Origin of the sequence: Candidatus Thiodictyon syntrophicum (assembly GCF_002813775.1) — a bacterium.
Classification (GTDB): domain Bacteria; phylum Pseudomonadota; class Gammaproteobacteria; order Chromatiales; family Chromatiaceae; genus Thiodictyon; species Thiodictyon syntrophicum.
Map to the genome: position 1 here is coordinate 5,958,528 of NZ_CP020370.1, position 57,671 is coordinate 6,016,198.

Genomic DNA, 57,671 nt, shown 5'->3' on the forward strand with positions numbered 1-57,671 from the left:
GGGTGACATCCGGCGGGTTGCCGCAAGGCCGTGCGGCCGGCGTTATGATCGAGGCGGCACCGACCGGGCCCGGTAGATTGTAGGGTGGGCAAAGCGCAGCGTGCCCATCCCCCATACCTCGACGCGGCCCGGATGGGCACGCCCGAGCGACGCCACGACAGGTCCAGACCATCACGCGCGGGCTTTGCCCCATCCTACGGCGTGCGCGCGACGACAGCAGTCTGGATCGCACCCCAGGTCCCCGCGGCCCCGCCCGGGCGACGGCACCGACAACAGCGCAGACATAATGAGGCGATCGATGAATCCTGCAACACCAGAACGGCCGGACTATGTGACCAGGCTGGAGGCGGCCTACGGCGGACCAAGCCAGTCAGGCTTCGGCAGTGCCGTGTTCCACGCAACACTCCCGGGCGGCGACGACCTGACCCAGGCGGCGCTGGCGCGGTACCGGACCTTCGTGGGTCCGCTCTGGGAGCGTTACGGGGAGGCGGCCTGGATGGGGCCGTGGCGGGCGGTCTATGCCCGCGCGCCGGGCGCGAACCCCGACATCGAGGCCGAGTTGCGGGGTATCGCCGACCGCGAAGCCCATCTGTCGGTGCCGATGATCCTCGACGACCTCGAGGGGGCCGACGCGGCCCGCGCCGCCTTGTCCGCCGCCTTCGACGACCCGGCGGTGACCGAGCTGCGGGTCTTCAATCTGGGCGACGGAGCGGCGATGACGGGGCTGCTGGTGGCCGGACGCCGTGGTGCCGACGGCGCGACCACCTGCCTCGTCTTCCTGATGGACTGAGAGCGGCTTTCACGGTAAACGCCCGCCGCGCGGCGCCGCGCCCGCGCCCGCGCCCGGCCAGCCCTATCCTGACCGACCATCCCGACCGAGCCCGGCAGGCATCCCGGCGGACCGGCCCGCGGACATCCGTCCCACGGCGGTGGGGATACTCCCTAAGGTTTTTCCTTACAGGGAAGCACGGATTACGTCCGGGCATCCCTTGCGATAACTTACCGCTGCACTAGGGGAGCCCCCGGCGGTCACCGGCGCACCACGACGGGGGCAGCACGGGCGGGCGCGGGGAGCCTGATTGAGACACCGGTATCGCCGGTTCCCGCGCGTCAATCCCCGACTGTCCGACCGCCTTCGCCGAACCACCCGGAGACACCGCACCGATGAGACCGCAACCCACAGCACTGACCGTGCTCAGTCCGGCCCTGCTCGCCGCGGCCCTGTTGCCGCTCCCGGGCCTGGCCGCGCCGCTGACCAATGGCGACTTCGCGACCGGCACCTTTGCCGGCTGGACCACCGACACCGACGGCGGCGGGACGCCGACGCCGCTGAGCCCGGACTTCCAGATCCTCGGCTCGCCCGGCAGCTATGCCGCCCGCCTGGAGGCCGATTACTACGCGACCCCCGGCAACACCGGCAGCACGGCCCTGGACCAGGTGCAATACGCCAACACCCTGCTCCAGGGGCTCGACCTCACCGGCACCCCCGGCCAGCCCTTCGCGTTGAGCTTCGACTGGACCTTCGGCGGTCAGGAGACTGGCGCCCCGGACGAGAACGTCCAGATCGGTCTCTGGGACGGGACCAATTTTCACGGCGCCGACGGCAGCCTGGGCTTCCTGCTGACCCAGACCGCCTACGGCTCGGGCTCCCTCTCGGTGGCCTTGGACCCCTCGTTTTCCAATCAGCCGGGCTGGAGCATCGCCTTGCAGCTCAACTCGGGGAACAACGCCAACGGCTCTTACCTGCAGATCGCCAATGTCGAGGCGGTCCCCGAGCCCGGCCTGATCTTCCCGCTGGGGCTCGCCGTACTCGCCGGCGTCCGCCGCCTGCGCCGCCCGCGCCCGCGCACCTGATCAACTCCCACGAGGAACCCAACCCATGCGTATCCCCATCTTCCGACACTGGCTCGCCGCGGCCCTCGTCGCCGTCGTCGGCCTGTTGCAACTGCCGTCCACCGCCCGGGCCGACTGGGCCGATGCCAGCGGGTTTCTGAGCGTCAGCGCCACCCCGCGCGCGTTCGACATGGCGACCAAGCAGGTCTTCAGCTATGTCACCGTCACCAACAACGCGCCGGGTGCCGTGACCGGCCCGCTGCGCCTGGTCATCCCGACCAGCAACTTCACCGTGGTCGGTGCCGGCACCACCGCCGATGGCAAGCCCTATGTCAACCTGCCCAACGGGCTGGCCCAGGGCGCGTCGGCACGGGTGCGGGTGAGCTTCACCCAGCAGCGCGGGGCACTGACCTTCACCACCAGGCCCGAGCGCTACAGCCCCCCGACCGTCACCGCCGGCCTGCCGGGCACCGTCCCCGAAGGCACGCCGGTCACCGGCACCGCCCTGGTCAGCGGCGCCCAGGGTCCGCTGAGCTACCTCTGGACCCAGACCAGCGGCCCCGCCGTGGTCCTGACCGGCGACACCACCGCGACGCTGGGCTTCACCGCGCCGACCACCGGCGGCACCCCGACGACCTTGGGCTTCACCCTCGCCGTCACCGACGGCGTCGGCAAGACCACCACCGCGACCGCCAGCGTCAGCGTGCAGCCGAACGACATCGTCGTCGATGCCGGTACCGACCGTCAGGTCTACGCCGGCCTGACCGTCTCACTGCACGGCACCGGCAGCGGCCCCGGCACCAGCGACATCTTCACCTGGACCCAGGACTCCGGCACCGCGGTCACCTTGACCAACGCCGGCACCGCCAATGCGGAATTCGTCGCCCCCGCCGTGACCGTGCCCACCAATCTGGTGCTCGAGCTCACCTACACCGACGGACTGACGACCGGTACCGACCAGGTCACCATCGCGGTCCTGCCGCAGCCGACCCAGAGCAGCGCCAATGCCCCGCTGATCGTCGCCGGCGCCACCCAGCAGCAACCGCTGGTGCTGGTCGCCCAGCCCGGCGCCCAGGTGTCCGGCGGTACCACCGAGACCCTCACCGCGGTCGCGAGCGGCGGCGACGGCCACTACACCTGGGAGTGGAAGAAGCCCGTGCATACGGGCGGCGCCGCGTGCAACACCACCGACGGACCGGACGACGGGCCGCAGTTCCAGGTCACGCTGCCCGGCACCGGCACCGGCCAGTGCGAGGCGGCCAACGTCACCTACAAGGTCGGTGTCATCGTCACCGACGGCGCGGGCCGCCAGGCCGAGGACGTGACCGACCTGTGGCTCAATCACGCCGCGCTGCCGTTGACCATCCAGGCCCCGGCCGCCGCCGTGAGCGAAGGCCCCAAGCCCGCCACCGTCGCCGCCACCGCCAGCGGCGGCACCGGCCCCTACACCTACGCTTGGGTGCAGACCGGTCCTGAGACCTCGCCCGGCGTCCTCGATCCCGCGTACATAGTGACCCTGATCGACCCCACGACCACCACCCCGAGCTTCGTGCCCCCGCCGGTGAATCAGGACACCACCCTGACCTTCCGGGTCACCATCACCGACAGCACCAGCCCCACGCCCCTGAGCGCCACCCGCGACATGAACGTCCTGGTGCGCAACGGCTTCGCGCTGACCCCAACCCTGCCCTTCAGCCTGCAGGTCCCGCCCGCCGTCAGCGTCATCGCCGGCACCCCGGTCAAGCTCGGCGCCGTCGCCAGCGGCGGCACCCCCGGCTACACCTGGAGCTGGGGCTGCACCGGCGGCACCGCCCCGACCCTGAGCGGCCAGACCACCAGCACCCTGACCCTGACCGGCAACGCGGCTTCGGAGACCCTGACCTGCACCGTGCAGGCCACCGACAGCGCCGGCACCCCGGCCAGCAAGCAGGGCAGCGTGCAGGTCAACGTGCTCGCCACCCCGGGCCCCCTGCCGCTCGCGGTGCCCCCGATCCCGCGCATCTATGTCGATGAGGGCACCGCCGGCGTGACCGTCACCGCGGCCGCCACCGGCGGCACCGGGACCTACAGCTACAGTTGGGCCTTCGTCCCCAGCGGCGGTGTGAACAGCCTGACGCTCACCGGCGCCCTCACCAACGCGGTCCGCCTCGACGCACCCTTGGTCGATGCCCAGAGCGCCCTGAACCTGCAGGTGACGGTCACCGACGGGGCCAGCAGCGTCACCCGCGACGCCTGGGTGGTGGTCAACGACATCACCCCGCCGCTGGAGATCGCCTTGACCGGCGGACCGCTCACCGTCACCGCCGGGCAGACCGTGCATCTGGGCAGCGGACTGACCCCGCGCGGCGGTGTGGGACCCTACGTCTATAGCTGGTCCCAGACCGCGCCCGCGACGCCCGCGGTGGACATCACCGACGGCACCACCGGCAACCCGTCCATCGTCGCGCCGACGGTGACCGCGTCCACGCCCTTTACCTTCGCCATGACCGTCACCGACAGCGTCGGGCACAGTCAGACGGTCAGCGAGACCGTGACCGTCAATCCGGCGGTGCCGAACTTGGCGGTTGTCGCCCGACTCCAGGGGATGGGGTCAGCGGGCACTGAGCTGTTCTTCAACCCGGGGCAGGCCGGGTCGATCACCACCTCGCTGACCGCACCCGGCACGGGGCCCTACACCTACAAGTGGACACAAACCGCCGGCCCGTCCCTCGGCAACCTCGGCACCGGCGCGACCGCGAGCTTCACCGTGCCGGATGCGACCAGCACGGTAGCGGTCACGGTGCAGGTGAGCGTGACCGACAGCGGGGGCAAGGTCGCGTCCAGCAGCGTGGACTTCAACATTCACGGGTTTCGCCCGGGCAAGCCGTGCGTCGTCTGCGGCGATCTCAACAAGCAGATCGCCTGCAACGACATGGAGTTGGTCATCGCGGATTTGACCCAGTGTCCCGACGCCACGCCGTACTGTATGAACGATATCGTCCAGAACGCCAGCTTGGATCCGGCCGTGGCCCAGTACAAGCGCTGCGTCGATGAGGTGGAGTGCGACAGCCTGTGGTACCAGGCGACCTCCGACGAGCCGTTGTGCCTGAATTTCGACCCGGCGAACGGTGAGGATACCTTGATCTGTCACCTCTGCTGCTGGGGCGACGCCTGCAACGTCGACACGGTCCCGCCGGTAGAGACGCTGTATCGGCCCTGACCGGCGCCGCCCCGGACCCCGGAGCGGGTCCGGGGCGCTCCCGAATCGGCCCCAACCGCCCCGGGGCACGGCAGCCGCCGCGCCCCGGGGCACCCCACCCGACCCCCACCCCCCTGCAACCACCGAGGTCACGAAGATGCCGACCAAAGACGAATACGCCGCCCGCCTCCAGGCCCAGCTCGACGAATGGCAGGGCGACCTTGAGGTCCTGCGCGCCAAGGCCGCCGTCGCCTCCGCCGACGTGAAGGCCAAGGTCGATCTCCAGATCGCCGAGCTCAAGTCCCAATGGGACGAGGGCGCCGCCCGCCGCCAGGAGATCCTGGACGCCGCCGACGACCGCTGGGACGCACTCAAGGACGACGCCGACGCCAAATGGGAGGACCTAAAGACCGGCGTCGCCCATTCCATGGACCGCATCAAATCACTCTTCACCTGACCGGCAGATCCGACACCCGTAGGTCGTAGGATGGGTAGAGCGCAGCGAAACCCATCCTCACACCGACCAAGCCGTAGGATGGGTAGAGCGCAGCGAAACCCATCCATCCAACCAAACCGCACGAGAAAGAACCGGTATGACCCAAGCCTACCGCATCGCACCATTCGCCGCCGCCCTCGCCCTCGCCCTCGCACCCGCCGCCCAGGCCGCCAAACACGGCAGCAGCGAGGTCAGCGGCAACGCCAAAACCGCCTGTATGAGCGCGGTGAACGCCAATTACGGCGGCAAGGTGAAATCCGTGAAGGTGACACACAGCGACTTTTCCCAGGCCAACTCGACGGTCATGGTGAGCGCCATCGGCGTGCGCGGCGGCGCCACGACCGAGCATTGGAAATGCCTGGTCTCCAACGACGGCACTGTCCAGGAACTCAGCGTCGTCACCCATTGACCGCCCGTGGCGCTGGTGCCCAAGCGCTGAGATTGTGAAGGCGCCGATGATGGGTTTCGCTGCGCTCTACCCATCCTACGGGCTGGACCGGCCCGGTGCCCGGGTATGAGCACCGTCGCCCGCGGGCCGCAAAACCTATCGGCCGCGCGAATTGACCTAAGACCCCAACCACCATGAGCCTCCAACCATGAAGCAACTCATCGCAACCGCAACCGCCGCCGCCCTGTCCCTGCTGGCCGGTTGCGTCGAATCCACCGGCGACACCCGCCCCGGCGGCGGGGCCGCGACCGGCACGCCGAGCCGCGCTGAACAGGCCTGCCTGCGCGACGTGACCCGCACCACCAACAACGCCAACGTCACGCTGCTGTCCTCCAGCTATTCGGAGGCGGGCACCCAGGTCGTCATCGGCGTCGGTCCGCAGAGGGCCCGCTGGCGCTGCATCGGCTATAAAGACGGCAGTACCGCCGACATCATGTCGCTGACCGACGAAGGGCGCCTCTGAGAGGCGTCGATCGCCATGCGCATGGGTTTTCCCGCCCTCGCCGACGCGACGTGCCTTTCGTTGTCGTTGTCGTTGTCGTTGTCGTAATCGGAGAATCCGATAACGATTACGACAACGACAACGACAACGAGAACCGAAGATCCTTGCAAGCCTCATGGCTTGGAGACCAACCCCCCCACCGGAGACCCCTATGGACCTCATCAGCCTCGCGATCTTTCTCGCCATCGGCGCCGTGGCCGGCTGGCTGGCCGGCGTCATTCTCAAGGGCGGCGGCTTCGGCCTGCTGGTGAATATCGTCATCGGCATCCTCGGTGCCGTCGTCGGCGGTTTCGCCTTCGGCCTGCTCGGCATCAGCGCCGGCGGCATCCTCGGGTCGATCATCACCGCCACCGTCGGCGCGGTGCTGCTGCTCGTCATCGTCGGGCTCCTTAAGAAGGCCGCCTGATGGGACCGGCGACCGCGATGAGGATTCGCCACATCGCCGCCGCGCTCACCCTCGCCGGGCTGGCCTGGGGGGCGCTCGCGGGCACCCAAGTGCCCCCCGCGCCACCCGTCGGCCCCGCCGCCGCCGTCCTGGGCGCGGCCATCGACACGACCGACCCCGAGGCACTGCGCGATGCCATCCTCACACCGCTCTCATAAGCGTGGCAATCTTGCCCGCCATCGGGCGGATCGCCTGACGATGCGCATCACCAACAGAGCGGTCCACCCGGGGCCGCGTCGACCGGGGCTGGCCGATCGAACCTGGGTCGCGGCCCTGCTGCTCGGCGCTGCCGCGCTGTCGGCCGGCGAACCGGACGCGGCGACCCGGGCGGCCCTGTCCCTGGCCCACCAGGAGCGGGCCCTGGCGGTGCTGGCGACGGCGCGGGAGACGGGCGACGTGCAGGGCTTCCAGGAGGCCCTGTTGCAGGCCCTGGCGGCGCGGACCTTGACCCCCGGCGCCCTGACCGGGCTTGCAACCGGGCTGGGCGATGCGGCCTTCGCCCTGCGCTGGCGCTCGCCCGCACAGTGGCTCGGGGCGCCGGTCACCGCGGTCCTCTGGGCCCCGGGCGGGCGCTGGCTCGCCACCGCCAGCGGCACCGTGGTGCGCCTGTGGGACGGGCGCACCGGGACCGGGCCGGGCGCGCCCCTGGCGCGTCTGGACCTGGGCGGCGCCCAGGTGCGCGCGCTGGCCGTGAGCCACGACGGACGCCTGCTCGCCGCGGGCGGCGAGGACGGCCGGATTCGGCTCTGGTCGCTGGCCGGGCCCGCGGCCGAGCCGCCCGATCCGCGCCCCTGGGGCGCCGACTGGACCCTGGAGGCCGGCGTGCGCTCGCTCGCCTTCCGCCCGGACGGCACCCTGCTTGCCGCGGGGCGGGCGGACGGCGCGGTCGAACTCCTGGGGCTCACCCCGGGAGGCGGGACCCTCGAGCCCCGCGGCCGGCTGACGGACGGCACCGGGCGTGTCGGCACCCTCGCCTTCACGCCGGACGGGCGGCTGCTCGCGAGCGGCAGCGACGACCGCGCACTGCGTCTCTGGGACCTCTCCGGGGAGCCCGCGGCGGAGCCGCTCAAGGGCCGTCTGGTCCAGGGCGGCGGCAGTGTCTGGGCGGTGGCGGTGACGCCGGACGGGGCCTTGCTGGCGAGCGGTGCCGACGACGGCCGGGTGCGCCTGCTGGAACTGGCCACGGGCAAGGAGCGCCCCCCGCTGGGCGCGGCGCAGGAGCGGGAACGGGACGCCGGCGGGTCGCGGGTGCTGGCCCTGGCGGTCAACGCCGACGGCACCCTGCTTGCCGCCGGCGGCGAGGATGGGCGCATCCGCCTCTGGGACCCCCGGACCGCGACCCCGGACGCCGCCCCCCTGGCGACCCTGGAGAGCCCCGGCGGGCGGGTGCTTGATCTCGCCTTCGCCGCGGATGGGCGCCTCGCCGCCGGGAGCCTCTACGGCAGCGTACACCTGTGGGATCTCAGCGGCGGCCCCACCGCGGCGCGCCTGCTGACGGCGCCGGTGGGTCACACCGAGCGCGTGACGGCGGTGACCCTGAGCCCGGACGGCACCTTGCTCGCCAGCGGCTCGGCCGACGGCAGCGTGCGCCTGTGGGACCTGGCCGCCGGGACCGAGCGCGCGCGTCTTCCGACCGGCGGGACGGTCGCGGCCCTGGCCTTCGACCGCGACGGCGGCCGACTCGCGAGCGGGACGGACCGGGGGGCGCTGCGCCTGTGGGACCTCGCGGACGGCGCCCCCCGGGTACGGGAGCTCGCGGCCGCCGGCAGCCGCCTGACCGGGCTCACCTTCACCGCGGATGGCGGGCTGGTCAGTGTCGCCGCGGACGGGGAGGTGCGACGCTGGGACCCGGCCACCGGGACCGCGCGGGCGCGCCTGGGCGGCGCTGGGGTTGGGGCCGGCGGCGGACCCGGGGCCCGGCTCGCCGTCGCCCCGGACGGCCAGCGTCTGGCCTGGGCGAAAGACGCCCGGGTGCAGGTCTTCAGCCTGCCCGAGGGACGCCGGTTGGCGGACCTCTCGGTCCCCGAGGAGCACGCCTATGCGCTGGCGTTTGCGCCCGACGGGGCGCGCCTGGCGGTCGGCACCGAAGAGGGGGCGCTGTGGCTGTGGGACCTGAGCGGCGCGGATGTCGGCGGGGACGGCGGCGAGCCGGTGCGGGTGCGGGCGGCGGCGGGACGCATCTTCTCGATCAGCTTCGCGCCCAACGCCACCCGGATCGCAACCGGCGCGGCGGACGGCGTGCGCCTGTGGGCGCTGGACGGCACCCGGCTCGCGGCCCCGCGCCCGCTCGCGCACCTGGCCGGGGACGCCGGCCGGGTCTATGCCCTGGCCTTCGACCGCGGCGGTACGCGGCTCGCCACCGGCTCCGAGGACGGCAGCGCGGCCCTGTGGGACCTGCCGGCGGCGGGCGCGACCACTGTGCTGCACGGGCACCGGGGCCGGGTCTGGTCAGTGGCCTTCGATCCCGCCACCGGCGCCCTGGCCAGCGGCGGGGCCGACGGCACCCTGCGCCTGTGGGACCCGGAGCAGGGCCGCGAGTGGGCACGCCTGGGCGGCGCGGGCCCGCGCACCAGTCCGGTCGCCTTCATCACCGACGGCACCACCGGCGGCCGCCTGCTCGCCGCGGGCAGTGAGGATGGCAGTCTGCGCCTCTGGGACCCGGCCGGCGGTGCCGAGCGGGCGCGGCTGGGGGGCGGGGCCGGACTCTTGTCCCGCTCGGGGCCGGCCGCGCAGTCCGGCAGGTCAGCGGGCCGCGCCGGATTGTGGGCACTGGCCGCGCGGCCCGACGGGCAGCGTCTGGCCAGCGGCGGTGAGGACGGCCGCCTGACCCTGTGGGACCTGGGCGGCGGGGCCGCGCGGGCGGGCGCCCTGGACACCCACGACAGCGGCGGCGGGCGCCTGCTGGCGCTGGCCTACCAGCCGGACGGGACCCGTCTGGCGAGCGGCAGCGAGGACGGGACCCTGCGCCTGTGGTCGGAAGCCCAGGGCCGGCTCGGGGAACCCCTGGCGCTGGGCCGCCACGGCGGGCGGGTGCTGGCGCTCGCCTATGCCCCGGATGGCGGGCTGCTGGCGAGCGGCGGGGCCGACGGCCGCGTGCAGCTCTGGGAGGCCGGGGTGACGGCCGCGGGGGCAGAGCCCCGCGCCCGTCTGGAGGTCGGCGACTGGGTCTGGGCGCTGGCCTTCCACCCCCGGGGCGGGCTCATGGCGGCGGCCCTCGGCGACGGTTCCGTCGGTCTGTGGGACCTGTCCGCCGGTCCCGCCGGGGTGCGTTCGCTCGGCCGCTGGCCGGCCGGGGAGGGCGTGCCGGGCGGGCAGGCCCTCACGGTCGCTTTCAGCCCGGATGGCCGGCGGCTCGCGGCCGGTACCGCCGACGGTACGGTGCGCCTCTGGGACATCCGGGCCTTGCGCCTGCTGGCCGCCGCGCACCCCGCCGCCGACGGGACAGTCCCACCGCCGGCGCAGGCCCTGCAACGACTGTGGCGGACGCGCCTGGAAGGATTCGAGCCCAGATTCGACACCTGGCCGCTGCCGGCACCACAAGGCGGTCAAGGCGAGACCGCGACCCTGGCGAACCCTGGTCAGGGAGACGGCCGCGCCCGCGGCGCCCCTCTCACACCCCAGGACCTCGGGCCTCTTGCGGCGCCGCCCGGCGGCGCCCAGGACAAGCTCGATCAGGTCCTGGATTGGATCGACACCCAAGGGGCGGCGCCCCAATCGGAGTAAGGCCCATGGCGATCACTGGTTCCCCCCTCACCGCGCTCCTGTCGGCGGCACTGTTCGGTTTGGGTTTCTCCGTCAGCGCGTTGGCCGCGCCAACGCCCGAGCTTGCGGCGCCCGCGCCCCAGGCGACGCTATTGCAGGATCAGGCGCAGCAGGAGGATGAACAGGACTTCAACAGTCCCCTGACATCGGCGGCCCTGCTCGCGCGCGTGCGCGGCGACCTCGCGGTGGGTCAGGTCCGCGCGGCCATCGCCGGGCTGCGCCTGTTGCTGCACCAAGACCCGGCCAACCTCCAGGGCCTGCTCATCCTGGCCGACCTGCACCTGCTGATCCAGCGTGGGGCGGTGGCGGAAACCGCACTCAAACAGGCCGAACAGGCGGGGGTGCCGCGCGCGCAGGTCCTGACCAGGCTCGCGGAGGCCTACCTCCAACAGAACGACCCCCGGCGGGTACTCGATGAACTGGCGGACCTCGCGGACCTGGAGCCGGACCTCTCCGCCCAGATGCTCGCCTGGCAGGCCCGCGCCCAAGTGGCCCTGGGGGATCGTGCGCAGGCCAGGGCACTCCTCGAGCGCGCCCTGACCCTGGTCCCGGATCAACCCTTGGTCCTGACCGACCTGGGGCGCCTGACCCTGCTCGAGGGCCGCCGCGATGAGGCCCGCGCCACCCTGGACCGCGTCATCACGCTGGGGCGTGACACCCGGGAGGCCCACGCGATACTGGCTGAACTGGACCAGGCGCAAGGCCAGCCGGGCGCCGCCGAGAGGCATCTGGATGCGGCCCTGGAGCAGGCCCCGGAGCGCTGGCTCTACCGCTGGCGGCGGGCCATGGTGCGCATCGACCTGGACAAGTTGGCGGCGGCGGACGCGGACCTGCAAGCGGCGGCGGCGGTCTCCCCGGGGTTTGCCGGCCTGGACCTCGCACGCGCCCGTCTGGCCCTGGCGCAGGAGAACCCCGCGGCGGCCATGCAGCACATCGACGCCTATCTGGCCGTAGTGCCCAAGGATCAGGCGGCCTTCCAGGTGGCCCTTCAGGCCGCCGCCGGGTTGGGCGACCCGGCGCGGCTGCGCAGCCTGGCGGAGCGGCTGCAGCGCGCGGCCCCGGACAGCCCGGGTCCGGTCATGATCACGGCGCAGGCCCGGCTGATCGCCGGGGATGCGCAGGGCGCCCTGGACACCCTGGAGCCGCTGGCGCGGCGCGAGGTCCCGGCTCCGGAGCTGACGCTCCTGCGCGCGCGTGCGCTGCGGGCACTGGGGCGGCGGGATGAGGCGGGGGAGGTCGTCGTGCGGGCGCTGGAACGGTTTCCCCAGGACCCGCGGCTGCGTCTGTGGGAGGCCGAGTCGCTGGCGGACCGGGGCGAGCGCGAGGCCGCCCTGAGGGGCGTGAACGCCATCCTCGCGAACAAGCCGCAGGACATTCCCGCGCGGATGTTGCGGGGGCGCCTGCTGGTGGAGATGGGGGTCCTGGACGAGGCGAGCCGCGAGGGGCGCAGCCTGATGGATGCCGTGCCCGGGGCCCCGGGCGGCTATCGCATCGTCGCCGCCGCGCTGGTCCTGGCCGGGGATGCGCAGGGCGCGCGGGCGGTCCTGAGCGAGGCCCTGGGACGCGTGCGCCCCCAGGCGGACCTGCTGGTCGGGCTCGCGCGCCTGGAGGTCGCCGCCGGGGACCTGAGCCCGGCACTCGAACACTACCGTGCGGCCCTGGCCCTGGAGCCGGACAACCTGGAGGCCATGGCCGGGCTGGCGCGTCATGCCGCGGACGGCGAGGGCGGACTGGACATGCTGGAGCGGCTGGCCCAGGCCCTGCAACGTGACCAGGACAACCCGGTGCTGCGCGCCGAGACGATCGCCGCGCTGCTGGCCCGGGGCCAGTCCAAGGAAGCGGCCCGGGTGGCGGACGAGACCCCCATCGACCTGCGGCGCGACGCCCCCGAGGCCCTCGGCCGCGCGCGGGCCCTGGCGCTGCTCGCGGCGGAGCGGCCCGGGGACGCGCTGGGGGTGCTGGGCCCCCTGACCAGCGCCAACCCCCGGCAGGCCGAGCCGCGACTGCTCAGTGCCCGCGCCCTGGCCGCCTTGAAGGATCAGCGCGCGCAGGAGCAGTTCCTGGCCGGCTGGCGCCTGGACCCGGACGCACCCCTGGCGGCGGAGGTCTTGGACGACCTGCTTGCGATCCTGCCCGAGGGCCGGGCGCGGGAGCGCCTGATCACGGAGATGTCGCGCGTCCACCCGAATGCGCTCCTGGTGGAGGTGCTGCGGGCCCGGGTCGCGAGCGCGGCGGGGGCCTTGGCGCAGGCCGCGCGGCACTGGAAGGAGGTCAGGCGGCGGGAGCCGAAGCACCGCCGCTGGCTGCTGGAGTATCTGCGCACCCTGCTGGCCCTGGACCAGCGTGCCGAGGCGATCGTGACGGCCGACGCCTGGTTACGCGAGTCACCCAAGGACGCGGAGGTTGCGGTGCTGCTGGCCAATCACCTGTTCGAGCGGGGCGAGCGCGGACGCGCGGCCCGCTACTACCAGGATGTCCTCGCCTACCAGCCGGACAACCCTTTTGCACTCAACAATCTGGCGCTGGACTTCATGGGCACCAAGCCAGCCGCCGCCGTGACCTACGCGCAGCGGCTGCTGTCCCTCTTCCCCGCGCAGCCCAAGGTGCTCGATACCGTCGGGACGGTCCGGCTGGCCGTCGGCGACGGCACCGGGGCCGTGGAGGTCCTGAGCCGTGCCCACGACAAGGCCCCGTCGGACCCGCAGATCGCCTTCCACCTGGCCCAGGCCCTGGTCGCCGCCGCGGCCCCGGGGCGGGCACGCGAACTGCTGCGTCCGATCGTCTCCCAGGACTTTGCCGAACAGGGCCAGGCACGGGACCTCCTCGCCCGCCTCGAAGCGGGCGCGCCGGGCAACTGACGGCGGGCGGCGCGCGGGCGGTCTACTCCAGGGGTGCAATCCCGGCGCGGATGGCGAAGCGCACCAGGTCGGGCACGTTGTCGATGCGCAGCTTCATCATGATGCGCGCGCGGTAGGTCTCCACGGTCTTGGCGCCGATCGCGAGTTGCGCGGCGATGTCCTTGGTGCGGCGGCCCTGGGCGAGCAGGCAGAGCACCTCGCGCTCGCGGGCGGTCAGGAGGGCCGCGTCGAGCTCGGCGCTGCGCTGCACCACCGCGGCGCCCGTCGTGCAGAGCGCGGGGCTGACGAAGGTGCCGCCATCCATGACCGTCTCGATCGCCTGGATCAGCTCGGCGCTGGCCTCGTTCTTGAGTACGTAGGCCGCGGCCCCGGCGGCGAGCATGCGCCGCAGATAGTGCTCGTCGGCATACATGGAGAGCGCCACGATGCGGGTCAGCGGGACCGCCGCGCGGATCGCGGCGGCGGCCTCGATCCCGCTCATGACCGGCATGGCCACGTCGAGCACCGCCACGTCCGGGCGCTGCGCCTTGACCAGGCGGACCGCCGCGGCCCCGTCCGCGGCCTCGGCCACGACGCGCCAGTCCGGTTGGCGGGCAATGATGGCCGCCAGTCCCTCGCGGAACAGGGTCTGGTCGTCGCACAGCAGTAAGGTCAGTTTCATTCCAGTCTCGTTGTGCGCGGCGCTGGGCCGCCGGTACGATCACTCGTGCGCACGGTGTCCCTACGGGCGGGCGTCTCCCTGGTCCGAGTGCGGCGCGGGCGGGCGCCTGCCCTTCGGAAACTCGCCCAGGACAGTGACCGGCAAACGGATACTGACCCGGGTCCCGGGGGCGAGCGCCTCGACGCTCAGGCTGCCGCCCAACAGGGCGACGCGCTCGCGCAGGCTGTAGAGTCCGAAGCCGGCCGCGGGACTTCCCGGTGCGCCGTCGCCGTCCGTGTCGAAGCCGATGCCGTCGTCTTCCACGCGCAGTTCGAGACCCGCGGCGGTGCCGGTGAGCCGGATCTCCCCGCGGGTCGCCCGCGCGTGCTTGATCAGGTTATACACCAGTTCGCGTGCGGCCCGGAACAGGATCACCGACAGGTCGCGGCCGAGCGGCGGCGTGTCGGCGCCGATGACACAGTGGATCGGGATGCCCCAGCGCACACGCGCGTTGGCCGCCAGCCACTCCAGGGCGGCCGGCAGGCCCCGCTGATGCAGCACGGGGGGGCTCAGCTCGAACTGGAGCGAGCGCAGCTCGCTGATCCCCTCGCGCAGCAGTTCCAGCCCCGTGGCCAGCATCTGTTCGGACTCGGCGTCGCGCTCGCGGCCGGCGGCATCGACCTGCATCTGTGCCAGGGCGAGCTTCTGCATGGGGCTGTCGTGCAGTTCGCCGGCCAGCCGGGCGCGCTCGGTCTCCTCGACCAGGGCCATCTCGATGGCCAGGCGGCGCAGGCGCCGGTTGGCCAGGTCGAGTGCATCCGCGCGCTGCGCCAACTCGGATTCGCGGTGCTCGACCGCGTCCAGGACGGCATTGAACCCTTGCACCAGGGTTGCCAATTCCGGCCCGGCGCCGGGGTCGCGGATGCGCGCCGCGAAGGTCTCTTCGCCCGAGATCACACGGCTCTGCTCGGCCAGGGCCAGGATCGGGTCGCTGAGTCGGCGTTGCAGGCGCAACGCGAGTGCGAGTGCCGCGGCCAGGGTCAGGAGGGCGAAGAGTCCGGCAATCCACAGGTATTGGGCGAGTTGCCGGTTCAGTTCGTCAAGCCGGGCGTGAATCAGGATGTGGCCGACCGGACGGTCGTCGAAGCGCATCCGGTAGTCGACCCGCACCCGGGTCGCGAGCAGCCGGTGCAGACCCGCGGTCCGCGGGTCGTCCAGATCGGCCGCCTCCCGCTGCCAGCGCGCGACCTCGCGGCCCGCGGCGTCGTAGAGCAGGGCCTCGCGGATCTGGTATTCGCGCTCCAGGGTTGCGAGCTGACGCCGGGCGGTTTCGGGGTCGTCGAAGACCAGCGCGGAGACGCAGTTCTCACCGACCACCTGCGCGAGCACCTGCAGGTCGCGCAGCATGTGGTCGCGCATCAGCGTCAGGTCCATGACCATGGACAGCAAGGTGGCCAGCCCCAGGGGCGCCAACGTCATGAGCATCAGGGCCAGCATGACCCGGGTGCGGATACTCTGCTGCCTGCTCATCGCACGAGCTCCGCGACATCGTAGAGACGTGACGAGACCTTGAGGCCGCGGCCTTGAAGCGCCCGCGGGTCGATCGCGAAGCGCAGGCGCTCCCCTTCGCCCAGGATATCCGGCTTAAGGAAGAAGTTGATCGCGACGCCGTGCCCGACGAATCCCGGGCTGTCGCCGACCAGGAGGACGGGCCGGTCCGCGACTGCCTCCAGGATCGCGGGGAGCCTGGCCGCGGCCGCGGTGCCGACGAACAGGATGCGGGCGTCGCCGATCTGCGCCACCGCGTCCGCCTGCACGATGCGGATCGGCGCGGCGCCGACCCGTCGGCCTTCGCGTTCGAGCTGACGCAGGGCCGCGGCCAGCGGATCATCGCCGATGACCGCGATGACGAACGGGACCTCGGCCGCCTGACGCGGCCACTCGACGAAGCGGGTGAAGTTGTAGAGATAGGCGACCTTGAGACCGCGGGTCAGGTCCGCGCTCTCCCCGGCCGTCCCAGGCAGCGCGACACACGTCAGGCACAGCGCGAGCCACAGGGCTCGCCCGATGCGTCCGCGGGTCGGTGCGTCGAACACCGGGCCTCAGAAGGCGTAGCCCAGGGTGAGCGTGACGACCCGCCCGGGTCCGATCAGCCCCCGGTCGAGGTCGGTGAGTTCGTTGGCGGGATAGCGAATCTCGGCGTTGAGCAGGTTGGAGACATGCAGGGATGCATAGGGTCCCTGCCCGGTCGGGTCCCAGCGCAGGTTGAGTCCGAGGTCCCAGTAGCCGGGGACCTCCTCGCCGATGCGCGCGACCAGCCCCTGCTCGGGTCCGGCGACGAAGTCCCAGTCCGCCTGCATGGGGGCGACGTAGTTCCCGTAGGCGGCGAAGGTCAGTGGGCCCCGGTGCCAGTCGGCCTTGAGCTTCGCGACCAGGGCCGGGGAATAGCCGGGGGCGAGGGGGCCCGCGGGGTCCTCCGTCCGCTGCCAGGTGAGGCTGGCACTCAAGTTGAGCGGGGGCAGGGGTCGGGCCTCGCCGATCAGCTCCAGGCCCAGGGTGCGCCAGCGGCCCGAGTTGTCGTCCTGGCTCAGGTAGAACCCGGTCCTCGGATCGACCTGCTGGATGGTGCGCGCAAGCCCGCTCAGTTGGTTGTAGAAGACCCCGGCGTTGAGCATCCAGCGCGTGCAGGTCAGGGTGTAATTGGCCTCCCAGGTCTCGATACGCTCGGCCTCGGGCAGGTTGATCTGATCGGTATCTTGGGACGCGGTACCCCAGGCGAGTTTAAGCACCTGGCTCGGGCGGGGGCTCCACAAGAGCGCGATCCGGCCGTTGACAGGCAGGGTGTCCTGGTTCGGGAAGGACAGTTGCCGAGGCCCTTGGCTGCGCCCCTGCTGCTTCGTCTCCCGGTAGCTGTCTGGCAGCAGGCTTAAGCGCAGGCCGCCGACCAGACGCAGCCGCGGGCCGGCCTGCCAACTGGCCTCGGCGAACAGGTCATGGGTGACGACCGGCTCCAGCCGGTCGATCTGGTCGATGAAGGGATAGAGGAATGCACGGTTGCGCACGTCGTAGAGCTTGAGCAGTCGGTAGCCGGCGATGGTGTCGAGCGTGGCAACCGGGCGCCAGTGCAGATTGGCCTCGACCTCGAGGCGACGCGAGGACTGGTGTTGCTGGCCGTGGACCTCTGGCAGCAGCATATCGATCTGGTAGGCGTCATAGTGCTCGCTGCTGTAGATGCCGGTGATCCTCAGCCCCAGGTCGTCGCTGAAGCGATGCGCGTAGCCCAGCGAGGCGTGGAGGGTGTCCAGTTGGATGCGGGTGCCCTCGTCGAAGGGCGGGGTCAAGGCGTAGATGCCCCAGTCGCGCCGGTTCAGACGCACCTTGGCCTGCCAGTCGTGCCACTGGGCCGAGACATCGAGGCTCCCGAGGCGCAGGTCCTGGTCCCCGTCGATCCCAGCGTGCGCGCCGGGGTGGAGTCTGGCCAGTTGCGCGGGACTCAGCATGTCCGCGTAGGCCCCGTCCAGACCGTCCGTGCGGTAGGCGCCCAGGTTCAGCGAGACGAAGCCGACGGCGGAGGCGTTGCCGACGCGCGCGAAGACCTGTCCGCTGCGGCGGCTGCCCAGGCCGGCGGAGACCCGGGGGCCGTGGCGCTCGATCGCGTTAGTCACGACGTTGATGACGCCCTGGAAGGCGTTGTTGCCGTAGATCACCGACATGGGTCCGCGGATGATCTCGACCCGGTCGATGGACTCTACGGGGACATCCAGCCGGGCGATCTCGGTGGTGGTCAGGGTCTTCTGCAGCGCGGGGTGCTGGGGGATGCCGTTGACCAGGAATTGCACCCCGCCGCCGACCGCGCCGCGGGTGCCGACGAACCGGTCCTCGGTGTTGTCGAGCAGATAGAAGCCGGGCACGCTGCGCAGCAGTTCCTCGAAGGTCACCCAGCCGTAGCGGGCGATCTCCTCGCGGGTGACGATGGTCACGCTGGCCGGGATGTCGCGGACCTCCTCCTCACGCTTGCCGGCAGAGCGGATCTTCACCGCCAACAGGTCATTGAAGGGCAGGTCGAGCAGGTCGGCGCCGCGCGATGGTGCCGCCGGTACCGCGGCAAGGCCAGCCAGGACGAGCGCGCATAAGGAACGGTTCACTGATAAGTTAAACGAGTCCATTAGCGAATGCCTTCAGCGCCGTTGTCGTTGTCGTTGTCGTTGTCGAGGTTATCGTAGCGCCCCGGATTCTCTCGCACACCAACGAACTCGAAGGCGAACCCCGCCCGGCGGCTGCCCATCCGCACCCGCTGCCCGCGCCCCCTCGGCCGCGCGCACCGACACGGCGGGCAGGCATAGGGCCAGCAAGAGCAAGACCCACGCGGGCCAGGGTCGGGACCGGGGGACGGCACAGGGCATCTGGTGTGACATAGACTGGTGCACCAACTGGATTCCCTACCTTGCGGTGAAGGATAGCCGATCGGGCCGGTCGGCGCAGGCGCGGGAGCGGCGGTCCGCCGCGAGGTGGAACCGGATCGCAGTTGCGTCATCTTCGTGAAAAACCTTGGCGCCTTTGCGCCTTGGCGTGAGAACTGCTCTTTCTGGGTTGACCGGAACCCTCGCCGGCGGCATCGTGACCGGGCACGTCCACGCCCGAGACCGACCATGATTACCCGTAAGCTGCCGATCGGTATCCAGACCTTCGCGAAGATCCGCGAGGACGACTGTTATTACGTCGACAAGACGGGCTTCATCCGGCGACTGATCGCCGAGGGCAGTCAGTACTTCCTCTCCCGCCCGCGGCGCTTCGGCAAGTCGCTGTTGATCGACACCATCGCCGAGGTCTTCGCCGGCAACGAGCCGCTGTTCCGTGGGCTTGAGATCCATCCGCACTGGGACTGGTCGGTGCGTTTCCCGGTCATCCGGCTGAGCTTCGCCGAGGGCGTGCTGCACACCCGCGCGGGGCTCGGCGCCCGGATCGACGACCTGCTGCGCATCAACGCCGAGGCGCTCGAGCTGACCCTGCATCCGGGGCTCGACGTGGCCGGCACCTTCGGCGACCTGATCCGCCGGGCGCAGGCCCGACACGGCCAACGGGTCGTGGTCTTGGTGGACGAATACGACAAGCCGATCCTCGACAATCTCACCGACCCCGAGGTGGCCCGCGAGATGCGCGACGGGCTGCGCAACCTGTATTCGGTCATCAAGGGCGCCGACGCGCACCTGCGCTTCGCCTTCCTGACCGGGGTCAGCAAATTCAGCAAGGTGAGCATCTTTTCCGGGCTCAACAACCTGCACGACATCACCGTGGTCCCGCACTATTCGGCCCTGTGCGGCTATACAGAGGCAGATGTGGATCAGGTCTTCGCCCCGGAACTGCCCGGGCTCGACCGGGCCGAGGTGCGCCGCTGGTACAACGGCTACAACTGGACCGGGGAGGCGGTCTACAACCCCTTCGACCTGCTGTTGCTCTTTCAGGATCGGGTCTTCCGCTCCTATTGGTTCGAGACCGGCACCCCGACCTTCCTGGTCGAACTGCTCACCGCGCGCGGCTTCTTCACCCCGGACCTGGCCCAGTTGCACAGTTCCGAGGCCCTGCTGTCGGCCTTCGACGTGGAGCACATCGCCCCCGAGGCCCTGCTGTGGCAGACCGGCTATCTGACCTTCCACGGCTCGCGGCGCACCGGGGCGCGCATCGAGCACACCCTGGGCTATCCGAACCTGGAAGTGCAGACCGCGCTCAACGACGCCCTGCTCAAGGGCCTGATGGGCGACCCCATGGCCGCCGAGCGGGCGCAGAGCCGGCTCTACGACACCCTGGTCGGCGGCGATTTCGCGACCCTGCGCGCCCATGTGCAGGCCCTGTTCGACGCCATTCCCCATCACTGGCACGACAACAACCCCATCGCCCGGTATGAGGGCTTCTATGCCAGCGTCTTCTACAGCCACATCGCCGCCCTGGGCCTGGACCTGACCCCCGAGGACGCGACCGTCCACGGGCGTATCGACCTGACGCTGCGCTTCGAGGCCCAAATCTGGCTGTTCGAGTTCAAGGTGGTGGAGCTCGCCCCCGCGGGTCGGGCGCTGCAGCAGCTCAAGGACCGCGGCTATGCGGACAAGTACCGCGCCCTGGGTCAGCCGATCCATCTCATCGGCATCGAATTCAGCCGCGAGCAGCGGACCCTGGTCGGCTTCGAGGTCGAGACCCTGGCGCCGGTCTGAGTCGGGGTGAGACAGTGCAAGGATTCAGTGGAGATTGACCCAATGCAAGAGCGCGTGCGCGACACCCTGCGCGACCTGATCCGGCGCTTCGGCTACAGCCTGACGGAAGACCCGTCCCGCTGCGGGCGTCCCCGACATCCACGGCTGGCCCGCGGCCAAGGTGCAGGACCTTCAGCGCGCGGCGGCGCGGGCGCTGGGGCTGCCGGTGGCTTTTCAAGACCCGCTGCGGACCCCGGTCAAGCCTACGGGCGGCGGTCTCTTGGCGAAGTTCATGGGGAAGGGAGAAACCATCAGCCAAGGCCCCGAGATGGTCATCATCCCCGCCGGCAGCTTCCTCATGGGCTCGCCCGAGGGAGAAGAAGATCGAGATAGCAAGGAAGGCCCGCAGCATCGGGTTACCATCGCGCGTCCATTCGCTCTGGGGCGTCATGCGGTGACCTTCGACGACTACGATGCCTTCTCTGCGGCCACCGGGCGGGACAAGCCCGCAGACTATAATTGGGGGCGTGGTCGGCGACCCGTCGTCTATGTATCCTGGGACGACGCGGTAGCCTATTGCCAATGGCTCTCGGGGCAGACCGGGCAGGGGTATCGCCTGGACGGACGGCAGCCAATGGCAGCAGGTCGATTGCACGCGGCACGTGCTGCGCGGCGGCTCTTGGAACGATTACCCGAAGTCCCTGCGCTCCGCCTTCCGCTACTGGTACATGGCTTACTACGGGCTCGATAATCGCGGTTTTCGCGTGGCCAGGACGCTTACCCCTTGATCCTTTTCTTCTTGACCTCTTGGGGGCCAGAGGGGCGATAGCCCCCTGGTCTTCTAGTCCGAAGTTCCAGCGAGAACCATTCTCATCTTCGTCGCAAGCCCTTGAAATTTTTGTTCAATAGGTACTTGTTGCCGTCATTCCGCTCTAAAGTGTACCCATGTAAACGGTCGTAGATAGCTTGTTATTTCGAGTTTTCCTGCTATATTTTTTCCCATGTACATCGACATCGTTCCAAACCGCAGCTCGCCCCCTGCCATCTTGCTCCGCGAGTCGTTTCGCGAAGGCAAGAAGATCCTTAAGCGCACCATCGCCAACCTCTCGGCCTTGTCGCTGTCACAAGCCGAGGCGATTCGTGCCGTTCTCAAAGGCAAGCCGTTGGCCGCCGTTGATGAGGTCTTTGAAATCATCCGCTCGCGCGCGCATGGTGCGGTCAATGCGATCAGGCTGGCGATGGAGCACCTGCGGCTGAGTGCGCTCTTGGGGCGCGAAGCCTGCCGAGAGCGGGATCTGGTGCTGGCGATGATCGCCGCCCGGGTGCTAGACCCGCAAAGCAAACTGGCGACCACGCGCAGTTGGGAGCACAGCACCCTGGGCGAGCTGTTCGGGGTCAGTGATGCTGATGAAAATGAGCTGTACGCGGCCTTGGATTGGCTGCGGGAGCGTCAGGCGGTCATTGAGCAACGATTGGCCAAGCGCCACCTGCACGAGGGGGGCCGCGTGCTCTACGACCTCTCGTCGAGCTATTTCGAGGGTGAGTCCTGCCCCCTGGCCGCGCGTGGCTACTCCCGTGACGGGAAGAAGGGGCTGCTGCAAGTCAACTACGGCTTGCTGACTGATGCGCGCGGTTGTCCGGTGGCCATCTCGGCCTTTGCGGGCAATACCACTGACCCCGAGACCTTGATGGCGCAGGTGGATCAGCTGCAACACGACTTTGCCCTGCAATCGGTCATCCTGGTGGGGGATCGCGGAATGATCTCGCAAACCCAGGTTGAGGCCCTGCGGGAGCGTGCCGGAGTGGCGTGGATCACGGCACTCAAGAGCGGGGCGATTCGCCAACTGGCGGCGGCCGGTACGCTCCAGATGGATTTATTCGACGAGCGCAATCTCTTTGAATGCACCGACGAGGACTTTCCCGGCGAGCGGCTGATCGCGTGTCGCAATCCGCAACTGGCGAAATTGCGTGCGGCTAAGCGGCGCCAGCTCCTCGCGGCCACCACCACCGAATTAGAGACGGTACAACGGATGGTCGCCAATGGCCGACTGAAGGATCCGGACAAGATCGGCGTGCGGGTCGGGCGCGTGATCAACAAGTACAAGATGGCCAAGCATGTCGTGCTGGACATCACCGCCACGCAGTTCGTTTTCCATATCGATGAGGAGTCGGTGGCCGCAGAGGCGGCGCTGGACGGGCTCTACGTCATTCGCACGCCCCTGCCGGTCGCGCAGGTCAGCAGCGCCGAGGTCGTACTCCATTACAAGGGGTTGAGTCACGTCGAGGCGGCGTTCCGCTCGTTGAAAAGCGATGATCTACAGATTCGTCCGATCTACCACCATACCGAAGAGCGGGTGCGTGCCCATCTGTTTCTATGCATGCTCGCCTATTACGTCAAATGGCACATGGGCGAGGCGTGGCGCAGTCTTCTGTTCGCCGATGAAGATCAGGAGCGTCTCACCCAGCGCGATCCCGTGGCGCCCGCGACCCGTTCGGACGCGGCTTTGGAAAAAGTGGCGAGCAAGCGACTCGCCGACGGCTCACCGGCGCACAGCTTCCGGACCCTTCTCAATGAACTAGCCACCATCGTTCGCAATACCTGCCGACGTAAACAGGCCAGTGCCGATGAGGCGCTGTTCAACATCGACACCACTCCTAACCCCAAGCAGCAGACGGCATTCGATTTGATCAAAACGATCCGCGTGTAGCCAGACGTTTGCACGACGATTTTCTGAAAAATAAAGAGAATCAATAGCCTATCGCTTAGGCGATGCTGGAACTTCGGTCTAGTACACCATTCCGGCTAATCTTGCGGTGGCCCAAAGCCCCGAAGGGGCGCGACATACCAGCCCAGGGCAACGCCCTGGGTATGACGGATAACAGACCCCAGCCCTGAAAGGGCGTGACATAAGAACCCCGCGTTTATGTCACGCCCTTTCAGGGCTAGGCCGAAAAAACAACGCTAACCCAGGGCGTTGCCCTGGGCTGGTATGTTCGACCCCGTTGGGGTCGGTATGCAACTTGCTCTTGACTCGTTACTCAGCCCCCGCCATCGAGCACCAACCGGCGATAAAGATAGACCTGACCCCGCGCATCGCGCAGCGCCAGCCGCCCCTGGTCCAGGGCGTACTCGAACTCGAAGGCGAACCCCGCCCGCCGGCTGCCCATCCGCACCCGCTGCCCGATGACCTGTATGACCCCGTCAACGTAGCCGCCGTTCGGGGCGTAGAGCCGGTAGTTGCCCCCCTGCACGATCAGGAGCCCGCCCCCGGCCGCCTCCCACGGGCCCTCGAGCCCGGCGCCGGTCAGGGGCAGGCCGCGCCCCTCCAGCATCCGCTTGCCCACCTCGGCCGCCTGGTCCCAGGAGCCCCCCCCGCCTGCCGGGTTGGCCGCGCCGGCACCGGCACCCAGGAGCCCCATGGACTCCATCATGCGCGACATCGCATCGGCCATGGCCTCGCGCCCGGCCGCCGCCTCGGCCGCAGGCACCGGCGCGGCGGGCGGGCACAGGGCCAGCAACAGCAACACCCACGCGGGCCAGGGGCGGGACCGGGGGACAGCACAAGGCATCTGGTGTGACATAGACTGGTGCACCAACTGGTGGGGACGGCGGCACCGCGGCCGATCCAAGGGGCCGGGCATTTCGGCGACCGGCAGTGGTCGAAACCGGTATGATCCCCCGTTGACCGCATTGGTGCACCCCGGATTCACCCAAGGACGCCACGCGAACGCCTTGGTCCCTTCACCACCGCCCCCCGGACCCGTCCCCCGACCACTATGCCCTGGCGTCCCAGCCCTGCCGAAGTCCTCGCACCCCTGGTCCGTCCCGACCCCTGGGCGATTTCGCTTGCGGCCTTCGGCAAGGGCATCGACAACGCGCACATCGACTGTCTGCTGAGCCCGCGCTTTCTCACCCAGGCCGGGGAGACGATCCGCAAGCTGGTCCGCGAGGACGCGGCCAGCCTCTCACGCCGCATCCCGGAGCAGCTGGTCGGCGCCGAGGACCTGGCGGCCCTGCGTGACACCTATCTGCGACTGTTCGACTGCGCCCTGGAGCGTCACCCCGGCCGCGACCCCCGCGACAACGCGCTGCTGCTCCAGTTCGCCGTACTCAAATACCTGCTGCAACTGGTGGCGGCAGAGACCCAATCATTGCAGGAAACGCTCAAGACGCAACTCCAGTCCGACCTGGCCACGGATGCGGCGCTCAGCACGGACCTGCACGAGCAACTGGTGCTGGTGACCCGCCAGGCCCAGGGCATCCAGCGGCGCGTCGGACAGCTCCTGTTCCGCGAGGTCCGCAAGCTGGAGAGCACGCGGCTGCAGAACGTCCGCAGCGCGGTGCTCGGCGCCGCGTGGCCGGTCACCGACACCCTGCTGTTCAACCCGATCCTGCTGATCCCCGACCCCGGGGAGGGGCTGGCCCTGGCCGGCGACTATCCCTTGGGCTGGCTTGCCGGGCCCGCCATCGGCGACTGGCTGGCCCAGACCGGGCGGTGTCTGACCCAGACCTTCGCCCCCTGGCTGCCCGGGTGGATGACGGGCGACGGGGAAGGCGCTGAGGACGCGCCCCCGGCCCAGCCCCCCGGTCACCCCAAGGAGCGCCGGGATCAGGGCCAACTGCGCGGCTTCGTCGCCACCGAGATCCTGCTCGAGCGGTTCGTGGCGCGGGAGGAGTACCAACAGGGCCTGACCTCCTGGCTGGACGAACCGGCCAATCTGCGCCTGCTGCTGGACCCCGAAACCGCGCGGCACAACTGGACCGGCGAGACCCAGGCCCTGGTCAGGTCCCAGACCCCGGCCGCCCCCGCCCGCCCGCCGCCCCCGGACTGGGCGCGTTGGCGGCGCGAGCTGTTGGAAGAAGTGGCGGCCGGGCTCCAGGACGACGGACGGCGGCGGGCGATCGAGATCACCTATGCCCTGCCCGGCCTGCGCACCCAACTGGGTCAATCGTTCCCGCTGTCCCTGGTCCTGGACTACGCGGACGGCCGCCTGACCCGGCGGCGGCTGGAGCAGCGCCTGGCCGCCCTGCGCGGCGGCCCCGACCCGCTGGCCGTGCTCCAGACCCTGGAGCGGCTGCAGGCGCTGCGCCTGCGCCAGACGCCGGCCGCGGCCCTGGACCTCATCGGCCACTATCTGGTCGACTTCCTGACGCTGCGCCGGGATCTCAAGCTCGCCTACAAGACCTTCGAGACCCTGGACGCCATCCGCCTGCTGGAAACCGATGACGAGGCCCGGCTGTCGCGCTCCAACGGCAGCCTGCACGAGTTTCACTGTCGCGGGGAGGGCGGCCCCCAGACGCGGCGCATCCGCTCCCACGCGGTGCTCAAGGCCGACGTGCGCGGCTCCACCCTGATCACCGAGGAACTGCGCGCCCGCGGGCTCAACCCCGCCTCCCACTTCAGCCTGAACTTTTTCGATCCGGTCAATCGCCTCCTGCCGGAGTTCGAGGCCGAGAAGCTGTTCGTGGAGGGTGACGCCGTGATCCTCGCACTCTACGAGTACGTCGATGACGGACCGGGGCTGGCGGTGGCCCGCGCCTGCCGCCTGGCGCGCAAGATCCTCCAGGTGGTGAACGTGCAAAACGCCCGGAACCGCCAACTGAAGCTGCCGGATCTGGAGTTGGGGATCGGCATCTCATTCTCGCGCCGCGAGCCCAACTTCCTCTACGACGAGGGGCGCCGCATCATGATCTCCAGCGCCATCAACCAGGCGGACCGGCTCTCCTCCTGCTCCGGGCTGCTGCTGCGCTCGGGCTTCCGGCCCGCCAACGGCGCCTTTCGCGTGGCCGTGGTGCGCGACGCCATCGGCGGGGAGCGCGCCGGCCCGGGGCGCGACCTGCTGCCCTACAACGTCAACGGCGTCAAACTCGACGAGACCGCCTTCCTCAAGCTCCAGGAGGAGTTGCCCATGGGTCAACTGCGGCTGTCCGACCCCGGTGCCCAGGAGAGCCTGTTCTTCATCGGCAGCTATACCGACGACGACGCCCTGATGCATTGGGTACTGCTGCGCCACGCCCCGGTGCGCGACTGGGACGGGGATACGGTGGGTGCGATAGAGCCGGACCGCCGACACTATTTCGAGTTGATCGTGGACGAGGCCCTGGCGACGCAGGCACGGCGGCTGGGGGTCGGCGGCGCGGGCGGGAAGGACGCACGCTGACCGGGCGCAGCGCCCTGCCGCTCGCACGATGCCGGACGGGGCATTCGCCCCATCCGCAACGTTGTCTCCGGACCGGCGCACTGGCACCGACCGCCGGAGGCCATGATAAAGGTCCGGGGTGCGGGGAGCGCCCTACAACTCGTCCGGCGGATAATCGGCAGCGACGCTGACCGCGGCCCACTGGTCGAACTCCCGCGTCATCGCCGCCAGCTTGGCGGTCACTGCGTCCAGTGCCATCCGACCCAGCAGCAGCCGCTGCGGCGGGTCCTGCGCCTCGACCGCCTGCACGATCGCCGCCGCCGCGCGTCGCGGATCGCCCGGCTGCTGACCGCTGTAGCCGCGGATCATCGCCATGCGCGCCCCGGCGGTCGCGTCATAGTCCGGGATGGAGCGCTGCGCCTGGGCCGCCGAGCGCCCTGCCCAGTCGGTCCGGAAGGGCCCGGGCTCGACCAGCAGCACCTTGATGCCGAGCGGCGCGACCTCCTGCGCCAGCGCTTCAGACAGGGCCTCGACCGCGAACTTTGAGGCGTTATAGAAGCTCAAGGCCGGAAAGGCCGCGAGCCCCCCCACGGACGAGAGATTGACCACAGTCCCACCGCGGCGCTGCCGCATCCCCGGGAGCACGGCGCGGGTCATCGCTGCCAAGCCCCAGACATTGATCTCGAACATGGCGCGCACCGCGTCCAGGTCGCTCTCCTCCAGGGAGCCGAAATAACCGACCCCGGCATTGTTGACCAGGACGTCGATCCGGCCGAACCGCGCCTGCGCGGCGGCGACCGCGGCCGCGATCTGGGCGGGAACCGTCACGTCCAAAGGCAGGACCAGGGCCAGGTCGGCATGACCGGCGACGAGTTCCGCGACCTGGGCCGGGTGGCGCGCGGTGACCACCGTCGGGTAGCCCAAACGCAGGGTGTGGAGCGCCAGTTCGCGCCCGAAACCGGTCGAACAACCGGTGATGAACCAGACAGGTTTGCCCATATCGGTCGTCATGATCTCGTCGTCCCATCAGCGCCAGGATTGAGCCTCTGAAGTGGTTGCGGCACCTGGCCTTTTCCAGGCTGTCCCCGGATTCCGCTGCGCTCCATCCGGGCTACGCCAGGTCGCATCGAATACCTGCCCAATCTCGGTGCGGCGCGGCGGCGGGCGAGCGCGGCCTGTTGTTCAGCTACCCGGCCCGGCGCGACCATCGCCGCGGTACCCCGCCAACCCCGGATCGGGTAAATTGGACGGTTCCCGGAGGCGAGGCCCGGCGGGCCCGGTCGGGTCTCGGGCAGGGCCCGCACCGACGCCCCCCGGCGGCGCCCCCGCCCCGCCTTTTGACTGAGAACTGCATCGAGAAGGAGCGCAGCCAGTGAGCAACGACAAGCCGTTGCGGGTATCCAAAGCCCCGTTCAAGCCCGTGTCGGGAGGCGCCCGGTCGGGCCCCGACGGCGACCAACCAACGCGACCGACCGCCAAGCCCCCCAGATGGGCCTACTGGCAGCGGATCAAATCCGCCTCTCCCTGGAAGCTCGCCGCCCTCTCGCTCGGCATCGAACCGGCGAGCATCGACGCCGATGATGCCGCGACCTTTCCCGCCGCGGCGACCTTCGGCCGGTTCAACCTCATCACCGAGGCCATCAAACGGCGCTTCGGCGCCGACGACCGCCATGGCGTCAGTCTTGCCGAGTTCATCGCCTGGGCGGACTCGATCTCACTGCAACTGCCGCCCGAACTGCGCGCCCCGGCCGCCGCGCCGGACGGCAGACCGAACTCATGCGCCTGATCCAGCAGGGCAGACAGGGACCGGCACCGTCACCATGGTGCGAGCGTGCGGTGCGACACAGAACGACGCCCGCAAAAGAGGTACCTTGAAGGTCGCCCAGGGGGCGGCGTCAGGCCCGGACCTAACGGCGGCGTCACAGGTGAGGTCGACACGGACCACCACAACCTAGGGAAAACCCTAATTGACAGGATCGTCGCAGCGGCTATTTTTCGGTTATATCAATCCCGACTGAAACAGTACACCATGATCAACCTGACGAGCATCCTGCGTCCGACACGGGCCGCCGCAAACCGCCGGGCAGCGCTGCGGGAACGCACGCGCACACGCATCGCAGAGGATCGCGCCGAGGCGATTGCAGCAGAACCGGGACGACCCAGCGCGCCGCGACGCACGGCCGAGCGATTACAGTAACCCGTCTCAGGACCTTCGTCGGACCGGCGCTCACGCCGTGTCGCTTCCGGCTCCCGGGCGTCAGTGCTCATCGTGATGCTCCAGTGAGCATCGGGAACAGCTCCCGGTTCTTGCGCAAGTCGGAGCCGGCCCCGAGTAGCTGCGCAGTGGTGAATTCCAACACCGCGCTCCCCCGTGCGGCCCGTCGCGGCCCGGGTGCTCAGCCGGCTTCCGACTCCGCCGCCCGACCGCCCGACGCCCCGACCGCCAGGGCCTGGCGCACCCGTTCCACCCGCGTCTGAAGGGCCGCGTCACGGGGCGCGGGGCCCAGCAGATACCAGGCGCGCAGCAGGTCGGCGGCGCCGCGCAGGCTGTCCGCCTCGCCCTCGCTCATGCGCTCGGCGAGTCGGCTGACCTGGAGCCGCAACCGCTCCTGGGCCAGGGCCGGGGGGGATTCCACCCCGGCGGCAACCTCCAACTCCAGGCACAGCCGTTCGCGCCGCTCGCGGTTGGCCACGGCAAGGTCGTGCAGCGCGGCCAGTCGCGCCGGGTCGGTCGCGGCCTCCAGGGCGGCGCGGCGGCGCTCCTCGAGTGCCTCCTGCTGGCCCCGGTCCGGCAGTTCCGGCAGGCTGGCCCATTCCTGCTCGCCGAGACCTGGGTCGACGGGGGCGGCCGCCGGGTCCAACAGGCGCTCCTCCAGGGCCTCGCACAGGGCCGCCCGGTGGATCAGCAGGTCGAAGAGCGCGCGCCCGGCGACGTCTTCGAGCGCCTGGCGGCGTTGGTTCAGCCGCCCCAGCGCCTCTTGCCAGCGGCGATTCAGGGCGGCGACGGCGGGCCGCGGGACCGGAATGGATTCGGCCTCCCGCCAGCGTTGCTCAAGGTCGCGCTGGGCCGCAGCCAGACGGCGCGGGTCCGTCTGCGACTCGGCGCAGGCCAGGGCCTCGTCGCACAGGGCCTCGCGGGCGGCCAGGTTGGCGGCCAACTCGCCGCGTTGCGCCTGGTGCTGCGCCGCCCGGCGCTCGAAGACGAGATCGCAGGCGGCGCGGAAACTCTGCCACAGGCGGTTCTCGTCGCGCTGCCGGGCCGGGACCGTGGTGCACCACTGGCGCTGAAGGTCCTTGGTCTCGTTGATGGCGGCGTCCAGGTCCGGGTGCTCGGCGAGGGTTCGCACGCGCTCGATCAGGCCGCGTTTGAGGCCTTGATTGCGCGCCCGCTCCGCCTCGAGGCGTTGGTCCATGGAGGTGATGGCCTCATGGTAGCGGCGTTCCAGCCGCCGCCGCTCACGGGGTTCGCAGGGGCCGATCAGGGACCAGGCGTGGCGGACCTCACGCTCGGCACGCATGACGCGCTTCCACTCCACCCGCTCCCAGTCGATCCGGGACAGGAAGGTCTCGAGCTCGCCGCACACCTGCTCGCGGGCAGCGCGGTTGCTGTCCTGTTCCGCGGCCTGGAGCGCGAGCAGCGGGCGCACCCGCTCGGCGACCGCGGCGGAGGCCTGGTGGAAGCGCTCCCACAGTGGCTTGTTGGCGGGGGAGCCGGCCCGCTCCACCTCCTGCCAGTCGGTCTTGAGGACATGCAGACGCTCGGCCACCGCCGCCAAGGGCAGGTCCTGCCCGCACAATGCCTCCATGGCCGCGCACAGGGCCTCGCGGTGCTGGTCCGCGCCCCAGCGGCGCCAGTGTTGCAGGTCGCGCAGCCGCGGACTTAGGGCGCGCAGCCGGGCCCCCAGGTCCGCGGTGGCGCCCTTGGGCAGGCCGCTCGACGCGATCAGGTCCAGGGCGGCCTGGAGGCTTTGGTGGATGGGATCGGCCTTCTTGAGTTCGCCGGCCTCCACCAGCGCGGCGAGCGCGTCGAGGCGGGCGGGGATCTCGGCCAGGCGCTGTTCGGCGTGCCGCCGCTGGCCCTGGAGTCGCGCCTGGAGGCGCTCGACCAGCGCGCTGAAGGCGGCGCACGGCTGCGCGGCGCTCGCGTCCGCCGCGAGCCCCAGGGCGAGGGTCCGCCCCTGCTCGATGAGGGCGAGGGTCTGGGGCAGGTCCAGCGGCTTGGACTCCTTGAGGACCTGTTCGGCCCGGGCGACGACATTGCGCAGCCGCTCGCATTGGCGGCCGCGCTCGGTCAGCGTCTGCCACGCGGTCTGCGCGGCCTCGAGGTGCTGGTTGAAACGCTGGTCGAGGCCGCGCTGTTCGGCGTCCGGCAGGGGTTCCAGGTCCTTCCAGGCGGCGGCCACGAGGTCCCGAGCCGTGCGGATCGCCGCCGCGGCGTCGAGCGCCGCGATCCCCGCCGCCTCGACGATCAGGGTCTCGCGCGCGGCCCGCAGCGCCGTGCGTGACTCCTGGGCCGCGAGCTGGGCGGCGTTGGCGGCCCGGTAGGCAGCCTCGGCGGCGATGAATTGGGCGCGGGCGGCGCCGTAGCGGCGCTCCCACTCCGGCTCGGCCTGGGCGGCGATCTGGGCCCACTGGCCGTCCAGGTGTTCGAGCAGGGCGCGGTCCTGGGTCCACTGCTGCAGGTGGCCCAGACGCTCCGCCCGCTCGCAGAGGTCGGCACACCGGGCGGCGATGCGCCGAGGCTCCTCGTCGCGCTCGAGTTGGCGCCGCAGTTTCTCGCGCGCCACGCGGTAGACCGCCTTGTCCTTCTTGCCGATCTGCCGGACCACCTGCTCCAGGCACTGCCGGTCCTCGAGCCGGGCCACGGCCGCGCCCCGATTGGCGGTCAGGCTGTCATGCAGGGCGCAGTCCGCCAGTACCGCGGGGCTGGCGATCCGCTCGATCGCGGCGCGGCGCACCGGACCGTCCGTCCCCTCACGCGCCAGGTGTTCCAGGAGCCGCAGGTCCGCGACCGCGGCGAGTTCGGCCAGCCGGTCGGCCAGCGACAGCTCGGCCCCTTCGGTGCCGGCCAGCAGGCTGCGATAACGCGCGAAGGCGATCTCGCGCACGGCGGCGTCATCGTCATCGGTGAGGATCGCACGCAGGTGCGGCAGGCTCGTCAGGCGTCGCAGCGCGTCAAGCCTGACGCCGCGATCACCGCGGCCCAGCGCCAGCTCCAGCAGGTTCTCCGGCGGCCTTCTCTGCTCGATAGCCTGGCGCGTCTTCTTCAGAAAGCGATCGAATAGCATCTGCACTCAGTCCGCGGCTGTTTCCTTAACCCGGCATTGTACCCGAGCGGCCCCGGGGGCCGGGGTTTGATCCGCGCGCCGGGGCTACAAGGGCGCGTCGTCCAGGCCGTCACCCGCGGCCGCCAGCCCGACGAAGGGATTGGTGCGGCGCTCGGTGCCGAAGGTCGACATGGGTCCGTGTCCGGAGATGAACCGCACCTCGTCACCCAGGGGGAAGAGTCGGTGCGTGATGGATTCGATGAGTTGCCGGTGGTTGCCGCGCGGGAAGTCCGTCCGCCCGATGCTGCCCGCAAACAGCACGTCCCCGACCTGGGCCAGTTTCCCCGCGGCGTGGAAAAAGACGATATGCCCTGGGGTATGCCCGGGGCAGTGCAGGACTTGCAGGGTGGCCTCGCCCACCGGGATGGTGTCGCCCTGCTCCAGCCACTGATCGGGCTCGAAGGGGCGCAGGGGCGCGACGCCAAACATCTCGCACTGCCGATCCAGCCCGCGGATCAGGAAGGCGTCGTCGCGGTGGGGACCGCACACCGGCAGGTGCAGGTGCTCGACCAGCTCGGCCGTGGCGCCGACGTGGTCCAGGTGTCCGTGGGTCAACAGGATGCGCTCGGGCTCGAGCTTCAGCTCCGCGATCAGGCGCAGGATGCGCGGCGCCTCGCCGCCGGGGTCGATGATCACGGCGCGGCGCGTCGCGGTGCACCACAGGAGCGTGCAATTCTGTTGGAAGGGGGTGACGGGAAGGATACGGAAGTCCATGACGCTCTCGCTGCGGGGTGGAGTTGCCGCCATGGTTCCACCCCGGGGACCGGATGTCCAGACGGCGCGCCGCGCCGGGTGCGATCAGATCTGATGTGGTGACCGGGATCCCGGGTACGCTGTCGTTGTCGTTGTCGTAATCGAATAATCCGACCACGATTACGACAACGACAACGACAACGGTCGGCCCCCGGGCGCCCCCGTCAGCCCCGCAGGATGCGGTAGAGGCGGTCTTTGAGCACCAGTCGCTCCTTCTTCAACTCCTCGATGGTCTCGTCGGCCACCGGGATACCCAACTCCTCGAGTTGGCGCACGCGGGCGTCCAAGTCGTCGTAATCGTTCATCAGGTGGGCAAAGTCCGGGTTGGACGCGCGCAGGCCCTCGATCTTACCTTCCAACTCCGGAAACTCGTGCAGGAGGTTGTGGGGTTCGCCAAGCATTGGAGCCGTTCCTCTTCAGGTTCATGCCCACCACGCGACGCGGCGGTGGGTCGATGGATGGGGTCTGGTCGGTCGGGTCCCGTCGCCGGATCAGGTAACCAGATCAGGTAACCGGACCACGAGACTGGGGAGCCGATCCGGCCGCAGGGCCGGCTTCGGTGCGTCGCGGTCAGCCGGGACCCGCGTGCGCGCCCCGGACGCCTGGCCCGGCACTCGCACCCGGACGTGACCGCCGGGTGCGCCGCTAGTCTACCCCAGGGGGACCGGGTTGAAATACCTTGGTCACAATGGGGCGCGCGGGCGCCGTGGCTACTTGGTGTTGGCGTCCATCTGCTTGATCACCTCGTCGGTGATGTCGAGCGACTTGTCCAGATAGACGACGCCGGCCTGACTGCGCTCCACGATCATGCCGAGCTTCTTCTGCTTGGCGATGGCCTCCACCGCCTTTTGGGCCGGCTCCAGGACCTCGCGGCCCCGCTCCTTCTGGGCCTTCATCAATTCCTGCTGGAAGGGCGCGGCGGCCGCCTCGAAGGCCGCGATCCGTTTCTTGATCTCGGCCTGGCGTTTCTCGACCTGCTCCTTGCTCATCAACGCGGACTCCTTCGCCAGACTCTTTTGGGCCTCGCGGATGGACTGCTCCTCCGCGCCGATCGGCTTGGCCTTGGGCTCGAAGTCCTTGCGCAGTTGCTCCTGGACCTTGGCCCCCACCTTGCTCTTTTCGATCACCTGCTGCATGTCCACATACCCCACGTCAGTGGCCTGGGCGACGGCCAACGGCAGGGCAAGGGTCAAGAGGGAGACAAGGCGGCGGCAGTTTGACATGAGTGGGACTCCGGGATTTGGGGGGCGAGTGGACGCGGATCGGCTGATACACTCGCGGCGAATGTTTGGCGCTGTACCTTGGTGGCTGGTCAGGGGGTTGAGCCCAGGGGCAGCCGGTAGCGGGCTCCCCGGGGACCCCAGGGGGCCGCCGCCGACCCTGACCGACGGCCGATGAGCGGGGATTCTACCAGGACGCGCGAGCCAGCCCAATTGCGCATTGCCGCCGGGCGCGCCGTCCGCGGGCGCGGCCTTGAGCGTGCCGCGCTTGCGTCGGCGCCCCCGCTATCGGATGCTCTACGCCCTCGGGGCCGCGCCGGCCCATCATGAAGGGTGGTGGCATCGTGGGTAACTCGCTTCAAGAGCAATTGTTGAAGGCCGGTCTGGTCAGCGAGCATCGGCTCAAGGAGACCCGCACGGACAAGCGCAAGACCGTCAAGCAGCCCGGCGGCCGGGCCGCCGCGGCCGACGACCCGGCGCGCCGGGCGGCCGCCGAGGCGCAGGCCGAGAAGGCGCGCAAGGACCGGGAACTCAACCTGCGACAACAGGAAGAGGCGCAGCAGCGTGCCCGGGAAAACGACATCCGCCAGTTGATCCATGCCCACCGTGTGGTCCGCGAGGGCGGCGACCTGGCCTACAACTTCACCGACGGCACCACGCTCAAGCGGCTCTATGTCAACCGGGACCAGCACGCCCGCCTGGTGGACGGGCGCCTGGCCCTGGTGCGGCAGGACACTTTCTACGAGCTGGTGCCGACGCAGATCGCGCTGCGCCTGCGCGAGCGCGACGCCAGCCTGGTGCTGGTGCACAACCAGTCCACCGCCAAGCCCGCCGCGGACGACCCCTACGCGGAATTCCAGGTCCCGGACGACCTGATGTGGTGACGGCGCCCGCCGGGCGGTCCGGTCGCGCCCTCGCCCCCGCCGCACCTGAACCCCGGAAAGAGTGATTATCCGCATAGGAGCCGCCATGTCTGATCCCGCCAACCACAAGCTCGCCGTTCTGATCGACGCCGACAACGCCCAGGCGAGCATCATCGAGGGCCTGCTGGCGGAGGTCGCCAAGTACGGCACCGCCCACGTCAAACGCATCTATGGGGACTGGACACTGCCCAACCTGGGTTCCTGGAAGGAGACCCTGCTCAAGCACTCCATCCAACCCATGCAGCAGTTCCGCTACACCACGGGCAAGAACGCGACCGACGGGGCCATGATGATCGACGCCATGGACCTGCTCTATTCGCGCAACGTCGATGGTTTCTGCATCGTCTCCAGCGACAGCGACTTCACCCGGCTCGCCTCGCGCCTGCGCGAATCGGGCATGACCGTCTACGGCTTCGGCGAGCAGAAGACCCCGGGGCCCTTCGTCGCGGCCTGCGACAAGTTCGTCTACACCGAGGTGCTGCGTGAAGAGGCGGCAAGCGATGCCAGCTCCCGGACGACCGCCAAGGAGCTCAAGGGCGACACCCGTCTGGTGGCACTGCTGCGCAGCGCCGCCGACAGTGTCGCGGATGACGCGGGCTGGGCCGGTCTGGGGGCCATGGGCTCGGCCATCGTCAAGCGCAGTCCCGAGTTCGACTCGCGCAACTACGGCTATGCCAAACTGAGCGGCCTGTTGAAGGCAATCGGTCTCTTCACCCTGGAGGAGCGGGTGGTGGGCCGCGGACCCCACAAGGCGATCTATGTGCGCGCCGCCGGCGGGCGCGACTGAAGAGCGCCGGCCGCATGGACCTGATCGACACCCACTGCCACCTGGACTGCCCCGAGTTCGACCCGGACCGGGCCGCGGTGCTCGTGCGCACCCGCGCCGCCGGGGTGGCGCAACTGGTGATCCCGGCCATCCACCGCGCGGGTTGGCCGGGGCTGCTGGCGCTGTGTGAGACAGATGCGGCGCTTTACCCGGCCCTGGGCCTGCACCCGGTCTATCTGGAGCAGCACCGCGATGCCGACCTCCCGGCCCTGGAACGGGCCATCGTGGACAAGCGGCCACTGGCGATCGGTGAGATCGGGCTCGACTACTTTGTCCGGGAACTGGATCGGGACCGCCAACAGGCCCTGTTCGAGGCCCAACTCGCGATTGCCCGGTCCGCCGACCTGCCGGTGCTGCTGCATGTGCGCAAGGCCCACGAGCAGGTGTTGGCGGCACTCAAGCGCTGCCCGGTGCGCGGCGGTATCGCCCACGCCTTCAGCGGCGGGATCGCAGAGGCGCGCCGCTATCTGGACCTGGGCTTTGCGCTCGGCTTCGGCGGTATGCTGACCTTCGAGCGCTCCACAAAGCTGCGCGCCCTGGCCGCCGCCCTGCAGCTGGACGCCATTGTCCTTGAGACCGACGCCCCGGACCTGACCGTGGCCGCGCATCGCGGCGAGCGCAACAGCCCCGAATACCTGCCGGATGTCCTCGCCGCCCTGGCGCAGGTGCGCGGCGAGCCGACGGACTTGCTGGCCGCCAAGACCACCCTCAACGCCAAGGCCGTCCTTGGACTGCCCGCGCCTCAACCCGACGCATTATCTTAAAAACCCAGACAAATCGCCGAGACGCGGAGAACGCAGAGCAAGGGAGGGAAACCCTGAGACCGACCGAGATTGTTGCTGATGCCGTCAGCATCACCGAATCCAAAGTCCCATTTGCGTTTATTTGCGGACAACCATCTTCCTGCTGCAACGAAGCACCGAGACCGGCACGACATGACTGACATCCTCCTCGAAGTCGCGGACCTCACGACCGAGATCGGCACCGGCCCCCACCCGGCGCGCGTGGTCGAGGGCCTGGCGCTGCGCCTGCACCGGGGCGAGACCTTCGCCCTGCTCGGTGAGTCCGGCTGCGGCAAGTCCATGACCGCCCTGTCGCTGATGCGCCTCTTGCCCCCCGGCGGGCGCATCGCCGCCGGCACCGTCGACCTCGCCGGCACCGACCTGTTGCGTCTGACCGAGGCGCAGATGCGCGGCTGGCGCGGCGGGCGCATGGCCATGATCTTCCAGGAGCCCCAGACCTCCCTGAACCCGGTGCTGCGCATCGGCGAGCAGATCGGCGAGGCGGTGCGCGTCCACGAGGGCCGGCCGCGGCGGCTGGTGGAGGACCGGGTGCTGGAACTCCTGGACGCCGTCGGCATCCCGGACCCGGCGCGGCGCCTGGGCGAGTACCCGCACCAACTCTCCGGCGGGATGAAACAGCGGGTCATGATCGCCATGGCCCTGGCCGGAGACCCCGATCTCCTGATCGCCGACGAGCCCACCACGGCGCTGGACGTCACCATCCAGGCCCAGGTCCTGCGACTGCTCAAGGACCTGCAGCGCACCACCGACATGGCCGTGCTGCTCATCACCCATGACCTGGGGGTGGTCGCCGAGACCGCCGACCGGCTGGCCGTGATGTACGCCGGTCAGATCGTCGAGACCGCGACGGTCGCCGAGTTCTTCGCCGCCCCCGCCCACCCCTACAGCCGGCGGCTGATGGCGAGCCTGCCGGGGGCCGACAAGCGCCAGGGCCGACTCGCCGTCATCCCCGGGCGCGTGCCGCCGCTGGATCAGCCCTTCGTCGGGTGCCGCTTCGCCCCGCGCTGCACCGAGGTCCTGCCCGAATGTCTCACCGAGGCACCGGGTTGGACGGCCCTCGCCGCGGGGCGCGGCGTGCGCTGCCACAGGAGCGCGGGCGTCCCGCCCGCGCCAGCCGCGACCGCGCCGGTCCCAGCACACTCGCAGGCATCAGCACCGTCGGCGACCACCGGCGACCTCCTGACGGTCCAGGACCTGGCCGTCCACTTCCCCATCCAGCGCGGCGTCTTCCGCCGCGTGGTCGGCCAGGTTCGGGCGGTGGACGGGGTCTCGCTCCACCTCCAGGCCGGCCGCACCCTGGCCCTGGTAGGCGAGTCCGGCTGCGGCAAGACCACGGCCGGCAAGGGCATCCTCCAGCTCACCGCCCCCACCGGCGGGTCCGTGCGCTATCTGGGCCGGGAACTGCGCGGCCTGGGCTACCGGCGGATGCGGCCCTACCGCAAGGACCTGCAGATCATCTTCCAGGACCCCTTCGCCTCCATGAACCCGCGGATGCTGGTCGGCGACCTCATCGGCGAGGGCCTGCAGGCCCTGCGGATCGAGCGCACCCGCGCCGGGCGCGGCAAGCGCGTGGCGGACCTGCTGGACCTGGTCGGCATGAACCCCGAGGCCGCACAGCGTTACCCCCACGAGTTCTCCGGCGGCCAGCGCCAGCGTCTGTGCATCGCCCGGGCGCTGGCGGTCGAGCCCAAGCTCATCGTCTGCGACGAGCCCACCAGCGCGCTCGATGTCTCGGTCCAGGCCCAGATCCTCAACCTGCTGAAGGACCTCCAGGACCGTCTCGGCCTCGCCTATCTCTTCATCACCCACAACATCTCGGTGGTCGCCTACCTGGCCCACGAGGTCGCGGTCATGTACCTGGGCAGGGTGGTCGAGCAGGGACCGGTCGCCGCGGTCCTCGACGATCCGCGTCACCCCTACACCAGGGCGCTCCTGTCCGCCGTACCGGTGGTGGACCCGGCCAGCCGGCGGCAGATCATCCGGCTGGAGGGGGACATGCCTTCACCCGCGAACCCGCCGACGGGCTGCTACTTCCACCCGCGCTGCCCGGAGGCCATGGAGGCATGCGCTCGGGACTATCCGGGGGAGACGAGGTTGGGGGATGGGCGGGTGGTGCATTGTCTGCGGATGGAGCAGCAGGCGAACGGCTGACAGACTCCAGCTTCCGATCCAGTCCCCGGCGCAACGCCCTAGAGAAACCCCCGTGGAGCCGATCCACGTGCACCAGACGGTCAGCGTGTTGAAAGTCGTATCGTCCCGCGCTCCTTGAAGTAGGCTTGCGCCTTGGCGGGCATCGATCATCGCCGTCCGTCGCGCGGTCGTTGGTCCGTAGGAGCGGCCCCCCGGCCGCGACGGGTAGCCGCCAGGGCGCGTGGCCGGCGTCATGATCAAGGCTCACCGGACACCGCCGGATGGCGAGGGTCACAGCCTGTGGGTCATCAGCCCCTGCTCCCCCACGGCCTCCTGCGCCAGATCCACCAGGTGCCGGTGGTGGGTGAAGATCATCACCTGCCCACCCGCGGCGAAGCGGGCGAGCGCGCGCAGGCAGTTGGCGGCGCGGGTGTCGTCCGAGGTCACCAGGACGTCGTCCAGGATCAGCGGCAGTTGGGGGTGGGAGGCGCGCCGCAGTTCCAGGGCGGCCAGGCGCAGGGCGAGGAAGAGCTGGTCGGCGGTGCCCTCGCTCAGGGCCTCGACCGCGAGTGCGGCCCCGTCGGCGCGTTCGGCGCGCAGCACCGTCCGGTCATTGGTCTCGTCCGCCACCAGGCGGGTGTAACGGCCGCCGGTCATGAGTGAAAAATAGGTCGAGGCGAGGGCGACCATGGGTGCCTGGGCGCGCTCGCGGAACCGCTCCAGGGCCTGCCCCAGCAGGGCCTGGGCGAGCTTCAGGCGCGCCCAGGGCCGGATGGCACCGCGGTAGCGGGCGGCGGCGGATTCCATCGCCTCGCGCGCCCGGGCCGCCTGGTCCGAAGCGTCGATGGCGGCGAGCGCCTGGCGGGTCTCGACGTCCAACTGACGCGCACTGGCCTGTTCCCGCTCCAGACGCGCAATCTCGCCCTGGCAGCGTTCGCGCTCGGCCTCGATGGCGATGCCGTCCTGGTCGTTCAGGGCCGCGCGCAGGTCGTCCTCGGTTCGCGGCGAGGCCTGCGCCAACTGCCGACGCAGCAGCTCCAGCGAGGTGCGCAGCTCCCGTTTGCGCGCGGCGCCGTCCTCGCGCTCCGGCAGTTCCACGACACTCGCCGCGCCGGCCTGGGCGCACAACCGCTCCAGGATGGCGCACTGGGCATCCTGTTCCGCGGCGGCCCGCTGCCGGGTCTCCAGTGCCCGGGCGCGCTCGCGGATGAGCCCGGCGCGCTGCTGGTCTCGGTCGCGGGCCTCGGTGAGCCGCCGCTGGAGGCGGTCGGCATAGTCCTGCGCCAGGGCCGGCGCGGGCTCGCCCAAGGCCGCCGCAAGGCCCGCCGCCTGGGCGGCAAAATCCTCCGCCAGGGCCAGGTGCTCGGATTGGCGCAGCCGCGCATCGCTCAACTCGCGGTCCTGCCGGACCAGTGCGTCCAGTTCGTCCAACCGCGCCTTCAGGGCCGCGGGCGGACTGGCGGGGGCGAGCAGGAGGCGCCCGTACCAGCGCTGCACCGCCGCCAGGTGCAGGTCCAGATCCGCCGCGGCCCTCTGGATCTGCCCGGCGACCTTGTCCGACTCCAACTGCCGCTCGCGCGCCGCCTGGAGGCGACTTTCCTGTTGCGCCTCGGCCTTGGCGGCGCCCTTGTCCCAAAGGTCGGCGCGCTGGATCAGGGACGCCAGGTCGGCGCCCTGGATGTCCTGTCCGGCCGTCTCCAGCGCCGCCGCCAGGGCCGCGCGGGCGCTCTCGACCTCGACCGCCAACCGCTCGCGGTCGGCGCGCGCCGGCGCCAGCCGCTCCGCCCCTTCCAGCGCACTGTGCCGGGCCGCCTGCCATTCCAGCAGGGCGTCGGGGTCCAGGTCCGGCAGCCGGGCCTGCGCCAACCGCGCCGACCAGCCGCCCGATAGCTCCTGACGGCGGGCGGCAACCGCGGTCAGCTCCGCGGCCAGCTCCCGGCGCCGCCCGTGCATTTGCGCAATCCGCCCGGAAGCCACCTCATAGCCGGTCGCGCGCTCGGCGTCGGCGCGCAGCAGGTCGGCCTGGCGGTCGGCCTGGTCCTGGGCCGCCTCGAAGGCGTCCGGCAGTGGCCGGTCGGGATCGAAGGCCGGGCCGAGCTCGGCCGGGTCACGGCTGCGCTCGATGTAGGCCAGGCGGATCAGGCCCCAACCCTGGTCACGACGCGCGCGGGCCTGGCGCAGCGTGGTCGCGGTGACGACCTCGCCAGCGGCGGCCAGCTCGCATTGGACCTGCCGCTGCGCGTCCATGTCGTGGATCAGTCGGAGGTCCTCGGCGCGCGCGCCGGCCTCCGCCTGGTCGAGCCGGGTCCGTTCCTCGCGGGCCTGCGCGATGGCGGACACCGGCAGGGGGCGGGCCAGGCGTAGCGCGGCGAGGGAGGCCGCGCCCAGGTCCGCCAGGGCCTGGGCCAGGCGGGCCTCCAGCCCCGCGATGTTCTGGTCCAGGTCGGCACCGCGGCGACCGCTATCCCCCAGACCCCGCGCCTGGCGCAGGGCCGCGGCCACCGCCTGGCGGGTCCCGGCGTCCGGCGGCGGCGGGCCCTGATCCGCCTCGCGCCGCCGCGCCTGGTCGAGTTCACCGGCGCGTTCACGCAGGTTCGCCAGGCGCTCATCCAGTGGGGCTATGCTCACCAGGTGCCCGTCCAGGGTGACGCGGTCGGCCGCCGAGGGGACGGCCGCCACCAGGGCCGCGGGCGGCTGGCCCGGGGCGATCTGGGCGACCCGGGCGGCCAGGTCCAGGGCAAGCTGCTGCGCACGCGCCGCTTGTCGAGCGGCCTCGACACGGCTCTGCGCCGCCGTCTCCACCCGGGCGGCCAGCCGCTCGATCGCCTGGGCGTGTTCCAGCACGGGCGCCTCGATCACCAGCTCGACCAGGGCCGCGGCGCAGCGGCCCAGTTCCAAGTCGGCGTCCTGCAGGTCCTGACGTGCGCGGCCCAGTGCCTGCACGGCGGCCAGACGCTCCTCCCGGGCGTTCGCGGGGAGGTCGGGGACTGGGCCCAGGGCGGCCAACCCGGCGCGCACCCGATCCTGGTCGCGCAACAGGGGGGCGACGGTACGCAGTTCGGTCAGGGTGTTCTCGCGACGGCGCTGGGTCTCCAGGTCCTGGTCGATTGCGGCCAGTGCCGCGCTCGCCTGCTCGTGGGCGCGATAGAGTGACTGCCAGTCGGCGGGCTTGGTCAGCGCCAGCCGGTAAGCCTGGCGGTGTTCATCCAACTGCCGCCGGGCCTCGTTGATGACGGCGTTCGCGGCCCGTCCATGGGCGTTGTAATAGCCCTTGGCGTCGCTCTCCAGCCCGGCCAGGATAGCCTTGATGTCGCGGGTACCGGCGCTGGCCTCGAACAGGGCCGCGCCCAGTTCGCCCTCGCCCTTGAGCAGCCGGTCGCCGCCGGCGCGCAGGCGCTCGTGGTTGAGACCGAACATGGACTCGAAGTCCGCCCGCGTGAGCCCGCCGGTGAGGGCCAGTTCCAGTTCCGGCCCGGCGGCAGACGGCTCCAGCGGGTTGCCGGTCGCGGGGTCGAAGCGGGACAGGGTCGGCCCCTGGCCCTTGCGGCGCGCCAGCCCAAGGGTCTGGCCGGTATCGTCGCAAAAGACCCCGGCGATGCGCAACTGCTTGTACGGATGAATGAACCCATCCGGACTCTGCAACGGGATGCCGAAGCGCAGATCGGTCATCGCCCGCAGGGCCGAGGACTTGCCGGCCTCGTTGGGGCCGTAGATCAGGTGCAGATCAGGCGGGGTGCCGCGGCCCTCGCCGGTGAAATCCAGTGCGCAGTCGGTGAAGGGGCCGAAGGCGTGCAACAGCAGTCGGACGAGCCTCATGTCCGGGCCCCCGCCGCTGCGAGGCGCGCCAACACGGTCGCCTCGGCATCGCGCAGCAGGTCGAGCAGATCGGCGTCGCACTCCAGCCGCGGCACCTCCTCTCCCGCCACCTCCGGGGGCAGGGCGCTGAGCAGGCCGCCCACTTGCGTCTGCGCCAGCGCGGCCAGCGCGGCCGGATCGGCGCGCAGGGCGTCCACCAGTCGGACCAATTCACCTACCGCGTCCTGGCGCTGGGCAATCTGGTCGCGGTCCAGGGGCGGGGTCAGGTCCAGGCGCACCTGCTCGATCCAGACCTCGGCCGCGGCGACATCCTGGGCCGCGGCCCGGATGGCGGCCTCCAGGGTGCCGGGGTGGGCGGCCTCGCTGCCATAGAGGTCGGTGCAGCCGGTCAGGGTCACCCGCACGGCGTGCAGCAGGTCCCCGGCGCCCGGCAGTCGGGGGGCCAATGCCTCATGGAAGGCCGCGCCCAGAGTGTCCAGTCCCCCCAGGCCCGTCAGGTCCAGCGTGATCTGATCCCAGCGCACCAGGTCCAGCGGCATGAATTCGGAGGCGATGCGCCCGGCCTCCACCCGCACCAGCTCGCAGCCCTTGGGGCCGGTCTCGTTGGCGTGACGCCCCTGGAGATTGCCGGGGAAGACGATGCGCGGGCTGTCCAGGACCTGCTCGCGGCAGTGGACATGACCCAGGGCCCAGTAGTCGTAACCCTTGGCCGCGAGGGTGGCGACGGTGGTGGGGGCATAGGTATCGTGACCGGGCCGCCCGCTCAGGCTGGTGTGCAGCAGGCCGATGTTGAAGAACCCCGGCAGTGGGTCCGGATAGGAGGGCACCAGGTCCGCGTCCTCCGAGCGATTACGAAAGCTGCGCCCGTGAATCGCGACAGACAGGTCCTCCAGGCGCCGGGTCTCAGCGCCGCGGCTCCCGAAGACCCGGACATTGGGCGGCAGGCTGAGCTGGCGCGAGATCACGCCCTGGGCATCGTGATTACCCTGGACCATGAAGACCCGGATGCTCGCCCGATCCAGGCGGACCAATTGCTCGCGGAAGAAGAGCCCGGTGTGGAAGTCCTGCCAATCGCCGTCATAGATATCACCCGCCAGCAGGACGAAATCCACGGGCTCCGCCAGGGCCAGGTCGATCAGCCGCGCGAATGCCCCGCGGGTGGCGGTGCGCAGGCGCTCCACCGGGGCACCCTCATAACGCGCCAGGCCGCGCAAGGGGCTGTCCAGATGGAGGTCGGCGGCGTGGATGAAGCGCATTGGGACACCAAAGGGTAAACCTAAAAAGAGTATTTGGCCGCAAATGAACGCAAATAAGCGCAAATAGATCTGCTGGTTAGCATCGTCGCGGGCGGCACCCTGACGGTGAACATGCAGCAAAGGTCAAATTTCCGACTATTGGCGTTAATTTGCGTTCATTTGCGGCTAAACTTTTTTTGGTAACTGGCGCGCGCCGGATACCGTCGTGCCTGGGCAGTGACCGGCGCCGGTCGAGCCCTCTCCAGCGTGTGAGGATATCCCAACACCCCGAGTCCCGGTCGGCGTTTCCGGCCAGCATCGGCACGCCGGATCAGGGTGCGGCGGGGTCCATCCAGCGCCCATCGGGGGCCGAATCGGCGGGCTGAAGGTAGCGGCCGCCGGGTTGCGGTGCAGGCGCGGGGGCGCGTTCGGCGGCCTTGCGCGCCCGCTGCTGCTCGGCGGCCCGGCGTTCGAGTTGGGCGCGGGTCTCGGGGGTCAGCTTACCGGTGATCGGGAGCCCGGATTCGCGTTGGAATTCGCGCAAGACCACCTGGAAGCCGCGGTCGAAGCGGTCGGAGGCGGGGTCGCAGGGATAGCCCAGGTCGTTTAATTGCCGCCGCACCCGGCGCCGTTGATCGGGGTTGAGATCCAGCAGTGACTCGGCACGCTCGGGTGTCGGCTCCAGGTGGATCTGGATGCTGACCGGCTCGGCGTCAGTCAGGACGACCGTCTTCTCGGCCTTCGGATAGCCCGAAACGAGGGGCGAAACCTCGATCCGGTGACTCCCGGTTCTCAGACCACGCAACTCCAGCGGCCGGCCGGCGTCGAACGAACCTTTGACCTCCCCATCGACCAGGACCATCGCGTAGGCGTCCACCTCGATCCGCAGGTGGCCGTCCGCCGGAGTCTCCCGGGGCGGCGCCGGGGGCGGCGGCGCGGCCGGCACCCTGGCCGCCGAGGTCACGACCGGCGCGGCGAGCACGACCCGAAAACCGGTGTCGGCGGTCTTGACGTCCCCGGCTGAATCGTAGGGCTGGACCTCGACCCGGGCGTCCGCCCGCAGTTCCTCGTCCGCGCTGTGGATGCCGCCGCCCATCAGGACGTCGCCCCCGACCTGACCGGGGAACTGGGGTGAACTGTAGGGGTCGTTCATCAGTTCCCAGGCGTTTCCATAGAGGTCATGCAGGCCCAGCGGGTTCGGCAGGCGCCGGCCGATCGGGGCAATCTCGCCATCGGCGTTGCGGTTGTACCAGGCGTGGCGGTCCAGGCCCTCCGGCATGGGGTAACGGGGCAGCGCAAAGGTGTCGTCCGGCACCAGGGCCCCACCCCGGGCGGCATACTCCCATTCCAGGTCCAGCGGCAGCCGCACGAAGGCGGGTTTGCCCTCGACCCGCGGCAGGCAGGGCGCCGCGCCCGCCGCGCAGGGGGGGAGGTGCCCGGCATTGGCCTGGAGCCAGCGCGAGAGTTGCGCGGCGAAGTTGATTGCATCGATGCGGCTCACGCCGACCTGGGCGGCGAGGCGCGGGTCGACCTGAGCGCCCGCCGGGGCGGCGGCGACCGGGGGGCAGGCCTGGCCGCTGCCTTGCGCCATGACCGCCTGATACTGGAGGGCGCTGACCTCGTACTTGCCGATCAGCAGGTGCCGCTGCGCGTCCCCCGTCGGCCCCGCAAAGGGACCGACCAGCCGGGTCCGCCGACTGTCGGCGGGGGTCGCCACCGGGCGCAAGGCCAGGGCGCCGCCGCAGGGCAAGGGCAGGATCAGGTCGTCGGCCAGGGGTTTCGGGTTGTAGAGCCCCGCGGGCCAGGGCGCTGCCGCGGGTGCGGGGGCCGCCGCCGCTGGCCCGGCCGCGACGAGGGCGAGGGCCAGCCCGAGGGACAAGGACCTACGCACGGCGATGGAGTTGAAACCTGGGGCTGGCATGAGCGGCTGGTCGGGTAGCGCAGTGCGTGAAGCTGGAAAATGGCGGATCGGCCGCACTTGGACGCTATCAGTATGCGCTATCCCCTGGGTCGGCGCCCCGCGGGGTCCGTCCGGCGGGTGCGATCAAAACTGATGTGATGACCGAGATCCCGGGTACGCTGTCGTTGTCGTTGTCGTTGTCGTAATCGAATCATCCGACCACGATTACGACAACGAGGCCCGGTCCGTGAGAACACCGCTGTCGCCGTTGGGTACGCATCGCGTACCCGGCTCCGGCGGTCGTGGCAGCATGGCGGATACGCGATGCGTACCATACAACTCGTAAAGTTGAGAACCCTATTGTATTTCTTGGCGTCTTGGCGTGAGCAACTGCCGGAGTGAGGGTAATGGGTGGTGCTGGGCATCGTGAGCGGCAGTCCGCCATCCCCGACCCGCTGGCGCCGGGGTCCCTCGCGCAGCGCCTCGGCACCCTGGGTCTGCCGGCCGCGATGCTCTCCTGGGCCTCGCTGCTGGCCTTGCTGAGCGTCCTGGCGGCGGTGCAGCACAGCGCCCACTTGCGTGCTGCTTACCGGTTCTTTCTGCCGCTGCCCTGGTTGGCCGCACTCGGCGCGACGGCGCTTGCCGGGGCGGTCGTGGCCGCCGGCAGTCGGCGGCCGGGTCCGCTGTGGCCGCGTCTGTGGGCGCTCGCGCTCGCCTGCCTGGCGTCCGTCATCGCGCTCGCCGCCCTGGTGCGCCCCGCCTGGCTGCCGACCGCCCAGTTGCACGCGCTGATTACGGCAACCCTGGCCGGCGCCCTGGCACTGGCCCCGCGCCTGGCCCGCATCCATCCGGACAGCGATTGGACCCAGCGTGTCGCACCGGCGAGCCTCCTGCTCACCCTGGCCCTGATCCTGCCGCCGGCCCTGACCGGCGCCCCGGGGCCGGCCGCGGGGCCCGACCGCCAGGCCCGTCCGAACGGGACCGACGCACCGACCCTGGACGCCGCCATGGCCGCGCTCGATGACACCGAAGCGGTCGTGCGCGCCGCCACCGACTTCGACTGGTCGCGCTTCGACCTGCGGCTGCCCAAGGCCGAGGCCGTGATCGCAGGACTGCGCGCCCTGCCGCGGCACCCGCTTGTCTGGCCCGCCGGGGGCTGGGGCAAGAGCGCCGCGCCCGGTCGTGAGGACGCCTTCACCGCGGGGGCGCAGCGGCTCATGGGCAGCGTCGCCCGGGGGCTCGATCCAGCGCGCTCGGGCGGCCCGCCGCGGTTGTCGTCCCTCGGTCTGGGCGCCCAAAATCTGGCCGGGCCTGGTCGCATCGTGGCCGACTATTTCGAGCAGTTCGGCCGCATCTTTCAAGCGCTGGACCCGGCGCCTGCCGGTATCACCACCGGTCCCTTGCCGGGCGCCTACGCGGCGGCCGCGACCGACTTAAGCGCCTTCCTGCGGGTGATCGGCGATCACTGGTCCGATGCCTGGTCGGTGACAATGATCGGGCCTCCACCCGGCCCCGGGCTGACCGAAACCATTACGCCGCGCACGCTCCTGGGCAAGACACTGTTTACCGACCGGGGCACCGGCTACCGGGCCAACGAGGTCGCACGGCTCTGGGGCCTCGACCTCGCCGCCGCCAGGCGCCTGCAGCCGGGCGGACGCAACGACTGCGGCGGCCAGGCCTTCGAGCAACCGGGCCGGGAATACCGTATCGACTGCTTCGCCTACGCCCCCGTCTCCGGCAGCGGCCCTGGCGCCAAGGGTCGCGGGGCCGCGGTGCTGGCCGAACTGCGGATCGTCTATTCGTCGCGCACCGGCGCCCTGTCGGAGCGCTCCCCGCCCGCCGAGATCTGGTATGCGTTCGCGGTCCCCGCCGGGGCCTCCCCCGCCGAGCGCGACCGCTACCAGCGCGCGACCCAGGACGCCCTGCGCGCGGCCCTCAAGGACGCGGATCTCAGCGTCAGCGGCGCTGCCAGCGATCAGGGCTTCCGGATCAAGGGCAAGGGCCAAGCCTGGAAGCTGACCGCGCCGCTCATCGACCACCACCTCGCCGACCGCGACTGGGTGGTGATGCGGGTCCTGGCGGACTGAGATGACCGACACTATTCAAGGCGGACTCGCCGCGGACCCGACCGACGACGACGAGCCGGACGACTGGGGTGCGATCCGCACCGACCCCGCCGACCCGCGGTTCGAGCTCGGCGATCTGGTCGACGCGCCCGAGCCCGAGTTCGCCGCGACCCCGCCGCCCGCGACCGCGGCGCCGCCACCCGCTCCGCCGCCCGCGCCCGTGCGCGCCCGCACGGCCGTGACCGCCGAGTCCGCGGACGCAGGCCTCGGTTTCGACGCCGACGCCGAGCCCTTCGGGCGCTACCGCAGCGTCCAGCGGCTCGGCATCATCGGCGGCAAGGGGGTTGGCAAGAGCTATCTGTTCCAGGCCATGGTCTATCGGGTCCAGCACGCGCGCACGGCCGGGGCACTGGCCTATTTCCTGGACACCCAGGGCGTCGAACTGGTCCGGACACTGTCGCGCGAGGAGCACGCCCTCACCGTCAATCTGCAGCGCTTCAATGGGGACTACGAGCGGTGGACGCGCCTGGGCACGACGCTTGCGGCCAGCCAACCCTGGTACCGGCTGACCCTGCCCTATCGGACCGGGCTGCTCGGGCGCACCCGCGCCGCCATGGAGGTCGAGTTTTTCGACGGGTCCGGGGAGCAGTTCTTCGAGGCCCGGGACCCGCTGAATCGCGGGCTCTGGGTGCAGGCGTACCGGGAGGCGCGGGTGATGGCCTTTTGCCTGCCCCTGTGGGCGGTGTTCCCGGCCGCGGACCTGTCGGCGGCCGACTGGCGGGAGCGCGACGCCCTGCTGGAGTCCTTCCACGAGGTGGTGCAGAACTACAAGGACATGCGCCGCCGCCTGCGGCTGCGTCAGCCGGTGCGCTCGATCCTGGCGCTGACCATGGCGGACGACCGCCGCTGCGCCCTGGCGGGGCTGCGCGACACCTGGATCGGCGGCTATCTGCAGGCGCCCGCGGCCTTCCTGGCACGGACCCGCACCGGGGGGGGCATTGCGCGCTATCTCGCCAATGCGCGCCGGGTCTCACGGTTCCTGGGCGAGGAGTTCGCCGCGGCGCCCTCCCCCGGGGTCGCCGGCATCCCGGACCTGCTCGGCTTCGGCGCCGGCCGCCCCTGGCTGATCCCGGTCAGCGCCATCCACGGCGAGGCCCTGGATCATCTGGAGCTCCAGTACCCCAACCCGGACGAGCGGCCCCCGCGCCTGCCCCCGGTGCCGGTGCATGTCGAGTTGCCGCTGCTGGTGGCGCTGTGCGAGCGTGCGAATGCGCTGATGTAAGCCCCGCGAGGCAAGCAGAGGGTTTGTCCGCAAATGAACGCGAATAGGAAGAGCGCTCCGGGGGCCTTGATCACTATTCCGGCCACCTCGGGGGTGACACCCGTCGCGGCCTGGGGGCCGCTCCTACGGCGTAGGAGCGGCCCCCAGGCCGCGACGGGTTGCCGCCAGGACCTGTGGCCGGAGTTATGATCAAGGCCGCTCCGGAACTGTGGACCGCGCCGCGCTTGGCGCTGGTCGTTGCTGGCTTTGCGCATGACTGGCGGTCCGCGCAGCGGACCCTACGGAGGCGCAGCGCGGGGTCCGCGGTGCCGACTGGCCCTTACCACCGACAAGACCTGAAGCCTCTTTTCCGATTTGCGTTCATTTGCGGACAATAAACTCCTGACCGGGGGCCTCTTTGATTCCACAGAGCTTAAACGTCTGCCGCGGCCAGGCCGATCAGGGGATCGGCGAGGCGGGCACGCCGATCCGGCGTGGCGAGCAGTATCTCGCGGCGGACGCGCCATTGCAGGCGGACCCCGAGCTGCTGCGCGGTATCCGCCATTGGCTGACGCTTGATGCCGGCCCCGGCGACCATGGCCGGCTCCAGGAGCGACTGACCGGCTGGGCCTGCTTCCCGGCCGGTCCCTATTATTTCGTCGTCCGGCTCGCTGCCGCCGGGAAATACGACCGGCGGGACGCCTATTTCGCCCACGCGCGCGCCTGGCCCCTGGCGGCCTTTGCGGCGGACTTCGACCCGGGTCTTTATCTCGGTCAGGATGCGGCCTTCCTGACGGAGGCACCGACGGGCGCGTCGGTTGCCGGGTTGCCGCTGCCGCCCGCCCCTGCGCCGGACCCCGCTTGCGCCGCGCGGGAGCAGGCGCTGGCGGTGGGCCTCATCACCCACCTCTTCCACGGCATGGTGACGGGCTGGCCGGTGATCCTGGCCGTGCCGCTCACCGCCTTTGCCGCCGGGTCACCGCTCGCCCGGGTCATCTCATTCGCCCGCGGGGCCCTGCCGGGCCGATTGCGGCGCCGCTGCCGCGTGCGGGTCTTCAGCCGCAACCCGCCGCTCTTCCTGGGCCAGGACCCCGACGGCGCCGCGGTGGACCTCCTGGTCATCCCCGAGGACCTCGCCGGGGCGGCCCTGGGCGCGGTGCGCCGCCGCGCCCTGCTGCTCGATGCCCGCGGCGAGCGGTGCGACGGACCAGCGCCGGCGGCAGGACTCAGCGACTATGCGCGGGCCGTCAGCGAGAGCGCCCAGCGCTTCCCGGCCCAGTTGACGGGTTTCGGCGAGCGCTTCGACCGGCTCTGGGCCGACCCCGCCGCGGCCCCCGGACCGGAACTGACCGGCTGGGTCACCCTCACCTACAACCTGGCCGTCGCGCTGGCCGGCGGCGCGGCCCACTGCGGCAGCCTGTTCGCCAACTATCTGCTGACCCAGGCGCGGGCCACTGACCAGGTCCCCTGGTCGGCGCTGATCCGCCCGGACGACTGGGCGCGCTTTCCGCAAGACCACCTGATCCGCTTCATCCTGCGTGCCGACGAGGCCTTGAGCCCCGGCGAGGGGTGCCTCCAAGTGGCCTTGGTCGACGCCTTCCAACGGCTGGGGAGCACCCTCGACGAGGGTCTGGCCGCCTGGTGGAACCCGGCCGAGGCGCCCAAGCGCCGCCGCCTGCTGGCACTGTGCGACCTGGACCCGCCGCTGATCGCGGACGCGCGCTGCGCCGCCCTGACCCGGCCCCTGCCTATCGCGACCCTGGCGGCCGACGGCGCCCCCCTGACCGGCGCGCTGCGGGCCGAGTATCGGGCCGGGGTCTTGGGCGCGCGCGGCGCGGAGGCGCCGCACTTGCTCGCCGTGCTGGACCAGCCGGGCCTGTTCGCGCTGTTGCTCGAGGCGGACCGGACCGGCGCACTCGCGGCCCCCTGGCGCCGCGGCGACCTCGCGACCATGCCGCTGCCCCAGGCGGCGGCCCTGGCGCGGCAGTTGCTTCAGGAGCCGCGGACCTGGAGCGGGCTGGAGGACCTGCCGACGCGCCTATTCGCCCGACTGGAGCAGGCTCCGGGCGGGCTCGACGCCATCGCCGCGGACCTCTTCGACCCGCGGGGCCGCCTGCGCATCGCGCCGACCCCGGCAGCCGCCGTCCTGCTGCTGGAGACCGCGCCCATCGCGCGGCGGCTGCCGTGCGCCGACCTGATGACGCTGGGCGGACTCCTGCCCGCTACCGCGGCGCGCGCCCTCACCGCCTACCAGGCCCGGGTCACGACCCTGATGGACCTGGAACCGCCGGCGACCACGGCGCACCTGATCCAGGCCGGAGCCTGGCTCGCCTGGCGGCGCCACGCCGGCCCCGCGCTGGAGCAGGACGCCCGCCACCGACTCGCCCTGACCTGGCTCACCAGTCCCGCGCTGGCCGTGCTGCGCGACGACCGGGCCAGGGCGCGACCGCCCCAGTGGCGGCCAGAGCGGACACAGGCCCGGGGCGCCGACCTGGTGGACATTACCCGCGAGACCTGGGACCAGGTCATGGCCGACCTGGGCCCACTCGCACCCGCGACGGTCGACCTGCTGACCCGGCCCGACACCCACTGGCCTTGGGTCCATCCGTTCCAGCAGGACCAGGCGCGCGACCTGGCCGCGCGCTGCCCCGACCCGCAGGCGCGCGCGGCCCTGGCCGCGGATCTGGAGCGCACTGAATGGATGACGGCCGCCGACGCGCCCTGGCTCGGCGAGGTCATCGCCGCCCTGGCCGCGGGGGCGGACGGCAACGCGGCCCTGGCGGGGCTGCGGCAGCGCGTCCAGGCGGCGGCGGACCAGGACGGGCGCGACGCCCGGTCGCACCCGCTCATGCAACTGTGCCGGGCGATCTGCGCCCTGCCCCCGCGGCAGCGCCGCCGCGACGGCCCGCTGATCAGGCACGGCTGGCAGACCCTGGAGCGGGCGATCGGCGGCGAGGGCGGCTATTATCACTGGGCACTGCTGAGCCCGGACCGGCCCATCCTGCCGCTCCTGCACCTCGCCGCCTGCCTGAGGCCCGAGCGCCAGGCCGGAACCCTGGCGCTCTGGTTCATGTACCAACCAGACTGCGCCCCACTGCGCCGGGAGCCGCGCTGGTGGGCGGCCCTGATCGGCAGTGTCCTTACGCAGACCACGCCGCCGGACGCGCGCGACACCGCCCCGCCCCGGCCCTGGTGCGCACCGGCGGAGGCGACCCGGCGGGCGGCCCTGGCCCTGATCGACGCCGAACGCGAGGCCCTGCCCCCAGCCGAGGCGATGGCCTTGGCGCGGGCCTGGGGGGACTTGGACAGTGACGGGACCTGGACCGACAACTGCGGAGCGAATCACCGATGAACGAACGGCTCGCCTTTTTTTGCGACCGCGACACCGCGCCCGGTCACCTGAGCACCTGGACGGACACCGGGGAGACCGGCGCGGCCCTCTATCAGGTCTGGTGCCGGGCGGCCCTCGCGGACCCGGGGCCGGACGCGGCGGGACCGGCCGCCGACCCCGCGGGACTCGCGGCACGGGTCGCCGCGGCCGGCGGCGGCATCATCGCCGTGACCCGGTCGACCGACACCGGTGCCGCGCTGCGCCTCGCGACCATCCCCGCCGCGGGCTATGACCCGGCCACCGAGTGGCTGGTCCTGCGCCCGGGCCAGTCGCCCGCCTGGACACCAGGCGACGGCGCCACCATTCCGGCCGACCCCGGCACCTTCGTCCTGGTCCCCGCCACCCGCGCGGACCAGTCCACCCTGCGCGCCTTCCTGGACCAGTTGGACCGGCTGCCGGACGACTATCGCAGCCTCCTGCTCAACGTGCTGCGCCGGCCCGGCATCGAAGGCGCCCTGTGGCGGCTGGAGCGCCGGCTGGAGCGGCTCCACGGCGAACCGACCCCAGCGGCCACGGACGACCACGAGGCCCGACCCCGGGGGCCGCGTCTCGCCTGGGCCTGGCCCTGGGTCCTGACCGGCTTGCTGGTGCTCAACCTGCTCGCCGTCCTCGGCAGTGCCTGGTGGGTCAAGGGCTCAACCGGGAACGCCGCGCCCCCTGAGGAGGTCGAGCACCAACCCGGCGCCGCCGGGACCTGGATCGCGCCCGCGCCGCCGCGTCCGGACTGGTCGTCCTGCGGCCCCCCCTGGTTCTGCGAGGTACCCTTGGCCCCGGGACCGGGCCACCCCGCGGGCCGGTTGCCGCCGGGCGCCGCCGCGGCGCATGGCAGCAAGCGCTAGCCCATGGACAGCCCCCAGCCCCCCGCACCCATCACCCTCACCGCCATCCCCGCGGGCGGCGAGACCCCGGAACCGCTCGCGCTCCAACCCGACGCGGCCGGGGACTACCGCTTCAGCCTGCAGTGCCTCCCCGGCGCCGACGCCATCCACCTGGAGCTCGCCCGCGGGGGCCAGCCGTGCCTGCGCGCCGAGGTGCGCGCCCAGGCCGACGAGGTGGTGGGTTGTCACCTGCGCCTGGACGACGGCGGCGAACCGGTGCTGCTGGTCGGCAGTCACCAGGTCCTGTTCCTGCCGCTGGAGCCCGCCGCTACCACCCCGGCGCCGCTCCCCGTCCCCCGCGCCGAGACCCCCTGGGACCTCTGCCTGGTGATCGACGCCACCACCCGGACCGCCACGGCACCGCCGGGGCGGGCGCCGACCGACCCCGGGCACCCGTCAGCGACGCCGGGACCAGACCCGGACCAACGGGATATGCCGACCGCCCCCCCGGGGCTGGACGCCTTCCTGCTGAACCAGCCCGACCAATGGCGCGCGGTGGTCGCGCCGGTCGTGGACCTGGTGCGGCACCTGGGCGGGCCTGGCCAGGGTTGCCGGCTCGCCGTCATCGCCTTTGGCGACGAGGCCCCGCCCCCCGGCATCTACGCCCCCGACCTGCTGCCCGACTTCCACCTGCGCAGCCTGCCGCCGGAGCGGCCCGAACACCTGCTGATCCCCATGACCCCCGAGTCGCTCACCGAGCTGCTGCTCACCCGCCTGACGCCCAGCCCCGGCGGCGACTTCGTGGACGCCCTGGCCGACGCCCTGGCCGCGGCCGGCCGCCTGCAGTGGGGTGACGAGCGCCGGCGCCTGCTGCTGCTGATCGGCGACTCCCCCGGTCATGCCACCGCCCACCCGGCGCCCTACGGCGGCGACGCCCTGCCGCGGCGCGCCGATGTCGACACCGAGACCGCGCGCCTGCACCGCGACCACGGGGTGGAGGTCCTGACCCTCTACCACCCGCCCCCCGCCGCCTTCGCCAAGACCCTGCTGCCGGCCCAGGCGGCCCTGATCCGGCACGCCCGCGAGCAATACCGACGCCTCGCGGGTCGGCCCGCGCTCGCCTTCACCACCGGCGACTTCGACCCGCGGCAGGCCGCCGACACGCTCCTGGGGCGGCGCACGCCGCTGGGGCGCGGGGCTTGTTGGGGGTGGTTGGTTGAGGGGTGAGCGCCCGCCGGGGGCAGCCTGCCGCCTGGAGTCCAAGGCTTCAGCCTTGGCGGGGTCGCCGGTCCGCACAGCGGACCCTACGGGCCCGTCGGGTCCGCTGTGCGGACCAAGCGCCGCCCCGGCACACGCAACGGCATCCCGACCCACGGTCGTCCCCGGCCTGCCCCACCCACAGGCCCCACCCGCGGCAACCCCTTGCTTGCCTTGATGCCTGCCGGGATAATCCAGGCCCCGACCACCGTCGAAGGAACGCCGCCATGTCACCCCGCTCCCGCTGCGCCCGCCCGGCCGCCAACCGCATCTTCACCAACCGGGAGGGACCCATCGCCCGCTTCGAGGCGGCGCGTGCGGACCTGCCGCCGGACCGCCATCGCATCCTGAGCTTCCACGGGGTCGGCGGGACGGGCAAGACCGCCCCGCTGAGGACCTCGCGGTAGTCGATCTTGCCTTTGGCCTGGGGCGCTGCCGCCCCCTCGCCCTCCAGGTAGGTGACGCAGAAGCACCAGAGGCTGAGGCGGCCGTCCGCGGCGAACTCCCGGTCGATCGAGGCGATGCGGTGGGAGGCGAGGAAGCGGTTGAAGTCCTCTTGCGCCTCGGCGCCGCCCTGGACCGGGATGTCGAAGAACTGGTATTTCATCTGTGGGCCTCGCTGGATCAGCTGGCGCGGGAAACAAGGCCGGGAGTCCAAGGCTTCAGCCTTGGCGGCGGGCCCTACGTCCTGCGTAGGTCGGGTTAGCGCAACGTAACCCGACTCCCGGCGGCGGCGCAGCGGGTTTCGGCCTCTCGTGCCTCTCGTTCCCACGCGGAAGCAGGGGAATGCAGCGCGGGCGCTCCGCGTCCGGTCCTGGCACTGGACGCGGAGCGCCCGCACTTGCTCCCACGCAGGAGCGCAGGAGCGTGGGAGCCAGAAGGGCTTCGCGGCGGCTCACCGCTTCAGTACCTTACGCCAGGCCCCGCGCAGGACCTGACCGACGCCGCTCCACGGCGTCAGTCCGGCCCTGCGCTCCCCCGGCGCCGCTTCACTTGGCCCCGGCTCCGCCGGCCTGGCTTGTGGACCTCGAGCCAATCTGATAGAGGCCCCAAGCATTGCATGGCAGGGCCTTGACTGCGACGGTCTCCTGCCGCCAGGGACCCTTCTCGCCGCCGGCATAGGGATTGTTGCCGTCGTAGTTCACCTGCTCGGTGGTGATCGTCTGGCCGAATGAAAAGGGCGTATTGGTGCCCGCCCGGCAGCCATACTCCCACTCCGCCTCGGTCGGCAGGCGCAGCTCGAGCCCCGGGACGGCGGCGTTGAGCCGCCCGATGAACGCCTGCACCTGCTCCCAGTCGACCTGCTCCACCGGGCGCTCCGCACCCTTGAACCCGCTCGGGTTCTCGCCCATCACCGCCTCCCACAGGGCCTGGGTGCAGGCGGTGTCCGCGAGCCACAGGCCCTGGGTGAGGAGGACCTGGTGCTGTTTCTCGTTGTCGAGGCGCTCCGGCTCGGCCGCGGGCGAGCCCATGGTGAACTCCCCGGGCTAAACCCAACGCATCCGCTGGGTAACGCCCTTGAACACGAATTCGGCCCAGAAGCCGTGTTCGTCACGCCCGACGCGCCGGGCCCAGCCCGGCCGGGCGAGGTCGCCATGCTGCCAGTCGCGGTAGTCCGACGTGTCCCAGAAGGCGGCGTGGGGGATCGGCAGATCGCGGATCTCGATGGCGGTTTCGAGCCCCAGGGCGTCGCCGGGCGAGACCCAGCGCAGCCGCCGCGTCCCCTCCCCCTGCGCCACCTCCACATAGAGCCCGGAGCCGTCCCGCCCGATGGCCTGGGCCCACTCGGGCTTGGTCAGGGGCTCGATGGTGAGCACCGCGTCATAGGCGCGCAGGATGATCCCGGCACCGGTGAGGGGGATGCGGCCCTGCACTCCGGGCGGGGCGCTGGATTGGCGCTGCGGCTGGTCCAGGGGGGCGTACTGCACCGGGGTCTCGGTCTGGCGCAGGTGCGCCAGGCGGCTTGCCGGGATGGGGTCGGCGGGGTCGGTGCCCGGACCTGCACCGGGCCCCAGGGCCTCGAGCAGGGGCGGGTTGAGCGCCAGCACCAGGGCCTCGCCCCGCTGCATCAGGGTCCAGACGCGGGCTCACCCGCGCCGGCCAGGACCCAATCGACGGTGGCGAGTTCCAGGCCGGGCGGCAGGGCGCAGGTGCCGGCCAGGAGCTCGTCACGGTGGGCCTGCACCCAGAGCGCGGCCTGGCGGTCGTCCTGCCAGGCGTCCGCCGGCTGGCGCTCACCCAGACGGCCGGCGTACTGCCGCAAGCGGCGCGCCTGGTCCGGGTCCCCGGTCTCCTCCAGGGTGCGCAGGGTGGCCGCACGGTAGGCGGCGGCGTCCGCCACCTGTTCACGCAGGTCCGCGCCGGCGTTCGCGCCCGGCAGTTAGCCCAGATTGACCGTCTCCGCCGCGCCCACCGACCTGGGAAGGTGCCGGTGGTGGTCGAGCACCAGGTGGCCGGCCAGGCGGCGCTCGGCCAGGGGGTAGTCACCGAAGGCCGCGCGACGCGCCTCCCAGCGGTCGCGGTCCACTCCGCCGCCCCGGCCCGGTGCTCCAGGTCGGCGTGAAACCAGGCGGCGGCCTCGGCCCCGACGTCCATGCCCGGTGCGCCCAGGCGGTGACGCAGGGCGCGCAGCAAGGCCGGCTCCACGCGGAGCGCCGGGGCCAGCAGGTCCAAGAGGCGCCGGGCGCCGGGGTCCTCGGCCGGGTTCGCGGGTTCCGCGGGCGCGGCGCGCGGGCGGCCGATCCGCGCGGGCAGCCGGTGCCGACGGTCCCAGGTGAAGGGGCGGTAGCCGCGGGTCAGGTCCTGGTCCCAATAGCGCGGCGGGCAGGGCAGCAGGGCGACCGGGCGCACCCCGGCCCGGCGCAGTTGGGCACCGAGCGCGCCCCAGGCGGCCCGCCGGTCGGGGTCGGCGTAGCAGCCCAGGTCGCCGACGACGAGGACGGGGTGCTGCGCATCCCACCGGCGCAGGTTGGGCAGGGTACGGAAGCGGCGGGCCTCCAGTCGTTCGATGAAGGGGCCCGCCGGACCTTCGGTGGTGGCCAGGACCTGAAGCCCGAGGGGCCCGCGCAGCCGCGTCAGTGGCCGGATCAGGGCGGCGAGGTCGGCGTGAAAGGGCTCCAGGTAGGGCGAGAGGTCCAGGATCACGCGGGCGGCGGGCGCCCAGTGCTGATGCCGCCGGCGCGGCCGGCGGCGCGGCACCTGCCCGCGGGCGGCGAGTTCGACCATGCGCTCCAGATCGACCGCCCGGTCGTCGCGCGTCTGACCCAGGGCGGCACGCAGGAAGGGCCAGAGGCGCCGCCAGGGCAGCAGGGGTTCGGGCGCGGGCGTGAAGGGACCCACCGCGCGCGGGGTCCCCGGGGGGAGGCGCCGCGCCTGATGCCACCAGGCCGGGCACTCCCCGACCGCGGTGCTGCGCGGGATCGACTCCCAGACGGTGACCCGATACAGGGTCACGCCG

Annotated in this window: 43 protein-coding genes and 1 pseudogene (1 of these 44 only partly in view); 27 read left to right on the forward strand and 17 right to left on the reverse strand. The window is 71.3% G+C overall.

What is annotated here, in order from left to right; translation table 11 throughout:
- The first annotated feature begins 298 nt into the window (after positions 1-298).
- The 10 genes from THSYN_RS25520 to THSYN_RS36865 all read left to right on the forward strand — a co-directional run bounded on the left by THSYN_RS25520 (position 299) and on the right by THSYN_RS36865 (position 13,522).
- Entirely contained in the window at positions 299-790 is a 492-nt protein-coding gene (locus THSYN_RS25520) for a hypothetical protein (protein ID WP_236848696.1), read from the forward strand.
- Positions 791-1,164: 374 nt separating this feature from the next.
- Positions 1,165-1,854, forward strand: coding sequence for a hypothetical protein (locus THSYN_RS25525; RefSeq protein WP_100921603.1), 690 nt, complete (start codon positions 1,165-1,167; stop codon positions 1,852-1,854).
- A 25-nt stretch (positions 1,855-1,879) separates the two neighbouring features.
- A complete protein-coding gene (locus tag THSYN_RS34325) occupies positions 1,880-5,032 on the forward strand; it encodes a PKD domain-containing protein (protein ID WP_157817929.1) in 3,153 nt (1,050 codons plus the stop codon).
- A gap of 136 nt (positions 5,033-5,168) precedes the next feature.
- Complete coding sequence (locus tag THSYN_RS25535; protein ID WP_100921604.1) at positions 5,169-5,468, forward strand: sll1863 family stress response protein; 300 nt, start codon at positions 5,169-5,171, stop codon at positions 5,466-5,468.
- Positions 5,469-5,604: 136 nt separating this feature from the next.
- Entirely contained in the window at positions 5,605-5,916 is a 312-nt protein-coding gene (locus THSYN_RS25540) for a hypothetical protein (RefSeq protein ID WP_100921605.1), read from the forward strand.
- Positions 5,917-6,103: 187 nt separating this feature from the next.
- Positions 6,104-6,418 (forward strand): hypothetical protein, encoded by a 315-nt coding sequence (locus THSYN_RS25545; protein ID WP_100921606.1) that lies wholly within the window; start codon positions 6,104-6,106, stop codon positions 6,416-6,418.
- Between the two features lie 190 nt (positions 6,419-6,608).
- Positions 6,609-6,863, forward strand: a complete 255-nt coding sequence (locus tag THSYN_RS25550; RefSeq protein ID WP_172965339.1) for a GlsB/YeaQ/YmgE family stress response membrane protein — start codon at positions 6,609-6,611, stop codon at positions 6,861-6,863.
- Positions 6,864-6,880: 17 nt separating this feature from the next.
- Positions 6,881-7,060: a hypothetical protein gene (locus tag THSYN_RS25555; protein WP_100921607.1), complete on the forward strand. Its 180-nt coding sequence runs from the start codon at positions 6,881-6,883 to the stop codon at positions 7,058-7,060.
- A 40-nt stretch (positions 7,061-7,100) separates the two neighbouring features.
- Entirely contained in the window at positions 7,101-10,625 is a 3,525-nt protein-coding gene (locus tag THSYN_RS25560; RefSeq protein WP_100921608.1) for a hypothetical protein, read from the forward strand.
- A 5-nt stretch (positions 10,626-10,630) separates the two neighbouring features.
- Positions 10,631-13,522 (forward strand): tetratricopeptide repeat protein, encoded by a 2,892-nt coding sequence (locus THSYN_RS36865; RefSeq protein ID WP_100921609.1) that lies wholly within the window; start codon positions 10,631-10,633, stop codon positions 13,520-13,522.
- Between the two features lie 22 nt (positions 13,523-13,544).
- Here the strand turns inward: THSYN_RS36865 and THSYN_RS25570 are convergent, their stop codons facing one another.
- Genes THSYN_RS25570 through THSYN_RS25585 form a run of 4 tightly spaced genes read right to left on the reverse strand, consistent with a single transcriptional unit; the run spans position 13,545 to position 18,307 of the window.
- A complete protein-coding gene (locus THSYN_RS25570; RefSeq protein WP_100921610.1) occupies positions 13,545-14,183 on the reverse strand; it encodes a response regulator in 639 nt (212 codons plus the stop codon).
- Positions 14,184-14,243: 60 nt separating this feature from the next.
- Complete coding sequence (locus tag THSYN_RS25575; protein ID WP_100921611.1) at positions 14,244-15,692, reverse strand: CHASE sensor domain-containing protein; 1,449 nt, start codon at positions 15,690-15,692, stop codon at positions 14,244-14,246.
- On the reverse strand, positions 15,689-16,258 hold the full coding sequence (locus THSYN_RS25580) for a YfiR family protein (RefSeq protein ID WP_100921612.1): 570 nt from the start codon (positions 16,256-16,258) through the stop codon (positions 15,689-15,691). The genes THSYN_RS25575 and THSYN_RS25580 overlap by 4 nt, the downstream gene beginning before the upstream one ends.
- 6 nt (positions 16,259-16,264) lie before the next feature.
- Positions 16,265-18,307 (reverse strand): TonB-dependent receptor plug domain-containing protein, encoded by a 2,043-nt coding sequence (locus THSYN_RS25585; protein WP_172965340.1) that lies wholly within the window; start codon positions 18,305-18,307, stop codon positions 16,265-16,267.
- A gap of 504 nt (positions 18,308-18,811) precedes the next feature.
- Here THSYN_RS25585 and THSYN_RS25590 point away from each other — a divergent pair.
- The 4 genes and pseudogenes from THSYN_RS25590 to THSYN_RS25600 all read left to right on the forward strand — a co-directional run bounded on the left by THSYN_RS25590 (position 18,812) and on the right by THSYN_RS25600 (position 23,055).
- Entirely contained in the window at positions 18,812-20,368 is a 1,557-nt protein-coding gene (locus THSYN_RS25590) for an ATP-binding protein (protein WP_100921614.1), read from the forward strand.
- Positions 20,369-20,705: 337 nt separating this feature from the next.
- Positions 20,706-20,904 (forward strand): annotated as a pseudogene (locus tag THSYN_RS36230) (formylglycine-generating enzyme family protein); the annotation flags it as partial.
- A gap of 105 nt (positions 20,905-21,009) precedes the next feature.
- Positions 21,010-21,135 (forward strand): hypothetical protein, encoded by a 126-nt coding sequence (locus tag THSYN_RS36235; RefSeq protein ID WP_236848697.1) that lies wholly within the window; start codon positions 21,010-21,012, stop codon positions 21,133-21,135.
- A 213-nt stretch (positions 21,136-21,348) separates the two neighbouring features.
- Positions 21,349-23,055: an IS1634 family transposase gene (locus THSYN_RS25600; protein WP_100920668.1), complete on the forward strand. Its 1,707-nt coding sequence runs from the start codon at positions 21,349-21,351 to the stop codon at positions 23,053-23,055.
- Between the two features lie 331 nt (positions 23,056-23,386).
- On the opposite strand, the gene THSYN_RS25605 is transcribed toward THSYN_RS25600, so the two are convergent.
- A complete protein-coding gene (locus tag THSYN_RS25605; protein WP_157817930.1) occupies positions 23,387-23,929 on the reverse strand; it encodes a hypothetical protein in 543 nt (180 codons plus the stop codon).
- 195 nt (positions 23,930-24,124) lie between these two features.
- On the opposite strand from THSYN_RS25605, the gene THSYN_RS25610 reads away from it, so the two are divergent.
- Positions 24,125-26,509, forward strand: a complete 2,385-nt coding sequence (locus THSYN_RS25610) for a hypothetical protein (protein WP_100921616.1) — start codon at positions 24,125-24,127, stop codon at positions 26,507-26,509.
- A 132-nt stretch (positions 26,510-26,641) separates the two neighbouring features.
- Here THSYN_RS25610 and THSYN_RS25615 read toward each other — a convergent pair whose 3' ends face one another.
- Positions 26,642-27,499 (reverse strand): oxidoreductase, encoded by an 858-nt coding sequence (locus tag THSYN_RS25615; RefSeq protein WP_100921617.1) that lies wholly within the window; start codon positions 27,497-27,499, stop codon positions 26,642-26,644.
- Between the two features lie 361 nt (positions 27,500-27,860).
- On the opposite strand from THSYN_RS25615, the gene THSYN_RS25620 reads away from it, so the two are divergent.
- Complete coding sequence (locus THSYN_RS25620) at positions 27,861-28,274, forward strand: hypothetical protein (RefSeq protein ID WP_100921618.1); 414 nt, start codon at positions 27,861-27,863, stop codon at positions 28,272-28,274.
- Positions 28,275-28,884: 610 nt separating this feature from the next.
- On the opposite strand, the gene THSYN_RS25625 is transcribed toward THSYN_RS25620, so the two are convergent.
- From THSYN_RS25625 to THSYN_RS25640, 4 genes are all read right to left on the reverse strand, one after another.
- On the reverse strand, positions 28,885-31,776 hold the full coding sequence (locus THSYN_RS25625; protein WP_100921619.1) for a DUF349 domain-containing protein: 2,892 nt from the start codon (positions 31,774-31,776) through the stop codon (positions 28,885-28,887).
- An 84-nt stretch (positions 31,777-31,860) separates the two neighbouring features.
- A complete protein-coding gene (locus THSYN_RS25630; protein WP_100921620.1) occupies positions 31,861-32,529 on the reverse strand; it encodes an MBL fold metallo-hydrolase in 669 nt (222 codons plus the stop codon).
- A 203-nt stretch (positions 32,530-32,732) separates the two neighbouring features.
- Positions 32,733-32,969: a YdcH family protein gene (locus tag THSYN_RS25635; protein ID WP_100921621.1), complete on the reverse strand. Its 237-nt coding sequence runs from the start codon at positions 32,967-32,969 to the stop codon at positions 32,733-32,735.
- 309 nt (positions 32,970-33,278) lie between these two features.
- The gene (locus THSYN_RS25640; protein ID WP_236848698.1) at positions 33,279-33,791 is read right to left on the reverse strand and encodes an OmpH/Skp family outer membrane protein; all 513 of its coding nucleotides are present in this window, start codon (positions 33,789-33,791) and stop codon (positions 33,279-33,281) included.
- Positions 33,792-34,132: 341 nt separating this feature from the next.
- Here THSYN_RS25640 and THSYN_RS25645 point away from each other — a divergent pair, with 341 nt between their 5' ends.
- The 4 genes from THSYN_RS25645 (at position 34,133) to THSYN_RS25660 (ending at position 38,491) form a co-directional block, all read left to right on the forward strand.
- Complete coding sequence (locus THSYN_RS25645; RefSeq protein ID WP_100922606.1) at positions 34,133-34,672, forward strand: DUF2058 domain-containing protein; 540 nt, start codon at positions 34,133-34,135, stop codon at positions 34,670-34,672.
- A gap of 85 nt (positions 34,673-34,757) precedes the next feature.
- Complete coding sequence (locus tag THSYN_RS25650) at positions 34,758-35,498, forward strand: NYN domain-containing protein (RefSeq protein ID WP_100921622.1); 741 nt, start codon at positions 34,758-34,760, stop codon at positions 35,496-35,498.
- Between the two features lie 14 nt (positions 35,499-35,512).
- Positions 35,513-36,301 (forward strand): TatD family hydrolase, encoded by a 789-nt coding sequence (locus THSYN_RS25655; protein WP_100921623.1) that lies wholly within the window; start codon positions 35,513-35,515, stop codon positions 36,299-36,301.
- Positions 36,302-36,472: 171 nt separating this feature from the next.
- Entirely contained in the window at positions 36,473-38,491 is a 2,019-nt protein-coding gene (locus THSYN_RS25660; protein WP_100921624.1) for an ABC transporter ATP-binding protein, read from the forward strand.
- Between the two features lie 270 nt (positions 38,492-38,761).
- On the opposite strand, the gene THSYN_RS36870 is transcribed toward THSYN_RS25660, so the two are convergent.
- The 3 genes from THSYN_RS36870 to THSYN_RS25675 form a co-directional block, all read right to left on the reverse strand.
- A complete protein-coding gene (locus THSYN_RS36870; protein ID WP_100921625.1) occupies positions 38,762-42,286 on the reverse strand; it encodes an ATP-binding protein in 3,525 nt (1,174 codons plus the stop codon).
- The gene (locus THSYN_RS25670; protein ID WP_100921626.1) at positions 42,283-43,542 is read right to left on the reverse strand and encodes a metallophosphoesterase family protein; all 1,260 of its coding nucleotides are present in this window, start codon (positions 43,540-43,542) and stop codon (positions 42,283-42,285) included. The genes THSYN_RS36870 and THSYN_RS25670 overlap by 4 nt, the downstream gene beginning before the upstream one ends.
- Before the next feature lie 310 nt (positions 43,543-43,852).
- Positions 43,853-45,442 (reverse strand): SUMF1/EgtB/PvdO family nonheme iron enzyme, encoded by a 1,590-nt coding sequence (locus THSYN_RS25675; RefSeq protein ID WP_100921627.1) that lies wholly within the window; start codon positions 45,440-45,442, stop codon positions 43,853-43,855.
- A 386-nt stretch (positions 45,443-45,828) separates the two neighbouring features.
- On the opposite strand from THSYN_RS25675, the gene THSYN_RS25680 reads away from it, so the two are divergent.
- From THSYN_RS25680 to THSYN_RS34330, 6 genes are all read left to right on the forward strand, one after another.
- Positions 45,829-47,508, forward strand: a complete 1,680-nt coding sequence (locus THSYN_RS25680; protein ID WP_100921628.1) for a hypothetical protein — start codon at positions 45,829-45,831, stop codon at positions 47,506-47,508.
- 1 nt (position 47,509) lies between these two features.
- A complete protein-coding gene (locus THSYN_RS25685; protein WP_100921629.1) occupies positions 47,510-48,769 on the forward strand; it encodes a hypothetical protein in 1,260 nt (419 codons plus the stop codon).
- Between the two features lie 397 nt (positions 48,770-49,166).
- On the forward strand, positions 49,167-52,100 hold the full coding sequence (locus THSYN_RS25690) for a hypothetical protein (protein WP_100921630.1): 2,934 nt from the start codon (positions 49,167-49,169) through the stop codon (positions 52,098-52,100).
- The gene (locus THSYN_RS25695; protein WP_100921631.1) at positions 52,097-52,978 is read left to right on the forward strand and encodes a hypothetical protein; all 882 of its coding nucleotides are present in this window, start codon (positions 52,097-52,099) and stop codon (positions 52,976-52,978) included. Before THSYN_RS25690 ends, THSYN_RS25695 begins: the two co-directional genes overlap by 4 nt.
- A 3-nt stretch (positions 52,979-52,981) precedes the next feature.
- Positions 52,982-54,184 (forward strand): hypothetical protein, encoded by a 1,203-nt coding sequence (locus THSYN_RS25700; protein WP_100921632.1) that lies wholly within the window; start codon positions 52,982-52,984, stop codon positions 54,182-54,184.
- A gap of 257 nt (positions 54,185-54,441) precedes the next feature.
- A complete protein-coding gene (locus THSYN_RS34330; protein WP_157817931.1) occupies positions 54,442-54,621 on the forward strand; it encodes a hypothetical protein in 180 nt (59 codons plus the stop codon).
- Positions 54,622-55,203: 582 nt separating this feature from the next.
- On the opposite strand, the gene THSYN_RS25710 is transcribed toward THSYN_RS34330, so the two are convergent.
- The 4 genes from THSYN_RS25710 to THSYN_RS34335 are packed head-to-tail and all read right to left on the reverse strand — an operon-like array spanning position 55,204 to position 56,741.
- Positions 55,204-55,686 carry a formylglycine-generating enzyme family protein gene (locus tag THSYN_RS25710; protein WP_236848699.1) on the reverse strand — a complete coding sequence of 161 codons (483 nt, stop codon included), beginning with the start codon at positions 55,684-55,686 and terminating at the stop codon, positions 55,204-55,206.
- A gap of 15 nt (positions 55,687-55,701) precedes the next feature.
- Positions 55,702-56,283 (reverse strand): hypothetical protein, encoded by a 582-nt coding sequence (locus THSYN_RS36250; protein WP_236848700.1) that lies wholly within the window; start codon positions 56,281-56,283, stop codon positions 55,702-55,704.
- The gene (locus THSYN_RS25715) at positions 56,283-56,555 is read right to left on the reverse strand and encodes a hypothetical protein (protein WP_100921634.1); all 273 of its coding nucleotides are present in this window, start codon (positions 56,553-56,555) and stop codon (positions 56,283-56,285) included. Before THSYN_RS25715 ends, THSYN_RS36250 begins: the two co-directional genes overlap by 1 nt.
- A 39-nt stretch (positions 56,556-56,594) precedes the next feature.
- The gene (locus tag THSYN_RS34335; protein WP_157817932.1) at positions 56,595-56,741 is read right to left on the reverse strand and encodes a hypothetical protein; all 147 of its coding nucleotides are present in this window, start codon (positions 56,739-56,741) and stop codon (positions 56,595-56,597) included.
- Positions 56,742-56,773: 32 nt separating this feature from the next.
- Between THSYN_RS34335 and THSYN_RS25720 the strand changes: the two genes are divergently transcribed.
- Positions 56,774-57,671 carry the 5' portion of a hypothetical protein gene (locus THSYN_RS25720; protein ID WP_157817933.1) on the forward strand. The gene runs 47 nt beyond the window's last position, so 898 of the gene's 945 nt are visible here — the first part of the coding sequence; its start codon is at positions 56,774-56,776; its stop codon lies beyond the right edge, outside the window.

Bases quoted from the DNA above. Each gene is read 5' to 3' on its own strand.
- THSYN_RS25555 (WP_100921607.1), top strand. From the start codon at position 6,881: ATGAGGATTCGCCACATCGCCGCCGCGCTCACCCTCGCCGGGCTGGCC.
- THSYN_RS25695 (WP_100921631.1), top strand. From the start codon at position 52,097: ATGAACGAACGGCTCGCCTTTTTTTGCGACCGCGACACCGCGCCCGGT.
- THSYN_RS25570 (WP_100921610.1), bottom strand. From the start codon at position 14,183: ATGAAACTGACCTTACTGCTGTGCGACGACCAGACCCTGTTCCGCGAG.
- THSYN_RS25535 (WP_100921604.1), top strand. From the start codon at position 5,169: ATGCCGACCAAAGACGAATACGCCGCCCGCCTCCAGGCCCAGCTCGAC.
- THSYN_RS25540 (WP_100921605.1), top strand. From the start codon at position 5,605: ATGACCCAAGCCTACCGCATCGCACCATTCGCCGCCGCCCTCGCCCTC.
- THSYN_RS25635 (WP_100921621.1), bottom strand. From the start codon at position 32,969: ATGCTTGGCGAACCCCACAACCTCCTGCACGAGTTTCCGGAGTTGGAA.
- THSYN_RS34330 (WP_157817931.1), top strand. From the start codon at position 54,442: ATGTCACCCCGCTCCCGCTGCGCCCGCCCGGCCGCCAACCGCATCTTC.
- THSYN_RS25605 (WP_157817930.1), bottom strand. From the start codon at position 23,929: ATGTCACACCAGATGCCTTGTGCTGTCCCCCGGTCCCGCCCCTGGCCC.
- THSYN_RS25630 (WP_100921620.1), bottom strand. From the start codon at position 32,529: ATGGACTTCCGTATCCTTCCCGTCACCCCCTTCCAACAGAATTGCACG.
- THSYN_RS25575 (WP_100921611.1), bottom strand. From the start codon at position 15,692: ATGAGCAGGCAGCAGAGTATCCGCACCCGGGTCATGCTGGCCCTGATG.
- THSYN_RS25660 (WP_100921624.1), top strand. From the start codon at position 36,473: ATGACTGACATCCTCCTCGAAGTCGCGGACCTCACGACCGAGATCGGC.
- THSYN_RS25615 (WP_100921617.1), bottom strand. From the start codon at position 27,499: ATGACGACCGATATGGGCAAACCTGTCTGGTTCATCACCGGTTGTTCG.
- THSYN_RS25680 (WP_100921628.1), top strand. From the start codon at position 45,829: ATGGGTGGTGCTGGGCATCGTGAGCGGCAGTCCGCCATCCCCGACCCG.
- THSYN_RS34325 (WP_157817929.1), top strand. From the start codon at position 1,880: ATGCGTATCCCCATCTTCCGACACTGGCTCGCCGCGGCCCTCGTCGCC.
- THSYN_RS25685 (WP_100921629.1), top strand. From the start codon at position 47,510: ATGACCGACACTATTCAAGGCGGACTCGCCGCGGACCCGACCGACGAC.
- THSYN_RS25650 (WP_100921622.1), top strand. From the start codon at position 34,758: ATGTCTGATCCCGCCAACCACAAGCTCGCCGTTCTGATCGACGCCGAC.
- THSYN_RS25545 (WP_100921606.1), top strand. From the start codon at position 6,104: ATGAAGCAACTCATCGCAACCGCAACCGCCGCCGCCCTGTCCCTGCTG.
- THSYN_RS25610 (WP_100921616.1), top strand. From the start codon at position 24,125: ATGCCCTGGCGTCCCAGCCCTGCCGAAGTCCTCGCACCCCTGGTCCGT.
- THSYN_RS25600 (WP_100920668.1), top strand. From the start codon at position 21,349: ATGTACATCGACATCGTTCCAAACCGCAGCTCGCCCCCTGCCATCTTG.
- THSYN_RS25670 (WP_100921626.1), bottom strand. From the start codon at position 43,542: ATGCGCTTCATCCACGCCGCCGACCTCCATCTGGACAGCCCCTTGCGC.
- THSYN_RS25700 (WP_100921632.1), top strand. From the start codon at position 52,982: ATGGACAGCCCCCAGCCCCCCGCACCCATCACCCTCACCGCCATCCCC.
- THSYN_RS25710 (WP_236848699.1), bottom strand. From the start codon at position 55,686: ATGGGCTCGCCCGCGGCCGAGCCGGAGCGCCTCGACAACGAGAAACAG.
- THSYN_RS25640 (WP_236848698.1), bottom strand. From the start codon at position 33,791: ATGTCAAACTGCCGCCGCCTTGTCTCCCTCTTGACCCTTGCCCTGCCG.
- THSYN_RS36250 (WP_236848700.1), bottom strand. From the start codon at position 56,283: ATGCAGCGGGGCGAGGCCCTGGTGCTGGCGCTCAACCCGCCCCTGCTC.
- THSYN_RS25560 (WP_100921608.1), top strand. From the start codon at position 7,101: ATGCGCATCACCAACAGAGCGGTCCACCCGGGGCCGCGTCGACCGGGG.
- THSYN_RS25675 (WP_100921627.1), bottom strand. From the start codon at position 45,442: ATGCCAGCCCCAGGTTTCAACTCCATCGCCGTGCGTAGGTCCTTGTCC.
- THSYN_RS36865 (WP_100921609.1), top strand. From the start codon at position 10,631: ATGGCGATCACTGGTTCCCCCCTCACCGCGCTCCTGTCGGCGGCACTG.
- THSYN_RS25525 (WP_100921603.1), top strand. From the start codon at position 1,165: ATGAGACCGCAACCCACAGCACTGACCGTGCTCAGTCCGGCCCTGCTC.
- THSYN_RS25655 (WP_100921623.1), top strand. From the start codon at position 35,513: ATGGACCTGATCGACACCCACTGCCACCTGGACTGCCCCGAGTTCGAC.
- THSYN_RS25590 (WP_100921614.1), top strand. From the start codon at position 18,812: ATGATTACCCGTAAGCTGCCGATCGGTATCCAGACCTTCGCGAAGATC.
- THSYN_RS25550 (WP_172965339.1), top strand. From the start codon at position 6,609: ATGGACCTCATCAGCCTCGCGATCTTTCTCGCCATCGGCGCCGTGGCC.
- THSYN_RS25625 (WP_100921619.1), bottom strand. From the start codon at position 31,776: ATGCTATTCGATCGCTTTCTGAAGAAGACGCGCCAGGCTATCGAGCAG.
- THSYN_RS25520 (WP_236848696.1), top strand. From the start codon at position 299: ATGAATCCTGCAACACCAGAACGGCCGGACTATGTGACCAGGCTGGAG.
- THSYN_RS36870 (WP_100921625.1), bottom strand. From the start codon at position 42,286: ATGAGGCTCGTCCGACTGCTGTTGCACGCCTTCGGCCCCTTCACCGAC.